Annotated in this window: 46 protein-coding genes (2 of these 46 cut by a window edge); 13 read left to right on the plus strand and 33 right to left on the minus strand. The window is 41.9% G+C overall.

What is annotated here, in order from left to right; genetic code table 11:
- The 3 genes in view from J0L60_09885 to J0L60_09895 are tightly spaced (at most 11 nt apart) and all read left to right on the plus strand, a layout consistent with a single transcriptional unit that may run on beyond the window.
- Positions 1 to 112: the 3' end of an electron transfer flavoprotein subunit beta/FixA family protein gene (locus J0L60_09885; GenBank protein ID MBN8546426.1), read on the plus strand. The gene continues 635 nt to the left of window position 1, outside the view; the window shows 112 of its 747 coding nt (coding positions 636–747); its start codon lies beyond the left edge, outside the window; the stop codon is at positions 110 to 112.
- A gap of 11 nt (positions 113 to 123) precedes the next feature.
- The gene (locus J0L60_09890) at positions 124 to 1,092 is read left to right on the plus strand and encodes an electron transfer flavoprotein subunit alpha/FixB family protein (protein ID MBN8546427.1); all 969 of its coding nucleotides are present in this window, start codon (positions 124 to 126) and stop codon (positions 1,090 to 1,092) included.
- Positions 1,089 to 1,670 (plus strand): bifunctional nuclease family protein, encoded by a 582-nt coding sequence (locus J0L60_09895; GenBank protein ID MBN8546428.1) that lies wholly within the window; start codon positions 1,089 to 1,091, stop codon positions 1,668 to 1,670. The genes J0L60_09890 and J0L60_09895 overlap by 4 nt, the downstream gene beginning before the upstream one ends.
- Positions 1,671 to 1,785: 115 nt before the next feature.
- On the opposite strand, the gene J0L60_09900 is transcribed toward J0L60_09895, so the two are convergent.
- The 11 genes from J0L60_09900 to J0L60_09950 form a co-directional block, all read right to left on the minus strand.
- Entirely contained in the window at positions 1,786 to 3,267 is a 1,482-nt protein-coding gene (locus J0L60_09900; GenBank protein ID MBN8546429.1) for a DUF2851 family protein, read from the minus strand.
- Positions 3,268 to 3,404: 137 nt separating this feature from the next.
- The gene (gene pyrF / locus J0L60_09905; protein MBN8546430.1) at positions 3,405 to 4,229 is read right to left on the minus strand and encodes an orotidine-5'-phosphate decarboxylase; all 825 of its coding nucleotides are present in this window, start codon (positions 4,227 to 4,229) and stop codon (positions 3,405 to 3,407) included.
- 8 nt (positions 4,230 to 4,237) lie between these two features.
- Positions 4,238 to 5,467, minus strand: a complete 1,230-nt coding sequence (gene rodA / locus J0L60_09910) for a rod shape-determining protein RodA (GenBank protein ID MBN8546431.1) — start codon at positions 5,465 to 5,467, stop codon at positions 4,238 to 4,240.
- Positions 5,468 to 7,303 carry a penicillin-binding protein 2 gene (gene mrdA / locus J0L60_09915; protein ID MBN8546432.1) on the minus strand — a complete coding sequence of 612 codons (1,836 nt, stop codon included), beginning with the start codon at positions 7,301 to 7,303 and terminating at the stop codon, positions 5,468 to 5,470.
- Positions 7,300 to 7,806 carry a rod shape-determining protein MreD gene (mreD, locus tag J0L60_09920; GenBank protein ID MBN8546433.1) on the minus strand — a complete coding sequence of 169 codons (507 nt, stop codon included), beginning with the start codon at positions 7,804 to 7,806 and terminating at the stop codon, positions 7,300 to 7,302. Before mreD ends, mrdA begins: the two co-directional genes overlap by 4 nt.
- Positions 7,803 to 8,636 carry a rod shape-determining protein MreC gene (locus J0L60_09925; protein ID MBN8546434.1) on the minus strand — a complete coding sequence of 278 codons (834 nt, stop codon included), beginning with the start codon at positions 8,634 to 8,636 and terminating at the stop codon, positions 7,803 to 7,805. Before J0L60_09925 ends, mreD begins: the two co-directional genes overlap by 4 nt.
- 1 nt (position 8,637) lies before the next feature.
- Positions 8,638 to 9,663 (minus strand): rod shape-determining protein, encoded by a 1,026-nt coding sequence (locus J0L60_09930; protein MBN8546435.1) that lies wholly within the window; start codon positions 9,661 to 9,663, stop codon positions 8,638 to 8,640.
- A gap of 10 nt (positions 9,664 to 9,673) precedes the next feature.
- Positions 9,674 to 11,188, minus strand: coding sequence for a bifunctional phosphoribosylaminoimidazolecarboxamide formyltransferase/IMP cyclohydrolase (gene purH, locus J0L60_09935; GenBank protein ID MBN8546436.1), 1,515 nt, complete (start codon positions 11,186 to 11,188; stop codon positions 9,674 to 9,676).
- 39 nt (positions 11,189 to 11,227) lie between these two features.
- A complete protein-coding gene (locus J0L60_09940; protein ID MBN8546437.1) occupies positions 11,228 to 11,833 on the minus strand; it encodes a phosphoribosylglycinamide formyltransferase in 606 nt (201 codons plus the stop codon).
- 6 nt (positions 11,834 to 11,839) lie between these two features.
- Positions 11,840 to 13,444, minus strand: coding sequence for a CTP synthase (locus J0L60_09945; protein MBN8546438.1), 1,605 nt, complete (start codon positions 13,442 to 13,444; stop codon positions 11,840 to 11,842).
- A 78-nt stretch (positions 13,445 to 13,522) separates the two neighbouring features.
- Complete coding sequence (locus tag J0L60_09950) at positions 13,523 to 14,119, minus strand: GDSL family lipase (protein ID MBN8546439.1); 597 nt, start codon at positions 14,117 to 14,119, stop codon at positions 13,523 to 13,525.
- 88 nt (positions 14,120 to 14,207) lie between these two features.
- Between J0L60_09950 and J0L60_09955 the strand changes: the two genes are divergently transcribed.
- Positions 14,208 to 15,299: a T9SS type A sorting domain-containing protein gene (locus tag J0L60_09955; GenBank protein MBN8546440.1), complete on the plus strand. Its 1,092-nt coding sequence runs from the start codon at positions 14,208 to 14,210 to the stop codon at positions 15,297 to 15,299.
- A gap of 28 nt (positions 15,300 to 15,327) precedes the next feature.
- Here the strand turns inward: J0L60_09955 and J0L60_09960 are convergent, their stop codons facing one another.
- Together J0L60_09960 and J0L60_09965 are read right to left on the minus strand one after the other, a co-directional pair.
- Entirely contained in the window at positions 15,328 to 15,828 is a 501-nt protein-coding gene (locus tag J0L60_09960) for a damage-inducible protein DinB (GenBank protein MBN8546441.1), read from the minus strand.
- 59 nt (positions 15,829 to 15,887) lie between these two features.
- Complete coding sequence (locus J0L60_09965; GenBank protein ID MBN8546442.1) at positions 15,888 to 17,246, minus strand: OmpA family protein; 1,359 nt, start codon at positions 17,244 to 17,246, stop codon at positions 15,888 to 15,890.
- 229 nt (positions 17,247 to 17,475) lie between these two features.
- Here J0L60_09965 and J0L60_09970 point away from each other — a divergent pair, with 229 nt between their 5' ends.
- The 4 genes from J0L60_09970 to J0L60_09985 all read left to right on the plus strand — a co-directional run bounded on the left by J0L60_09970 (position 17,476) and on the right by J0L60_09985 (position 22,211).
- Positions 17,476 to 17,943 (plus strand): hypothetical protein, encoded by a 468-nt coding sequence (locus J0L60_09970; GenBank protein MBN8546443.1) that lies wholly within the window; start codon positions 17,476 to 17,478, stop codon positions 17,941 to 17,943.
- 106 nt (positions 17,944 to 18,049) lie between these two features.
- Positions 18,050 to 20,248, plus strand: a complete 2,199-nt coding sequence (locus J0L60_09975) for a TonB-dependent receptor (protein MBN8546444.1) — start codon at positions 18,050 to 18,052, stop codon at positions 20,246 to 20,248.
- A gap of 23 nt (positions 20,249 to 20,271) precedes the next feature.
- Positions 20,272 to 20,616, plus strand: a complete 345-nt coding sequence (locus J0L60_09980; GenBank protein ID MBN8546445.1) for a YHS domain-containing protein — start codon at positions 20,272 to 20,274, stop codon at positions 20,614 to 20,616.
- Positions 20,617 to 20,726: 110 nt separating this feature from the next.
- Positions 20,727 to 22,211, plus strand: a complete 1,485-nt coding sequence (locus J0L60_09985; protein MBN8546446.1) for a T9SS type A sorting domain-containing protein — start codon at positions 20,727 to 20,729, stop codon at positions 22,209 to 22,211.
- Between the two features lie 79 nt (positions 22,212 to 22,290).
- Here the strand turns inward: J0L60_09985 and J0L60_09990 are convergent, their stop codons facing one another.
- The 9 genes from J0L60_09990 to J0L60_10030 all read right to left on the minus strand — a co-directional run bounded on the left by J0L60_09990 (position 22,291) and on the right by J0L60_10030 (position 35,041).
- Positions 22,291 to 22,527 carry a hypothetical protein gene (locus J0L60_09990; GenBank protein ID MBN8546447.1) on the minus strand — a complete coding sequence of 79 codons (237 nt, stop codon included), beginning with the start codon at positions 22,525 to 22,527 and terminating at the stop codon, positions 22,291 to 22,293.
- An 88-nt stretch (positions 22,528 to 22,615) separates the two neighbouring features.
- On the minus strand, positions 22,616 to 24,655 hold the full coding sequence (locus tag J0L60_09995) for a Type 1 glutamine amidotransferase-like domain-containing protein (protein MBN8546448.1): 2,040 nt from the start codon (positions 24,653 to 24,655) through the stop codon (positions 22,616 to 22,618).
- Between the two features lie 26 nt (positions 24,656 to 24,681).
- On the minus strand, positions 24,682 to 25,674 hold the full coding sequence (locus J0L60_10000) for a PorV/PorQ family protein (GenBank protein MBN8546449.1): 993 nt from the start codon (positions 25,672 to 25,674) through the stop codon (positions 24,682 to 24,684).
- A 15-nt stretch (positions 25,675 to 25,689) separates the two neighbouring features.
- The gene (locus tag J0L60_10005) at positions 25,690 to 28,548 is read right to left on the minus strand and encodes a hypothetical protein (protein ID MBN8546450.1); all 2,859 of its coding nucleotides are present in this window, start codon (positions 28,546 to 28,548) and stop codon (positions 25,690 to 25,692) included.
- A 17-nt stretch (positions 28,549 to 28,565) separates the two neighbouring features.
- On the minus strand, positions 28,566 to 31,022 hold the full coding sequence (locus J0L60_10010; GenBank protein ID MBN8546451.1) for a TonB-dependent receptor: 2,457 nt from the start codon (positions 31,020 to 31,022) through the stop codon (positions 28,566 to 28,568).
- Positions 31,023 to 31,031: 9 nt separating this feature from the next.
- A complete protein-coding gene (locus J0L60_10015; GenBank protein ID MBN8546452.1) occupies positions 31,032 to 31,886 on the minus strand; it encodes a MurR/RpiR family transcriptional regulator in 855 nt (284 codons plus the stop codon).
- A 74-nt stretch (positions 31,887 to 31,960) separates the two neighbouring features.
- Positions 31,961 to 33,070 (minus strand): T9SS type A sorting domain-containing protein, encoded by a 1,110-nt coding sequence (locus tag J0L60_10020; GenBank protein ID MBN8546453.1) that lies wholly within the window; start codon positions 33,068 to 33,070, stop codon positions 31,961 to 31,963.
- Positions 33,071 to 33,089: 19 nt separating this feature from the next.
- Positions 33,090 to 33,938: a cyanophycinase gene (locus tag J0L60_10025; protein ID MBN8546454.1), complete on the minus strand. Its 849-nt coding sequence runs from the start codon at positions 33,936 to 33,938 to the stop codon at positions 33,090 to 33,092.
- Positions 33,935 to 35,041: a M20/M25/M40 family metallo-hydrolase gene (locus J0L60_10030; GenBank protein MBN8546455.1), complete on the minus strand. Its 1,107-nt coding sequence runs from the start codon at positions 35,039 to 35,041 to the stop codon at positions 33,935 to 33,937. Before J0L60_10030 ends, J0L60_10025 begins: the two co-directional genes overlap by 4 nt.
- A 222-nt stretch (positions 35,042 to 35,263) precedes the next feature.
- On the opposite strand from J0L60_10030, the gene J0L60_10035 reads away from it, so the two are divergent.
- Positions 35,264 to 38,266, plus strand: coding sequence for an exo-alpha-sialidase (locus J0L60_10035; GenBank protein MBN8546456.1), 3,003 nt, complete (start codon positions 35,264 to 35,266; stop codon positions 38,264 to 38,266).
- 149 nt (positions 38,267 to 38,415) lie between these two features.
- Here J0L60_10035 and cysK read toward each other — a convergent pair whose 3' ends face one another.
- Complete coding sequence (gene cysK, locus J0L60_10040; GenBank protein ID MBN8546457.1) at positions 38,416 to 39,327, minus strand: cysteine synthase A; 912 nt, start codon at positions 39,325 to 39,327, stop codon at positions 38,416 to 38,418.
- Positions 39,328 to 39,348: 21 nt separating this feature from the next.
- Complete coding sequence (locus J0L60_10045) at positions 39,349 to 40,191, minus strand: serine acetyltransferase (GenBank protein MBN8546458.1); 843 nt, start codon at positions 40,189 to 40,191, stop codon at positions 39,349 to 39,351.
- A gap of 346 nt (positions 40,192 to 40,537) precedes the next feature.
- Between J0L60_10045 and J0L60_10050 the strand changes: the two genes are divergently transcribed.
- The 3 genes from J0L60_10050 to J0L60_10060 are packed head-to-tail and all read left to right on the plus strand — an operon-like array spanning position 40,538 to position 42,304.
- Complete coding sequence (locus J0L60_10050; protein ID MBN8546459.1) at positions 40,538 to 41,005, plus strand: hypothetical protein; 468 nt, start codon at positions 40,538 to 40,540, stop codon at positions 41,003 to 41,005.
- A gap of 4 nt (positions 41,006 to 41,009) precedes the next feature.
- The gene (locus J0L60_10055; protein MBN8546460.1) at positions 41,010 to 41,246 is read left to right on the plus strand and encodes an acyl carrier protein; all 237 of its coding nucleotides are present in this window, start codon (positions 41,010 to 41,012) and stop codon (positions 41,244 to 41,246) included.
- Between the two features lie 8 nt (positions 41,247 to 41,254).
- On the plus strand, positions 41,255 to 42,304 hold the full coding sequence (locus tag J0L60_10060) for a ketoacyl-ACP synthase III (GenBank protein MBN8546461.1): 1,050 nt from the start codon (positions 41,255 to 41,257) through the stop codon (positions 42,302 to 42,304).
- A 16-nt stretch (positions 42,305 to 42,320) separates the two neighbouring features.
- Here J0L60_10060 and J0L60_10065 read toward each other — a convergent pair whose 3' ends face one another.
- Entirely contained in the window at positions 42,321 to 43,430 is a 1,110-nt protein-coding gene (locus tag J0L60_10065) for a glycosyltransferase (protein MBN8546462.1), read from the minus strand.
- Complete coding sequence (locus J0L60_10070) at positions 43,417 to 44,280, minus strand: mechanosensitive ion channel (protein MBN8546463.1); 864 nt, start codon at positions 44,278 to 44,280, stop codon at positions 43,417 to 43,419. The genes J0L60_10065 and J0L60_10070 overlap by 14 nt, the downstream gene beginning before the upstream one ends.
- A gap of 232 nt (positions 44,281 to 44,512) precedes the next feature.
- On the opposite strand from J0L60_10070, the gene J0L60_10075 reads away from it, so the two are divergent.
- Positions 44,513 to 45,376 (plus strand): polyphosphate kinase 2 family protein, encoded by an 864-nt coding sequence (locus tag J0L60_10075; protein MBN8546464.1) that lies wholly within the window; start codon positions 44,513 to 44,515, stop codon positions 45,374 to 45,376.
- Between the two features lie 286 nt (positions 45,377 to 45,662).
- On the opposite strand, the gene J0L60_10080 is transcribed toward J0L60_10075, so the two are convergent.
- The 7 genes from J0L60_10080 to J0L60_10110 form a co-directional block, all read right to left on the minus strand.
- The gene (locus J0L60_10080; protein ID MBN8546465.1) at positions 45,663 to 47,093 is read right to left on the minus strand and encodes a T9SS type A sorting domain-containing protein; all 1,431 of its coding nucleotides are present in this window, start codon (positions 47,091 to 47,093) and stop codon (positions 45,663 to 45,665) included.
- Positions 47,094 to 47,262: 169 nt separating this feature from the next.
- Complete coding sequence (locus J0L60_10085) at positions 47,263 to 47,667, minus strand: GxxExxY protein (GenBank protein ID MBN8546466.1); 405 nt, start codon at positions 47,665 to 47,667, stop codon at positions 47,263 to 47,265.
- A gap of 308 nt (positions 47,668 to 47,975) precedes the next feature.
- The gene (locus tag J0L60_10090; protein ID MBN8546467.1) at positions 47,976 to 48,170 is read right to left on the minus strand and encodes a hypothetical protein; all 195 of its coding nucleotides are present in this window, start codon (positions 48,168 to 48,170) and stop codon (positions 47,976 to 47,978) included.
- 15 nt (positions 48,171 to 48,185) lie between these two features.
- Positions 48,186 to 51,404: a T9SS type A sorting domain-containing protein gene (locus tag J0L60_10095; GenBank protein ID MBN8546468.1), complete on the minus strand. Its 3,219-nt coding sequence runs from the start codon at positions 51,402 to 51,404 to the stop codon at positions 48,186 to 48,188.
- A gap of 374 nt (positions 51,405 to 51,778) precedes the next feature.
- Positions 51,779 to 51,970: a hypothetical protein gene (locus J0L60_10100; GenBank protein MBN8546469.1), complete on the minus strand. Its 192-nt coding sequence runs from the start codon at positions 51,968 to 51,970 to the stop codon at positions 51,779 to 51,781.
- Between the two features lie 13 nt (positions 51,971 to 51,983).
- Positions 51,984 to 54,560 carry a T9SS type A sorting domain-containing protein gene (locus J0L60_10105; GenBank protein MBN8546470.1) on the minus strand — a complete coding sequence of 859 codons (2,577 nt, stop codon included), beginning with the start codon at positions 54,558 to 54,560 and terminating at the stop codon, positions 51,984 to 51,986.
- A 729-nt stretch (positions 54,561 to 55,289) separates the two neighbouring features.
- On the minus strand, positions 55,290 to 57,671 hold the 3' portion of the coding sequence (locus tag J0L60_10110; protein ID MBN8546471.1) for a T9SS type A sorting domain-containing protein. Its footprint extends 462 nt past the window's final position; 2,382 of the gene's 2,844 nt are visible here — the last part of the coding sequence; the start codon falls outside the window, past its right edge; its stop codon occupies positions 55,290 to 55,292.

Raw genomic sequence — 57,671 nt, forward strand, 5'->3', positions numbered from 1 at the left:
GGTTGAAATGTTTCTCCCAAATCCAAAAGCACCCGGGAGAATTCTTGGAACCGATTCATCAGCAGTACCCGAACTGGTACGCCTTTTAAGAGAAGAAGCAAAAGTTATCTAAGGAGATTATTTATGTCAAAAATGATTTTAGCAGTTATTGAACAAAGAGATGGAAAAATAAAGAAATCCGGGTTGGAAGCAGCTTCAAAAGCCTCTGTGCTGGCTGCAACTTTCGGATGTGAAGCCCTGGCTGTAATCCCTGCGGCTTCTGTTGAGAACTCTCAATTACTGTCACAGTATGGTATCAAAAAAGCCGTTACCCTCTCTGATCCGGCTTTCGAGAAATATTCGCCGTCTGGATATGCCCAATCGATCGTCGATTATGCAAAAGGATGTGGAGCCGATACTCTGATTTTCGCAAACACCGCAATGGGAAAAGATCTTGCACCCAGAGTTGCAGCAGGTTTGAATGCTGCAATTATTTCTGATGCCACCTCTCTCGAAGTTGAAGGCGGTGAACTGATTGCCGTAAGACCCGTATTTGCAGGAAAGGCTTTACAAAAAGTAAAATCTGCTGCCGGTGTCAAGGTGTTTACACTTCGTCCGAATGTATTTCCTTTAGTTGATTCCCCGGTAGAGACAGTTTTTGAGACTGTTACGCTTTCAGGTTCTGATCTCTCGACCATCGTGAGCGAGATCAAAAAATCTGAAGGCAAACTTGATGTCGCTGAAGCAAATATCATCGTTTCAGGCGGAAGAGGTTTGAAAGAATCAGGCAATTTCCATATGGTGGAAGAACTTGCAGAGGTTTTGGGTGCCGCAGTGGGTGCCTCAAGAGCAGTAGTTGATGCAGGCTGGAGACCTCACGGTGAACAAGTGGGCCAGACGGGTAAAACTGTGACTCCTTCTCTTTATATTGCATGTGGGATTTCCGGTGCCATTCAGCATCTTGCAGGCATGGCTTCTTCAAAGTATATTGTCGCTATTAACAAAGACAAGGATGCACCGATCTTCACTATTGCAGACTATGGTATAGTCGGCGATGTTTTCGAAGTATTGCCTGCATTAAAAGACGAGTTAAAGAAAGTGATCGCAAATTGAACAAAATAGAATGTGAAGTTCTCGGTATTTCTACAAGTCCGGCAGGCGGAGGAGCTTTTGTTTTGCTTCTTAAAGAAGTGGATGGAGAGCGTAAACTGCCAATTATCATCGGACACTTCGAAGCTCAGTCGATTGCCTTTGTAATTGAACGGCAGGCTCTGGAAAGACCAAATACTTACGATCTATTGAAATCTGTGATTGATAACCTCGGCGCTTCTGTCGTCGAGGTTGTCATTCATGAACTCCTCCAAAACACATATTATGCCAATATCGTACTCGATGTATCCGGTTTTACTAATGAAGTTGATGCCCGTCCCTCGGATGCAATCAATCTCGCAATCAGATGTCAGGTACCAATTTATGTCGCTGAAAAAGTGATGGATGAGGCGGGATTTTATCCGGCAAAAGAAACACCCAAGGATGATGAATCAGGCGATCCTTCTGAAAGATCAACAATCAGGGAAACCAAACTTGCGGCACTCCAGGACAGACTCAGGGAATTGCTCGAAAATGAAGATTATGAACAGGCTGCAAAAGTACGCGATGAGATTAATAAACTCGGAGGGAAGAGTAACTGAGCAATTCATGAAAACAGGAAATCCTCCTCAATCATGGCGAAAAAAGGGAAATCAAAATATTTCGTTGATTAGTTTCCCAACCCATCAGGCAAAACAGAAACCTGAAAAGTCTCTCCTATTCTGAAAAGACCTTCTCTCCAATCAAACACTGGTCACATTTGTCTTTGGAACATTTGTTTCTGAAGAGTTCCAGCATTCCTTGATAGATCAGTGGTCCATGCTTGTGTGAATCCAGATTCAAAGCTGAAGACACTTCACTAACAAGTGTGTTATCGATTTCCATATCCACTTCACTAAACAGTTTCAATGTTTTAGCCGCAAATTTATGCTTGCCAAACAACTCGTAATAGATATAAAGTATCGGAAGTACCACATTAAGCACCATTTCGTCAGCACGGTTTTTTCCGACAAAGAAATTTATATACGGCTTGGCTTCCGTATCGAACATATAGTGCCGGCTCCAGTATCCATGTCCTTTTGTTACAAAGATGCTTCTTATGCAAACTTTTAGAGTGTTAAGATTGTGAATGTCGATAAATTTACGGTGTAATCCGCCGATCAGATTATGATTAATAATTTCATTCAGAAGTCTCACACCACCAGCAAGGCGCACAGTTGGATAATTTTGAGGTCTCATACGATAAAATGACCAGTCTTCCGAAGAAAAAGTCTTTCCATCGTATATCTCTTCAAGCTCGAGCCACTTTTCATGCAGCGATCTGATGTAACCTGAAGTTTCCTCTGACTCCCCTTTATGCGTTAACTCAAGCAAACCGGACACATGGAAGAAGAGTGCTTCAGCATTGTGAATAAAATCTGCATCCTGCCCCAGTGTTTTCAGATATTTTAATTCGACAGCCTTCGCAAGTCTTAGCATAATCTCTTTGTTTCGGGAGTAGCCCAAAGCCTCAAATATCCCTTCATAGAATAACTGTTCCCATACGGCTTTGTTATTCATTTCCTTTCGTGTCAGTTTTCTTTCAAGATACTCAAGTGGTACATCGTATCCATGTTCAGGTTCACATATCTTCATCTCCTCAAGGAAAAGTATCTCCTTCATCCTGTATGCCACTTTTTCACATTTTCGCTTGAACCGCTCAATTCCGAGTCTCTTCAAAAATTGAAGTTTTTCTTCCTCTGTAACAAGCAGAGTCAACTGTTTGCACGAAATTTTATTGATACTGCTTAATCTGAAATTTGCTATCTGCTTTCGGAGCGATGTACTTAAAGATTGATCAATAAAATCAATTACACTTATGGAGGGGACTTTTCTGCCGTCTTTGGTTGTAACAAAAATTCGCTGATCAGAATCGTCAAGAATTACATGAAGGATAACTTTGTTAAACTTTGGATTTTTTGAGTGACCGTGATTTTTCCAGTCGGTATGAAAATTGTCTATTTCGATATCACCGACAAATGTCAGACTGCCTATTTGGATATGAGCATTCCTGAAATCAGGACCTCCCAGTTCAGTGGATTCAACACCCCTGTCGAGAACACGAATCCTCTCGCCATCTCTTGTATAAATATCAGACTTGAACTCCTGATTTTTCCAAATTTCATAAATCAGTTTTTCGGGTAATGCAGCAGTTTTCATTCTCTCTCCATCGAAATACGATAATAGCCGACAGTATTATCTATCAATTATTAGAATATATTCCCATTTACGAGAAATATATCTTTCCTCCGGCTTACTATACCGGGTTAATTACTCTTTGATTACTCTCCTGTTGATCACACGCTTTCAGAAATTTGATTCACTTCTCTGTTAAGTTTTTGAAGTTCGTCAAATGCAGATGAAGCAAAATCTTCTTCTTGTGATGCGTAAATGATATTTCTGCTGGAATTAATCAGAAAATTTCTGTGTCCTGCAGAATTAAATATTGAAGCGACCTCACCGGCACTGCCACCTTGCGCTCCGACGCCCGGCACTAGAACCGTGGTACCTTTCAAATCAACAATATCTTCCTTCAAGTTTTCGATCCTTGTTGCTCCAAAAACTGTGCCAAGTTGATTTGCCGGGTACCAGCTTTTGATTTTTCGCAGCACAGATTTATAGAGAGCTGTTCCGTCGCTCAACAACATTTTTTCAAAATCTTCCGAACCTTTGTTCGAGGTGAGTACGAGTATGAAATTAATTTTCCCTTCGTACTCAAAAAATGGATCAAGGGAATCCTTCCCCATATACGGAGCCAGGGTTGAACAATCGAATCCCAGTTCATCGAAGATTGCTTTGGCATACATCATGGAAGTATTTCCGATGTCCCCCCTTTTGGCATCTCCAATTATCAGTACATCCTCACTCCTGGAGCGGATTAACTCCACAGTTTTCCTTAAAACCTTAAAACCTTCCATTCCATGACTTTCATAAAAGGCAAAATTAAGCTTGTATGCTGCGGCTTCAGTTATTGTTGATTCAACAATTAGTCTGTTAAATTCATACAGAGGATTTAAAGATTTTCTAACAACAGCAGGGATTTTTTTGATGTCGGTATCCAAACCAACGCAGATATGTTTTCCCTGTTTTACAAGTGCTTCCAGTTTTTCAAACGAATTCATTCACCACCTCAATTAATTGCGTGACGGCTTTTGGCTATGTTAAATACAATTCCGAGCATAATAAAATTTGACAGAAGTGACGACCCCCCATAGCTAACGAAAGGCAACGGAATTCCGATAACAGGAACTATTCCAATAACCATTCCGATATTGATGGCAAAATGTATCACAAAAATTGATAGTATTCCTACAACGACCAGACTGAAAAAGTCACTCTTTGTTTCACTTGCTATCTTGAGGATTCTGAGAAATATTAGCACGAATAATGAAATCACTGCAATCGTGCCTAAAAAGCCGAATTCCTCTCCCACCACGCAGAAAATAAAGTCCGACCACAATTCGGGTATGAACTGTAACTGAGTCTGGCTGCCCGACATGAATCCCTTGCCCCAAAGTCCTCCGGAGCCTATGGCTATCTGCGCCTGAATGGCATTATAACCTGCACCAAGTGGATCTGAGTTCGGATCGACAAATGTAAGAATTCTCTTTTTTTGGTGAGGGCTCAGGATGTTAAAGAAATACTTTACAAAGAATGCCGAAGCAAAATTTACACCCAGAAGGGCTGTTGTGATGAAAATATTTTTTTTAAATACAAACAGAAAAGCAATAACAACAGCAAATGCGCCTGCAATGTACCAAACCCCGAACAGGGAACTGATCATTACTAGAGGTGGAGCTAGAACGACAAACAAACCAAATGCACTTATTCCCCGCCAAAAAAGCAGGGTAAGGATCATCCCAAAATAAACCAGCGAACTTCCCAGATCGGGCTCAAGCATTATCAGAGCAACAGGAAAAAGTCCGATTGCCAGATATTTCAAAATTACTTTTATATCCTCGATATCATTCCCTTTTTCTTCCAGAAATGATGCCAGGGCAAGAAGTGTTGCAATTTTCGAAAATTCAGCCGGCTGGAGATTCAGAGGGCCCAAACTTATCCAAGCTTTGGCACCACCAATTGTTTTACCAAAGATGAGTACTGCTATCAGCAAAAAGATGCTTAACCCGTAAGCCCATGGGATTGCAGTTCTTATAAGTGTGCTGGGAAGGTTATAGATTACAACAAAAATTATGATTGAGAGAACAAGAGCAACTATCTGTTTTTCAAAATTGTTTCGAACCTGGGTTACATTCTGAGTTGAACTGTAAATCGCCAGTAACCCGAATGTTAAAAGAATAATAACAGCACCAAAAATCAGGAAATCGAATCTCCCGGATATTTTCCCGCCTAACTTCATCTAATCCCCGTTTTCAATGTTAGTGAGAAGTTGGGTTGTATCCCCTGATTTTGAAGGTTTTTTCGGTTTCTCTTCCTTTTCTTTCTGTTTTATTACTCCTGAAGAACGAAGATATGCAAGAATGACCTGTTCAGCCACCGGTGCAGCCACATCAGCTCCGTAACCTGCATTTTCAAAAAGAACTGCGACTGCTATTTTGGGATCATCATAGGGGGCAAACCCGACAAACAGTGAGTGGTTTCTCCCGTGGATATTCTGCACTGTTCCTGTCTTGCCCGCTATTACCACATCGGTACTCCGGATGTTCTTGGCAGTTCCCCCGCCACCATTGACCACGAGCCACATCCCTTTTTTGATAATCCTTACATTGCTCTCACTGACTCCGGTATTGATTTCTTCGAACCGGAAAGGAACAAATTTTCTCTTCTCATCGAGATAGCCTTTAACAAGATGAGGGACAAATGACTTGCCGTTGTTTGCAACAATTGCGGTCATCAGAGCCAGTTGAAGCGGTGTCATACTCACCTCGCCCTGTCCGATACCAACACTAACCAAAATACCTTTGGGCCAGCCTTTCCCGTATATTTTTTCATAATACTGAGTGGAGGGTATCAAACCTTTAGATTCTTCCAGAAGATCAATTCCTGTCTTGGTTCCAATCCGGAATTTCTTTGCAAATTCATTAAGACGGTCCACTCCAATTTCAAAAATCAATTTGTAGAAAAACACATTGCATGAACCCTCAAGCGCCCTGTAAACTGTTGTCGCGCCATGAGCACCGTGGCACTTGAATGTTCTGTTTCCATAGGTGAATGATCCGGGGCAGTAAATTGTGCTGTTTTCGTTTAACACACCGAGTTCCAGCGCACACAAAGCCACAATTACTTTAAATGTGGACCCGGGAGAATGGGTTGACATGGTAGCTCTGTTAAACTGCGGTTTAAGTGGATTTGAAATCAGTTCCCTCATATAATCTGCGGGAGTAATATCGGAAAACTTCGAAAGGTCGTATCCGGGTGAGCTTGAAAACGCCAGTATCTCACCTGACGAAGGTTCTATTGCAACTATCGCTCCGCTCCTTCCGTGCATCACCTGTTCGGCAGTAAGTTGAGCGGCAGAGTCAAGAGAAAGTACGAGGTCTTTCCCCTTTATCGAAGGTTTGTCGGCATTCCCTTCCTTAAATCTTGCAATTTTCTTCCTTGATGCATTTACAAGAATGTAGTTGTACCCCTTTTCACCGCGAAGGTAGGTTTCATAGCTCTTTTCAATACCATTCATGCCGATGTTATCACCAAGAGTATAGAAGCTGTCTTTTTTCAAGTCGTTATCGTTCGTCTCTTTTAGATAACCAAGGACATGGGATGCACCAAAAATATTTGTGTAACCCCGCTTTATTTCGATTATGTAATCGACTCCGGGGAATCGTTCAGAATTCTCTTCCAGCCAACCGATTTCCTGAAATGTAGCACCCTTCTTGATACGGACAGGTTGATACTTCCCGTATTTTTTGTGCTTCAGAAGTATGCGTGAAATAGTGTCTTTGGGAAGTTGGAGGAGCGATTCGAGCATCGAATTTTTCGTGGTGTCGTATTCGTAAGGAGTAATTCTTACAGTGTACGACGGCACATTGTCAACCAACAATCTAAAATTACGGTCATAAAGAACACCCCTGAGGGGCATCTGTTCAATCGCCTTAATACTGTTGTCGGTAGATTTATTTTCAAATTTACTGTTGAAAACTATCTGCATCTGAAATAGCTTTAAACCGTAAACAAGAAAAAGACCTAGTATAATAGAGGCGAGCACAGTCTTTCTTGTCGAGGAAAGTAGTGTCATTCCAGCCAGTCACCTTTTTTTGTTGGAGTTGCAAAGATCCAAATTGCGCTTATGAATCCTGTGTAAAGTGCGGGAGTAATTCCCTGCTCAAAAATAAGTTTAAGAAGATTATTATTCAGGTCGAAATTTGTTACCAGAGCGAAAGTTGAAGAGTTGATGAAGGCTGCAAGCAGAATTATAAATATAAATCTGTAGGACTTTAAATTAATGTCAATTCTGTTTGTACTGAAGTAACCTGCTACGAATCCCGCGACAGTTTTGGCAAGAGCAGCACTTCCCAGTAAATTTCCTGTAACAAGGTCAAATATCAGCCCGGCACCAAATCCAAACACCGTACCCGGTATCTGTCCCTGTTTCACTGCATAGTAAACTACAAGTATCAGGATAAGGTCCGGAACTATGGTTTCAATTGAAATAAGGGGAACGAAAACGACCTGCACAAACAGAAGAGGTATTAGATATAAAACCGGAAGAAGGTACTTGAAATATTTGTTATTTGTCATTTCGTCTTCAGATAATTCAGTTCGTAATTGTCCACTTTTTTACTCTGCACCATACGCATAACAAACACATTCAGGGTACTGTTCAGATCGACATACGGATCGATGAGGATATCGTTGAACAAACCGCTCTCGGGATTCAATATCTTAACAACTTCTCCTACCGGCAAATTTATTCCGATTAATGAACTGATTTCAGAAGTGATAATTCTCTCCCCTTTCTTCAATTGCAAGGTTTTTGGAATCCCTTGCATAATCAGTTCTGTGCCGTTCCACTTGAGGATACCGGGGGTTCCCGAATTCAACAATTTCACGATGATTTTCAGATTGACATTTTTGTAAGTTCTTACGATCGAGTAGTTTTCTGTGGAAGTGTAGACGATTCCCAGAAGTCCGTTGTGCGATATCACGGGCATCCCGGGTTTTACAGAATCTTTTGTACCTTTATTGATGGTGAAATTAACCTGATCTGCAAGGTATGATTTGGAAATGACTTCTGAGGCTATCAATTCGTATGAGCTCGTATCCTGAAATGCAAGCATTTCTCTCAACTCACTGTTTTCCAGACCGAACTCCCGCAACTGATTATTTTCGAGCATCAACTCCGCATTTCTTCGCCTGAGTTCCTCATTGTCGGACCGGAGATCAGTGATGAAATTGACATATCCAAATACCCCGGAAACTCTCGAGAAAGTCGATAAAGCGAGTGCTCTAAGCTTCTGTGTCGATTCGGATTCACTTAACGACATCAGAAAAAATGAAATGATTATGAGAATTATCAGGATTAGATAAGACTTGAAAGATTGAAAAAGTGAATAGAAAAATTCTCTCATTCTAATAGCGACGGTGCCTTATCAAAACTGCAGAATATCCATTCAGATTATCAATGACCCTTCCGGCACCGCGAACCACTGCAGTAAGGGGTTCCTCCGCAATGTGAACGGGCAGATTTGTCTCCAATCTTATTCTTTTATCAAGACCCTTCAGGAGCGCACCACCTCCCGACAACATAATTCCGGAACTGTGAATATCGGCTGAGTGCTCGGCTCCGGTTCTCTCGAGTAATCTCCTGACTGCCTCAAGAATCTGAACTACAGGTCCCTCGAGGGCATCCCTGATTTCCACAGATGAAACTTCAACTTTCTTTGGAACACCGCCTACAAGATCCCGTCCCTTTACTTCGATGGTAAGTTCTTCCGGTAACGCCATGGCAGAACCGACCTGACATTTTATTGCTTCAGCCGTCCTTTCTCCAATCAGAATATTGTAGTTCCTTCTGAAGAAGCTTACAATTGCTTCATTCATTTCATCACCGGCAACCTTGATCGATTCTTCAACCACGATACCTGAAAGTGCAATTACAGCAATTTCAGTAGTTCCACCACCAATATCGATAACCATGTTACCTTCGGGTCTGGAAACATCGATTCCTATACCTATGGCAGCAGACATTGGTTCAGAAATAAGGTGAACCTCTTTTGCCCCTGCATGCTCGGCACTGTCTCTAACAGCCCTTTTTTCAACTTCGGTTACGCCGCTCGGAACAGCTATTACCACTTTTCTGGCAGAAACAATACCTGAATTAACTTTTTTGATGAAAGCACGAATCATCCCTTCGGCAATTTCGAAATCGGCGATTACTCCGTCTTTCATCGGTCTGGTTACAGCAATCTCACGGTGCTCTCTGCCCATCATCTCTTTGGCTTTATTGCCAAGGGCGATGATTTTCCTGGTGTTGCGGTCGTAGGCCACGATTGAGGGCTCGTTTAACACGATTCCCTTACCTTTGACATGAATAAGAGTATTCGCTGTCCCAAGGTCGATTGCTATATCATTTGCTAAAAAATCCAATAATCCCATCTAAGAAACCTCAGTGTTTAAAGTGTCTGACTTTTGTAAATATCATAGAGATCGCATGCCTGTCCGCAGCTTCAATACTCTCTTTGTCGCGTACCGACCCCCCGGGTTGTACGATCACTGTAATTCCAGCCTCCGCAAGAAGATTCACTCCATCCTCAAACGGGAAAAATGCGTCTGATGCAGCAATAGCCCCTTTGGTGTCGAATCCGAACTCTTCAGCTTTTTTGATTGCAATTTTTACTGAATCCACTCTGGAAACCTGTCCGGCACCAATCCCGATTGACCTGCCTTCCTTTACCAGCACGATGGCATTCGACTTTACATTTGCACAGATTTTCCAGGCTAAAAGAATATCCTTTTCAGCCCCTTTCTCAGGCATTTTTCTGGTTACTGTTTCAAAATTCTCGAGTTCACCCCGGTATGAATCCTTTTCCTGAACGAGATAGCCCCCTGCTGCATTTCTGATAACGAAGGGAATATCCACTTTTTTCTTCTGAAGAAGCACTCTTCTTTGTTTTTTTCTGTTCAAAATCTCTATAGCCTCTTCCGTGAATGAAGGGGCAACCACGAGTTCAAGGAAAATCTCGTTTAGTTTTTCCGCTGTTTCGGCATCAACGATACTGTTAAATACCACAATTCCACCGAATGCAGAGACCGGATCGCATGACAAAGCTTTTGTGTATGCATCCAGTGAATTTTCACCTGTTCCGACTCCACAGGGATTGCTGTGTTTGATAATGGCGCACACAACTCCGTCAAGTTCAGATACGAGCTCTGAAGCTGCCGAGAGGTCAAGTATATTGTTGTATGAGAGCTCCTTGCCAATAAGCTGTTCAAAGTATTCGTTGAAGTCACCGAAAAAATATCCCTTTTGGTGAGGGTTTTCACCATATCTTAAAACCCTCCGCTCAGGTTCAAATATCGAAAGTGTTCCTTTTTCACCGGTAGTTCTCCTCTCAAGAGTTGAGGAGATCAGTGAATCATACTGAGCGGTAACCTTGAATGCTTCAATTGCTAAAAACTGCCGGTAAGGTTCGTCAATTTCTCCTTTTCCCGCTCTTTCAAGAAACTCGAGGTACTGATGTGGAGCAGTGAGTATCGAGACAAATCTAAAATTCTTGGCAGCAGCCCGTATCAGTGAAACCCCGCCAATATCAATCTTTTCAACAAGTTCCGGAATTGATGAGTCAACATTTGAGGCAGCCCCTGAAAAATTGTACAAATTTACAACCACTACATCGATATCTACAATTCCGTGTTGTGCCATCTCGGCAAGGTCATCTTTGTTATCCCTTCTCGCCAAAATTCCGCCGAAAACTTTTGGGTTAATTGTCTTTACTCTTCCTCCCAGGATTTCAGGGAAACCCGTAAAATCACTTATTTCAACACATTCGACTTTCGACTCCCTTAACAGCCGGGCTGTGTTTCCTGTTGAAACGATTGTATATCCCAAACCTGACAAACCGGATGCCAGTTCGACACAACCGGTTTTATCCGTCAGTGAGACAAGAGCATATTTCTTCAATTTTATTCTTTCTGTCAATTAACTACTCGTGGAACGAATTCAGACGATTCTGACTCTGCCGTCCACAATCTTTATCCTTTGTTCTGCAAAAAGTGCAACTGTGGCGGGCAGCAGTTTATGCTCCTCTACCAGCACTTTTTCGGCTATCTCATCAGGAGATTTCACCATGGATATATCAACTGCAGACTGAGCAATTATATATCCTTTGTCATATTCATTGTTCACAAAATGTACTGTCGGACCTGATATTTTGGCACCTGAATCAAATACTGACTCATGGACAAAATGCCCGTACATTCCCTTCCCGCCAAAAGACGGAAGTAGTGCGGGGTGAATGTTTATAATACGGTTTTCAAACTTTGCCACAAACCCGGCAGGAACCAGTTTAAGAAAACCTGCAAGCACAACAAGCCCGATTCCCTGATCAACCAGTATTCCAGCAATTTCATCAAAACTTAAACCGTGTTTTCCAACTGTCAGGGTCTTGATCCCTTTGGAATGAGCAAACTCAAACGCCTTACAATCAGGTTTGTCACTAATGACATAACTCGTTTCAACTAAATCAGTTAACAAGTCGCTGTTAACGATGGCCTGAAGGTTTGATCCCCTGCCTGAAACAAAAATTGCCAGTTTCAGTTTTGCCATAAAATGTCAGTTTGTAAGAGAATAAATCTTACTTGCCTTCACAAACTCCCGGAATAAAGGATGCGCCTTTGTTGCCCGGCTCTTCAATTCAGGATGGAACTGGCATGCCACAAACCAGGGATGATCTTTCAATTCAATCATTTCAACAAGCAAACCGTCTGGAGAAGTGCCACTTATTATCAATCTGGCATTCTCTAAAACACCCCGAAAATCGTTGTTTACCTCATATCTGTGACGGTGTCTTTCCCAGATATCGCTGACACCGTATGCCTCGGCTGCTTTGGTTCCTTCTTTAATTACACAGTTGTAGGAACCGAGTCTCATTGAACCACCGAGGTTTTTAATACCTTTTTGACCCGGCATAAGGTCAATAACCGAATAGTTGCCTTTTTTGATTTCAGAGCTGTTCGCTTTTGGCAGTTTGCATTCTGATCTGGCAAATTCAATTACCGCACACTGCATACCGAGACAAATTCCAAAGAAAGGAATGTTGTTTTTTCGAGCGTAATTGATGGTCTTTATTTTTCCCTCTATTCCCCGGATACCAAATCCTCCCGGTACCAGAATGCCGGTTATGCCCGAAAAGAGCTCATCTAAATCACCGGTCTCACAGTCTTCTGCATTTATCCACCTGATTTTGACTTTTACATCGTTTTCGGCACCTGCATGTACAAAAGATTCCATTATGCTTTTGTAGGCATCATGATAGTCGATATATTTACCACTAATTGCGATTTCTATGGTACGGTCAGGATTTTTAATCTTATTGACAAATTTCTTCCACTGCCCAAGTTCAATTTTCGTATCCTGTAACCTGAATTTTTTCAACACCACAAGATCCATCTTCTCCTGGTGCAGTATGAGCGGTACCTCGTAGATTGTGTCGCAATCCTGAGTCGAGAAAACCGAAGAACTCTCAACATTACAAAATGAAGCAATCTTGGCTCTTATCTCGAGTGAAAGATTCTTCTCAGAACGGCAAACAAGCAGGTCTGGTTGAATCCCGAGTTCCAGGAGGGCTTTTACAGAATGCTGCGTGGGCTTGGTTTTAACCTCGGCAGCAGAGCGAATATATGGCACATAAGTAACATGGATAGTAAGTGCATTCTTTTTTCCAAACTCATGAAGCAGTTGTCTTACCGCCTCAATAAACGGCAGGCTCTCTATATCGCCGATAGTTCCGCCAATCTCGGTAATTATTATGTCATAATCACCTGATTCACCAAGTTTACACATCCGTCTTTTAATTTCATCTGTGATGTGGGGTATAACCTGAACAGTAGCTCCAAGGTACTCACCCTGTCTCTCTCTGTTTATAACATCATAGTAAATCTGACCGGTGGTAGTATTATTCGCGCGGTTCATATTCAAACCGAGAAATCGCTCATAATGTCCCAGATCGAGGTCTGTTTCAGCACCGTCTTCGGTTACATACACTTCACCGTGCTGAAATGGATTCATCGTTCCCGGATCCACATTGATATACGGATCAAATTTCTGGATTGTCACCCGGTAGCCACGCTGTTTCAGTAACAATCCCAATGATGCGGCTGTTATTCCTTTACCAATCGAGGATACTACCCCGCCGGTAATAAAAATGTACTTAACCAACTTATGTCCATAAAATTAAATAATTTAAACTTCTAATATAGTTAGAATGGCAACCTTTTTCAAAGTTAATGGATGTGTTTACCCAATTACTTTTTCCTTGATATTCATTGCCCAGCGGGAGTAGGCATCACCGTTCAAATGAAGTCCGTCTGATGTAAAATCGAGCGACAAGTTGCCTGAAATGTCCTTTAAAAGAGCGTTATTGTCTAAAAACTGAATATTTAATTCTCTCGCCATTACAGCAAGTGAGGCATTTACTTCATCAATTGTGCTGTTTTTTATTCCTGTTTGAAGCATCATTTCCCTGACAGGAAGTATCGATTGAAGAAAAATTATTGCACCTGTGGAACCGGAAAGTTTTAAAATAATTTCTCTGATATTGGAAATCACTTCATCCATTGGGTAGTGTCTCTGTAAATCGTTTACACCAATGGTTAAAAATATTTTTTCAGGATTTAATCCGATAATCTGATCCAACCGGTTCAATACTCCGGCAGTACTGTCGCCGGAGATTCCCCTGTTTATGATTCTGATTTCGGGGAAAAATTCCTGCCACTCACACATTTCTGTTATACTGTCACCTAAAAAAACGACACACTCTCCATCGCTTCCGTACATTGAAAACAAAGTTGTGCGATGAATATAGTGTGAATCGATCTCAAGTTTTCTGCTCATGTTGTTTTCTGATCTCTCAAATTTTTTGTAATTTCAAGATATAAATTTAATTAATACTTATTCGCCCAACCCATAATTCCGGTGTTCAATGCAAAATATTTTTACTGTTTGTCTCGTATTCATAACCTTGGTAATTCCTCTTTCCGCCCAGTTTGATACACATGCCGTTGAAAATGTTACTTCCGGATTCAGACGATACCCCCTCTATGAGGAAGTGACGAATGCCTCGTGTGGTCCGTGTGCACAGAGTAATCCTGCCCTGAATTCATACATGGAGACAATGAAAGACTCATTGATTGGTGTAACCTATCATGCATGGTGGCCCGGGGTCAGCGATCCGATGTATCAGCACAATATTCAGCAAAACCGTGATCGGATTCAATTTATGAAGGGAAATGTGAATGCGACACCGTGGTTGAATGTCGATGGAATAATTGTAGATGTCTGGCCATTTTCTCCCTCAAACTTGTCAGGAGCCTACAAGACCAGAATGGCTATCTCCTCCCCGCTCGGACTTGAAGTGAGCCAGTCACGAATTTCGCCTGATTCCATTGAAGTGAGAGTGAAGGCATATTTGTTGTCAAACCTCCCGGCAGGTACATGGAAGTTAAGAGTTTATGCAGTTGAACACCCGGTTAATTTCACTACTGCACCCGGTTCGAATGGGGAAAAGTATTTCCCTCATGTATTCAGAAAATCGATCCCAAATTCTTCCGGTGAGCTTTTCCCGTCTTCGAAGGGTATATATGAGTTTACCTGGAGATATAAATTCGAAACTGCGTGGAAGGATTCAAATCAATATTCCATAGCTGTTGTTCAGGATGATATTACGAAAGAAGTGGTTAACGCCGGAAGCAGCAGGATACCACTCCAGTTTCCAGTCGGCCTGAAAGATGATGAAACAGGACACCTTCCTTCAACAGTAACGCTTTACGACAATTACCCGAATCCATTTAATCCGTCAACAGTGATTTCTTATTCACTACCTGAGGCAACAGAAGTTAATCTCAGCGTATTTAATGCTGCAGGTGAATTTATTAAATCCCTGCATAGCGGTTACAAAACTGCGGGTCATTACAAAATTGAATTTGAAGCCACCGGTTTTTCATCAGGAGTATATTTTGTTATTTTGAACACACCTGTTGGAAGATCGGTGAAAAAGATCAGTCTGCTGAAATAGTTGATAACCTTAGGATTAGCCTAAAATATCATTTCTTGTCGTCAGCACTGGGCCCATAGAGTCCCGGTACTCTCAGATCATTCATCCGCAAATAAACTGTCAATTGCCCTCTGTGATGAATCATGTGATTCATCACTGAGGACCTAAGCACTGAATGCCTCGGCTCTCCAAAAAACGGTTTCCCGTTATAATATAGAGTCCATATTTCATCCATTTGCTCCTTATTCATCCCACGAAGCACATCAAGAAATTTTCTCACATTTTCGTCAAATTTTCTGAGCATCTCCTCCTTTCTTTCAGGGGCATTAATATCTGGATTAACTTCGGAATCTTTTAGATGATATTTATCCGTGGTCAGAGTCATTAATCCCCAGTATGAAATGTTAGCAAGATGCATGGCAAGGTGCTTTAATGAGAATGACCTGGGATGCGGTTTGAAATCGAATTTACTAAAATCGAGAATTTCGAGCACTTTCCTTGTTCCTTTGAATTCCTGTTCAAATTCACGATAGAATTCGTCAACGATCATTTTTCTGTCCTTTTCTTTGGCTGTCTTGTGTCAACATTTAGTAAAAATTTAGACTTGCTTCATTTTTGAATTATGATAAACTCTGTTCTTCTGTTCACGGCCCTGCCCTCTTCCGTCTTGTTGTCTGCAACAGGTTTGGTGTCGCCGAACCCGATCGCTTTTATCCTGTTACCGTCAATTCCCCTGTTGATAAGTTCGGTCTTGACCGCATCAGCCCGCTGTTGCGAAAGTTTCAGATTGTAACCCTTGTCCCCGACATTATCAGTGTGGCCATGAATTTCAATATCAAAAAGCGGGTTCTTAACCAGAAGCTCAACAACGGTTTGAACAGCCCGCTCCGAGGATGGTTTTAGATCATACTTGTTGAATTCAAAATTAATGTTAAGCAACACAGGTACATTCGCTTCGGGGGTATTGTTGAAATTGGCAAATGTTTCTATCTCATATTGTGGCATGCAGAATTTGATACTGACAGTGTGCTGTCCATACTCAACGGGCCTGTACTGAAGGATGTAGGCATGCTGCAACCGGCTGTAAATATCCGCATACACTCTGCTGAATTCGGACGAAAGGTACATGTGATTATATGTTCCTCCGGTCGAGACTGCCAGTTCTTTCAGAAAATTTTCATTCACATCCCGGCCAAAGTCGATCGCACAGATTATAACATCATTATCAAGAGCGTATTCTGTGAGGCTGTCAAGAAAATTCGCTCCTTCGGTTCCATCCGTATAGACAATCACTATCTTGCTCTTGACAGGTGCATTCTTCACAGCGTCAATTCCTGTCATAATGGCTTTTGAGAGAGATGATTTTCCACCGTAACCGGTCAGCCCTGAAGGATTTAATTTATTCAGAAGAATTGAAGCATCAGTTGTGAGAGGAACCTCAATAACCGCCTTGTCGTCATATTTTACGATGGAAACAGCGTCAGCCTTGTTTTTAATCTTTATCAGATCTGCAGCAGCAGCTTGAATGATATTTGCACGATCTTCCCCGATGGATCCGCTGTGATCCATTACGAGCGAAACAGCTATCGGTTCAACAATTGCACCCGGAATCTCGGCGAGCTTAAAGTCATCTATTTTATATGTTTTACCGTTCACTTCCTCAGAAACACTGCACCACTTCTTCAACCACTCACCTTCGAGTGCATTAGTCAGCATTATGCCATCAGAATTTAGAATATTCATATATATTGAAATCAAATCTGCTTGAGATGCATCGACACGACTCACGGTGAGTACAGGATTTTGGGCATTCATTTCACTTATTCGGCTTATTCCACTAACATAGAGTGGTTTGTAGTTTGCCGGAGGTGTCGAGTCATCTTTTACGGCTTCAACCGGGGTTGAACAACCGGTCAAAAAGACTATTAGTAATAGAGAGTTAATGACAAGAAGAATTTTCGTTTTCATATCTGATCCGATTGAATAACTGATGATTAAAAGTTGTTAACTGTTAAATTGACGATTGAATGATTTGAAAAAACGAGTTGTATCTGCTAACAAATCGACATTAATCTGCTATTTATCAGATCGCAATCTACATTTATTTCATTTAAAACTCAAGAAACTGCCTGAAATAGTTTTTGGAGAACAAAAAAAAACATTTGTTAGTAGCAAATATCTCGTTACATTAGGAGGTATGAAAAGAAAATTTCTTATTTCCATTCTAATTTTTGTATTTTTCCTGTCCGCAACAGGTTTTCCCGTTGTAATTCACACTTGTGAATCTTCGGGCGTCAGTACATTATTCGGATGTGAAATGTGTGATGACGCAGTTGAGGTTTCCGAACCGGAATCGTGTTGCGATCAAAACACTGATGAAAAGAAATCAGATTTTAATCAGTTCGAAACAATCAAGTCACTTGAAGGTGAGTCCTGTTGCTTCGAAAAAGTCGATTTTCACCAAATTTCATACGATGTTTCAATATTTAACCTGTCAAATCTCTTCGTAAGTGAATTTGATGCGGTTACAGTCTCTTCTGACCTTACCGGTGAACAGGAAATTACTCAGATTCTCAGGAATACTGATGATCTTCCTCCTCCTTCATTCGGTAAATCCCTTCTGACTTCTATCCACCAACTAAAAATAGCCTTACCTCTAAGCTAAACGCTTATCAATAGACTGTTCCTGGCATTGCTCCATCCTTCGTGGGCATAAAGGACTGTCAAACAACCCACTATTATTGATTTCTCATAAAGAGAAGAGGTTCAAATTGAAATTTAAATATTTATTACAGATGATGATTCTGCTAAGCGCGGTTACCGTCGCACAGAATCTAAAAGGTTTTGTTTACGAACTCGATCAACAAAACAAAAAAGTCCCTCTTGTTTCAGCCAATCTGTTTTGGAAGGATACCAAAATCGGAACGGTCACCGACCTCAATGGGTTTTTCTCGGTCAAGAAACCGGTGGGCAAAACTGCATTCCTGGTTGTAAGTTATACCGGATATGTAGCAGACACAATAGAGGTCTCAAGCACCAAGGATTCCATCGAGATCGTTCTCACTCTAAATGCCCAACTTAAGGAAGTTCTTATTTCTGCTGAAAGATCTTCACGCTTTTTGGATGATCTTGAACCCGCACAGGTCGAAATTATCACCGGAAAAGAGCTTCTAAAAGCTGCCTGCTGTAACCTTGGCGAAAGTTTTACCACCAATGCCTCGGTTGATGTTCAGTATCAGGATGCAGTGTCGGGTGCACGGCAGATCCAGTTACTCGGACTTGCAGGTGCGTATACCCAAATGCTCTTCGAAAATATCCCATCGATGAATGGTATCGGAAATTCATTCGGACTTGGTTTCGTACCCGGACCCTGGATATCACAAATCAGCGTTTCTAAAGGGTCCGCTTCGGTTGTGAATGGATATGAATCGATCACAGGACAGATAAATGTCGGATATAAAAGTGCAACTGACGCCGAGAGGTACTACTTCAACGCTTTCCAAAGTTCACATTACAAAACAGACATAAATGCAAATGCTGCAATTGAACTTAGTGATCATGTCAGCACAATATTCCTGGCTCATTCAAACTTTGTATCGAAAATGGTGGATGACAATTTTGATTCATTCACAGATGACCCAAAAACCATGCAATACAATGTTATGAACAGATGGAAAATTCATACCGATTTTGGTTTGGAATCCCAGTTTGGTATTCACTATCTTTCTGAAAAGCGGACGGGCGGACAAATGCTTCCGATGCTCTCGGGAAAGCAGTATAAAATTGACATTGACTCGAGACACTTCGATTTCTACTCTAAAACAGGTTATGTTTTCACCGCGGAGCCATACATCAGTCTCGGTTTGATGCTTGATGCACATTCCCACGACCAAAACACCATGTTCGGAGAGAGAAAATATGATGCAGCGCAAAAAATCTTTTTCTCGAAACTGATTTTTGAAATGCGTTCGATCGACAATATTCATTCTGTAATAACCGGACTGAGCTATACCCATGATGAGATTAATGAGTCGCTTAACGCATCAAGTTCAACGAAGAAAGAATCAGTCCCGGGTGTATTCCTTGAGTACAACTACTCCCCTGACAATCTTCTTTCCATAGTTCCCGGCGTTAGAGTTGATTTTCACAATCTTTTTGGTACACTTGTTACACCCAGAATTCATATTAAGTACAGTCTTGACGAAAACACATCAATTCGTGCCTCTGCAGGAAAAGGTTACAGAGCGGTAAACATCTACTCAAATAATATGAGTTATCTTGCCAGTTCAAGAAATTTTGTACTTAATAACACCAACTCATACGAAGAAGCTTACAACTACGGACTGAATTTCACCCGTTACTTTATGCTTTCAGGAAGAGAGTTGAGGTTGACTCTTGATTACTACAGAACCGACTTCATCAAACAGGTTGTTACAGACATCGATACCGATCCCTCCAGCATTTTGTTTTATGATTTGAACGGTTCTTCATTCTCAAACAGCTATCAGGTTGAACTCGCTTATGAACTGCTCCCCCGCCTTGATATATCGACGGCTTACAGGTACACCGATGTGAGAACCACCTATAACGGTACTCTTAATATTGTCCCTCTGCACAGCAGATATAAAGTGCTGACCACTGTCTCATATTCTACACCCGAGCGTGGATGGGTTTTTGATGCCAGTTTTCTGGTTAACGGACCGGGAAGAATCCCTTCAACTTCCACCAACCCCGCACAGTATCAAAGACCTGAAACCTTCGATGCATTTGTGAATATCAATGCACAAATCAGCAAAAAGTTTGATATCTTCGAACTTTATGTTGGTGCTGAAAATTTAACAGACTTTAAACAGGCAAATCCTGTAATAGCTTCAGATGATCCGTTCGGAAAATATTTCGACGCTTCAATGGTCTGGGGTCCTGTTTCAGGAAGAAAATTTTATGCCGGTATCCGGTTAAGTGTATTTTAATTTAAAAAAAAGAAAGTATTATCATGAAAAAGCAATTATTTCACGTATTGTTCGTATTCCTGACCGTTAGTGGATTAGCCCTTGCTCAGGAAAAACCAGACTCGACCAAATCAAAGGCATGTACTACAGAAAAATCGGATTGTTGTGATTCGACGGTAGCAAAAACGGCAGAAGTGCCGACTACTCCATGGAATACAGTTTGCCCGGTTATGGGAAACAAGGTAAATCCTAAAATAAAGCTCGAAGTCTACAACGGAAAAGCCTATGGTTTCTGCTGCGCAGGTTGTGATGCCAAATTCGCAAAAGACCCGGAGAAATATTCAAAAAATCTGAATGAGGCCGGAACCCGTTTCATCGGTAAAAAGTAACCCGATTTGATGAGTTGGATAACTCTGAAGTAACAATTATCTTGCATTAAGATTTTTATTCTTTCATCGATTGTGAACTTATAAAGTCACAATCGGAAATGCCGGGTTTTATGTTCAGAGTTATCCAGCTTTTTATTTTTATATTCATACTCACCTCCACATCATATTCTCAGATTGATCCGGGTGCAAGAGGTCAGTACCCACAAGGGTGGTTTAGTCAGACCATTTCCCGTGAGGGGAGGAATATGAACTGCAGAATTTATTACCCCTCCTTTTCAGACGGTGAAAACAGCCAGATCGACACTGTTAACGGTCCCTGGCCAATAGTGGCATTTGGACACGGCTTTTTCATGCAGACAAACTACTACCTCTCACTATTCAGACAACTCGCCTCTCACGGATTCATCGTTATTGCTCCTCAGTTTACAGATACACAACACGGAGAACTCGGAAAAGACCTTATCTTCTGTCTGAATTTCATCAAATCATCTTCCACAGTCCCAGGTAACAGATTTTACAAACTCGCCGACACTTCAAAAACGGGTGTCTCAGGACATTCAATGGGAGGTGGGGCCTCTCTGTTGTCCACAATCTATGACTCGACTATAACGATTTCTGCACCGTTTGCCGCTGCCGAAACTGTACCGTCAATTATTTCGACCATTAATTCAACCAAATCGATTATCTACCTGATCTCCTCACAAAACGACGGAATCACTCCACCCGCAACAACTCAGATTCCAATGTATGAGAATACACCTGACAATAAGGCACTCCTCACGATCAAGGGTGGTAACCACACGAAATTTATGGATACTAATATTTGGGATTGGACTGATGCAGGTGGATATATTAACAGAAATCTCCAAATCTATCTTTCGCAAAAGTATTTGACTGCTGTTTTAAAACTGTTCCTGCATGAAGATAAAAGCTATTGGAATTATGCCTTTGGTGATTCTGTAAATGCTGATACTTCCATTGTTTTAAGGAAATCGGTGAATCGACTTCCATTAAAATCATTTAAATTGCTAACCGAAGAGGGATCGGTAACCAACCAAAACATTTATATCAGGTGGGAGAAATCTTCGACACTGAATCCTCTCGAGAACATCAGATACAATGTGGAATTTGCACTTGATTCACTGTTTGAATCACTTTTTTATGTTTCGCCTGCTGTAGCGGATTCCTCTATTATTATCGATTCCATCCCCCCGGGAGATCTTTATGTACGGATTGTCGCTTCGACCCCCGGCGGGATTCAAAAGTTCAGCAATAATTCGATCAAACTGACACTTTCACCTCCATTATCTGTGGCAGATGGTTCTCCTGATTTGAGTACACTTAGAATTTCCGGTGTTTTCCCCAATCCATTTAATCCAGCATTCTCCATCACCATCGATAATCAGAATACGACAGATATTCTTTTTGAGTTGTATGATATCAGCGGAAAAAGGATTTTATCATCTGAAAAAGTAATTTATCCCGGCATTTCAAAAGAGTACTTCGATCTTTCAGGTAATCCATCGGGTATCTATTTCCTGTCGGTCAGAGTTGAAGGAAGGTCGTTTGTTAAAAAAGTAGTGCTACAGAAGTAAACCGGACTGATTGTTTATTAACTGCATAAAAAAACCGGACTGGGAATTTCCAATCCGGTTTTTTTCTAAATTACAACCTTTAGGCAGGTGGATTCCATGTCTCAAGAATCAATTTCGCATCTTTTTCGAGTTGTTTCTTGATCTCATTAACTCTCAATGCAGTAGTGTTAAGAGTTGCATAAATATTGTCAACATAGAGTCTTAGATCTTCAATGTCATTTCCGTCGGGTTTCATGTGAATTGCCTCGACCATGTCCTGAAAAATCAGATCCAGCACTTCGACTTCTTTTTCGAATTTTATTGTTTTATTATCCATTTTTCGTCCAAATTATTAATTAAGGTACAGTGAAATATAACTATTTCCGCCCAATAAGAGAGGAAAACGGAAAGATTTTACTGTTTGATCATTTGTTCAGGATCAATTTGATGGTCTTCATCACATCGTTAAATGTTAAGCGCAAAAAGTAGATTCCGGAAGAGAGACTGCCACTTTGGAAAGTTAGAGAATGTTGTCCGGCGGTGATCTCTTCACAGAATAGTCTTCTGATCAACAACCCGCGAATATCAAACAATTCCAGTTTCATCTCCCCTGCTCTACCGGCTTCATAAACGATTTTAGTGGAATAAGTGAATGGATTTGGAAAGGCAGTCACCTTCAGGTTGTCTTTTTCTGAATTATTTTGGGCCTCGAAGATTCCTTCCGGTTTGACTCCGGTGGGATCAGCAGTTACAAATCTTTTTTGGGCGAGGTTGTATCCCCGTCCGTAGTTATTGGAAGCGGAAATTCTGAATGAATTAAGTGCAACCACCTGTCTCGGACCGGTACTGCTCGAAGCCCTGTACACCGATGAGTCCCGAAGTGAAGCTTCTGTTGCATCAATTAAAAAAAACGGAAATCGTGAAAAGACAATTGAGGAGTCAGCAATAATGAATTTTGTTATGCCATTTCCATTGCTGTAAATCCCGAGGGGTACCTGCGACTTAAAAATTGACCACAGTACGGATGCCATCCTGTTTTCATAATAATCGCTGTTTGCGAAAGTGAGTGATTGAATTGAAAATCCCGGTAAAACCCTAAAACCCTCATTTAATGTCATCTTACCGCGGTACGCAGCATACGGATCACTGTTCAAATTGTCAGCAAAAGAAGTCGAGGCAAGTTTTGACATTTCACCGAAATAGAAAGATGGACATCGGGAGTTAATCAATTTTTGTCGAAGCAGATTACCAACCAAAGAAGTCGATGAAGTGATGTTTTTAATGGCTGTAAGGTCATCACCGGCAAAAATGAATGCCGAAGCTCCCAGTATTTTCTGATGGACCAGAGTATCAGTCTCGGATCCTGGAGTATAGAGTATCAGTTTAGCCAAGGGTGCATAAGCTGCAACTTCGTTAAGAATCGAATTTGCTTTTGCCTCATAGGCAGGATATGAGACAATTAAAACATCCGGAGTATTCGCCCTTGATACAAATGCTGAAAGCGCAGCCAGCCACGATGTTGCAACCCAGTTACTCCCCGTCAATGTCACATCTCCTGTCGGGGTTTCAGATAATGTCGCATTAAATGCTTTTGCTGAGGCAGGTACAAAACTGATATTTTTACTGTTAAGATCATAAACCCAGTTTTTTGTAAGCTGCCGGGCATGAAGATTTTCGAGTTCGTACAGATTTCCAGACGACCAGAGTCTTGTAAGGGAATCCGCCCGATAAATAGAAACAGAACCACTTCCCATCACCACCCCTTTTCCATCGGGTGAGATACAAAAAGCGGTTCTGTCATCCAAACCAACGCCTGTAACATTTTGAATTCCCTGCAATCCAAGTTTGAGAAGGACAGATGCAAGTCGCGCCTGCCGTCCTCTTTCGATAAAATGAGTATCAAAAATAACATCCGGAACCAGGCCGAGAAAGTTGTCTTCAATGTTTGAAGTCTGTATGAAAGGATTTACAAGTGCATCATCGGGATAAAGCGAACCATATCTCGCCGAGAGTATAAATTTCCCGAGCACCATTGCTCCTGCGGAAGTGCCTGATACAACTCCTCCCCGGGCATAAACCTGCTTTATGGCAGATTCAACGAGAGTACCTTTCCAGTAATTTATGTAATTGTACTGGTCGCCACCCTTGATAAAAACAGCAGATGCTGCGAGAATTGAATCTGCAACGGATTGTGTATTCGCTAATGTTCTGGAGTTTATTTTGAGATTGTATGAGGAACGGGAGCCCAGTGAACGGAAATAGTCGGGTATCCATGAAGTCTCGTCATTGACTGAAAGTACAACAACTGCACCTGAATCAGCTTTCTGAACTATCCATGAATAAGGTTCGCGGTTCCAGTCATTTACACCCTCGCCACCACCACCGACTGCACAGATATAACCCTGAGAGAACAACTGAAGCGAGCACGCTATCATCAACAAAACCAACCAGTTAGCGCCTCTCATCTCATTCTCTCAGGGTATAATTAGAACTAAAACCTTAACCCGACGGAAATCCTTTGGACATTTGGAAGGATATCGTAAATGGAATAAGCATAATCAAACGAAACGACAGATTCTCCCAAAGGCAGGTTTGCTCCGGCTCCGAAAGTTATCTTTTCATCATCATAATTATATCTGTAACCGCCTCTCAGAAACACCCTGTCAAATACCGAGATCTCGGTACCAAAATTTACTCTTTCGAGGTTGTCATTCGGGTGTGTTACATCAAGGGCGGCACGCATCTTAACGAAATCAATTTTGAAGATGTCCATCGCTATACCAACCTGAAAGTGAAGCGGAAGCGAGAAATCTTCTGTGCCGAGTTTCGCGGGTGCAAGTCTCGAAAGCGGTATGTTCTCGTCCCTCAAGTAGGTAACATTCAAGTCGGGTCCGTCAAATCTCATGTCAGGTCCAAAATTTGTCATGCTCATTGCAATTGTCAGATTTTGGAAATCGAGAGTATATTGAGTTCCGATGTCGAAAGCTATACCTGTTGCTGTTTCATTCCAGATTCTTTGAGATACATACTTGACTGTGATACCGGTTCTGAACCTGTCAGTTATAGCCCGGGAATAAGTCAAACCAAGAGCAATATCCTGTGCATCGTAAAACCGTCCTGTTCCGTTTGGTTTCTTTTCAGTCGTAATCTCTATTTTACCTGTTGAAAAAGAGATAAAATGAACACCCAAAACACCCGCATCACCTCCAAGTTTGTAGGCTCCGGCTGCAGCGTTCAGGTCGAATAACCCGAACCAGTTCAGATTCGTGAAATGAAAATCAACATTGGAAACGCTTGAGAGTCCTGCCGGATTCCAAAATATGGATGAGGCATCATCGGTTAGAGCAATCGAAGCACCACCCATTGCCGCCTGTCTTGCTCCAAGTGGAATCTGCAGAAATTGTGCACCTGATGTCCCAAGATTGGAATACTGCGCAGCGAGAGTAAACGACATTAAGATTGAGATAAATATCAGTTTTTTCATTTTATGCTCCGTTGATCACTTGATTACGGCGAAGCGGTCGATGAACTCGCCTCCGCTGGTTTTTACAACATATATGTACATTCCGGCTGAAATCTCTCTTCCACCCTCGGAACGGAGATCCCACACCTCTGTACCGTTGGATGAAGAATGATTAATCGTCTTGACCAGATCGGCATCAATCGTGAAGATATGAATTGTACATTCAGGTGGCAGATTGATGAATTGTATCTGACGAAGCGGTTCACGCCGCAATTCACCAAACTCAGGTTCATACAATGATGAGACCACATACGGATTTGGTACAACTCTTATTTTGTTCAACGATGTATTGGCGACTTCATTATTTACCACAGGGGCTCTGAATGTAAATGCATATTTGTCTTTTAGTGTCGGTGCCTTTGGTTTTACTGTCTCCAGAGAATAAAGATTGCCCGCCTGTGGAGGGTTGGCAGGATTAAATTCTATCCGGCCCCTCACACCACCAAATGTAAATGTTGACAGAGTGTAAACGGTATCAAACTTCACTATTGCTGAATTTGTTGAAGTGTCTTTTATCTCCAGTGAAACAAATCCCGCTCCACCTGTTCCGAATCCTCTGTTTTTCACTTCAACGAAATATAGAGTGGATTTCAGATTCACTTCATTTTCAAGTGAAAAACCGAGTGAAAAGATATCGGTCCCGCCTATTTTCGAAAGGGATTTTACGGCACCGGGTTTTGTCATACTGAATACAATACCATCAGAAGTTGCCTGAGTTTTCTCAAACAAAAACGGTCTTGGCTTAATCAGTGTATCATTATCCTTTGTGGCGTACACACCAAAACTGAGCGTAAGCAAGTCACCCTTTCTCGGTAAATACTCGGGAGCAGTACCGGGAGGTGTAACTATTCTGATCCTCAACCCTGTTCCGGGGACTGAAATAATCTGATTAGGGTTTGTCCAGACATAGCTGTTATCAGTTTTTATATCTTCCCCGGTTGTGAGATTAACAAAATCGAATACAGTCGGCGACTTGAAGTAAACACCGTATTTTTCCGGTTTCGTGTTTGCCGAGTCAGTGATCACCGGAACGAGCTGTGTTTTCAGGACACCTCTTTCTGTCCTGCTGACATAATTGAATCCGACATTATACTCGCCTGAAGCAAGTTTTACATCATCGACCGGAGTCACATTGAATACATAATTTGAAGTGCCTTTTCCGATTTGTCTGATATTATCAAGAGTAACCGGCGTTCTGCCTGCAGCCGATGAGACAGGAGTAAGACTGACAATGTTTAACTGATCAAGATTCTTCCCGAGCGGACTTTCAAGCGGCTCAAGAAGAGAATCACCTCTGTCGTACGCGGTGATAGTGTACCAGTATTCAAAACCGTTTGTTACAGTTGAGTCGATAAAAGAATATTGTATCCCTTTGTCGATACCTATCTCATTTGGAACATCGAATTCGGCTAATTTTGTCCACTGGATTCCTTTATCAATACTTCTGTAGAGTCTGTAACCTTCGAAATCATACTGACCTGAAAATGAATCAAATGACCTTTCTGCAGCATCATCCCAGTAAAGCATGGTTTTGTTGTCACTTGGGACACCCGAAAGTTTTGGCGTAACAGGTGGTTTTGCAATATCATAGTTAAATGAATGAATTACCTGTGCCTGAGCAAGAGCTGTTTTCAACTCATTCAGGTTTTCTCCTGCCACAAGTACCGTATAAAATGAGAGTGTGTCTCCCCTTTTAATGAAATAAGGACCCGAAGAAAAAGTCGTCAACAGATCCAAACCGGATGCTGGTATGGTAGAAACATCATCATAGTTCAGTGAGGTGTTGTTTCCAAGGTGGAAGTACTTGTTCCTCAGGTTGGAGTTGTAAAGCGAAGGTGCTGATGTCATTCGACCGAAAAGGACGGAGTCGAGATCGGAAAGTTCATCATCATCATAGAGTGCATAATGGAAATCGGTAAGTCCAAGTTCACTCCCGTTTACTTTGGGAGTCTGAAGAAATGCAACACCCATCATACCTGTTTTGCCGTTAGGCCATTCTGCAGAAACCCCGTCATCATAGAACCATACAAAATTATTGCTTTTGTCGAAATCTATTTTATCGTCAGCATATTCAGGATCACCACCTGAAACATTACCAACATCAATATCAGTATAGAGTGTAAAAAAGAGACTGTCGTAATCTTTGGGTCCGTTGTTTATGATATCATATTTAAAAAAGAGCAGATTCTGCGCAAATTTAACTCCATATGCATATCCGGTTTGTGCGAGGGTGATGCCGAGTATCTGCTTTGTGTTATTGGAATCGTTATAAACACAATATGAATCCTGATCCGATTTGAAGACCGGATTACCATTCGCATCCTTCACAGGCCAACCTTTTACGGGGTGCCACGAAGCAGGATTATCGGAGAAGGCAATTCTGGCACCTTCATTATTGTGATAACCGGAAGCAGCCTCCCACTCCTCATTGGTTGTGTATCTTCCTTGAATAACATTTCCGGGGATTCCCACATAAGGATTCATCCTGTAGATGTAGTGCTTTCCGCTGTTGATTGGAAACTCGCCGGAGGGACCTTGTGAAAGCCTTCTCGGATAGAGTTTTCCTCGGTTTTCGAAGAAGAGCCCGATGGCTGATGCGTTATGCACACCTCCGGCTCTGTCCCGAATGGAAAGTACCGAGTTATCTCCTCCCCCCGCCTTTTTGGTCTGGGTGTGAAGAAGCGGTGATGCAAGCAAAAAGAATACAAGTACCAGAAGAGCTTTGCCTGACATTGAAAAAACGGGTTTGTTATTCATCAATTTATTCTGTCTTTCGATTTCCGAGTGTTTTACCGGTTTCATGAATTTTGATGTCATTTCTTTTGTAAATTTCATTGTTTATTCTCCCTCACTTAAAATCTTAAAGTAGCCCCAAGACGGATTCGCCTCGGTGCCCCGTAATTTGAAGGATCTTCCATGTATTCTTTCGAGTGACCACCTACATATGTGAAGTCGGGCTCTCCTGTATCGGGATAAACATAAACGATGTTTCTGTTATCTGTCAGGTTAAGTATCTCGGCAAAAAGACGCAGACGGATATTATTGAATATCGTTACATCTTTTCCGATAAGCAGATCCATCGACCAGGTTGAAGGCTGTCTTAACGAATTCTTCACAACAAAACCGACATCTCTTCCCGAAGGTGTATAGGGATAACCCGAAGACCATGAAAATATGAATGAGAAATCCATATTTTCAAACCATGGTGAACCAAACACCTTTGGACCTTCACCATTTGGTATGGTGAATGATGCTGTTCCGTTAATCACATGCGTTTTGTCGAAATCCAGATAATAAAGGAGTGTGGATTCCGAAGTGCCGGGGTACTGTTCTGTTTCTGAGGAAGCACTTCCCTTTGCAACTGAATATGTGTAAGTCAAACCACCGGAGAAGTATTTGTCGGGTCTGATATCCAGATTTACTTCAAATCCTTTCATGTTGGCATAGTCTTCGTTCACATAGAGAGTGTAACCGACATATCTGCCCTCAGTAAAGGGGAAGAAATAGCGGGTTCCAATCAGTCCGGTTACATCCTTATAATATGCAGTAACAGAAACTGCAGCCCGGTCAGAGAACTGATGCGAAACACCCACTTCATAAGCAATCGTGCGTTGAGCATCAAGATCAGGCTGACCAAACAACGGTTCCCTTACCTGGATATCATATTGCTTGTTCTGGAAAAGGAACTGATACTCGGGATTCTGGAAGAAGTGGCCGTATGCGAAATGCAGCTTTGTCTTATCGGAGATCGGATGAGCAATACCAATTCTTGGACTGAACTGTGAACGCGATTTCACCTTTACCACTGATGCAGGATCAAGAGGATTTGCCCTGAACTCCACATTTGCATTCATAAAATCATAACGGAGTCCGAGATTGATTACCAAATATGCAAGTTCAATTTTGTCCTGTACATAAGTGGCAATTTCGAAAGGAGATGTTGTATAATTGTTCTTGTAAGGGAAATTTCTCTTTGGATCCTCGATACTGTAAAGCATCAGGTTGTGAGTCTTGAACTGGGCACCAAACTTCACTTCATTGTTGTTATTTATCTGCCAGACTGCATCACCTTTAAAATCGAGTGTTGTGGTCCTGCTGTCTGTAAGCACGGTCGGATCAGCGAGAGCATAAAACTCGAATCCGTTTCCTGCGTTTGACTGATACACTCTTGAACTCACAGGCAGATACTGCGATGTGTCTTTGTCAAGTCCGGAGTAGAATCCCTGATTGAAATACGAAAATCTTATATCATAGAATAAGGACTGGCTTACAGTATGAGTGGCAGTCAGTGCAGATTGCCAACTGTCGGTCCTTCTCTTTAAATACTGTTCCGGTATATACTTATAGTCGTGATTGTAGCTCTGTCTCAATCCTCTGCTGCCTCTGTTAGAAATCGTCAGCCTGAACTGTGGAATTGCTGTCAGAGTCAGTTTCGTAAAAAATGACTGGGCATTGTTATATCCGAATGGAAGATAACTTCCCTCATTCAACTGCTCACCCGAAAGGAAAAACCTTAGTGCATTAGGAATTATAGCCCCTTCAAGGCTTCCGCTTATTCTTAATTCATTCAATTTTGAATATCTCTCAACCCCAAAATTGGAAGACCGCACTTCAAGTTTTCCGGAAAACTTGTCTGCACCATCCCTGGTTACAATATTTACAACGCCACTGAGCGCATTCCCGTATTCTGCATTAAATGTTCCCGAAAGAAGGCTCATCTCCTGTATAGCATCATTATTTATTTGGGTCGCCAGACCTCCCAGTAACGGATCAGTAACATACATTCCATCGATCATGTAGGCAACTTCATTTGATCTCCCGCCTCTGATATGGAGATTGTTTCCACTTCCCACAACACCTGCCTGAAGTGCGAGCAGATCACTAAAATTACCAACAGGTAACAATTCAATTTCATCCCGTCCAACCACAGAAATGGAACTTGTAAGATCTTTTTGGATAAGAGGAGTATTCGCGGTAACTACAACTTCATCAGTTGTCATCGAAACAGGTTTCAATTTGAAGTCGATGGTTGTGGTCTGATCAACCACAATCTTTACTCCCTCGAAGGTGAGGTGCTCATAACCTACATAGGTGATTTTTATCCTGTATACTCCCGGAGGAACATTCAAGATCACAAATCTGCCGTCCGTATCGGTCGAGGCTCCGAGTTTTGTACCCTCAATTACGATGGTGGCTGAGATTAACGGCTCTCCGGTGATGGCATCCGTAACCCTTCCTGCCAGCTTCCCGGTAATTCCGGCTTGTACGACAGGGACTAAAAACAATAGAAAAAGAATAAATCTTTTCATGATTTCCTCTTATTGGTTGATGAGGCGGCCTTGTTCAATTTCATTAAGTTTAAGCAACCAGTCCTTCGCTCTTTTTTTGTTAAGCCTTGCGGCTTCAGTGGTCAGAGCATTAATAAGGACAGAAATGGCTGCGAAAGAATTGGTATATAGCATATTTTCCGATCTTACAGTGAGAGAAATATCGGAATACATTGCTGCGGGTGAGGTCGATTTGTTTGTAATAGAAATAACCTTTATGCCTCGCATTTTTGCGGATTTCGCAAGATCAATAGTCTCGACAGAGTATGGAGGGAACGAGAAAACAATCAGTACACCTTTTTGCGATATAAAAAGGCTCTCTTCCTGAAACGAAGCCCAGCCATTTCTGAAATTGCGGGCTTTTATTCCGATCTGAGTGAGCTGATAACCCAACACTTCAGCCAGAAGATAGGATATCCCCATACCTGCTGTAAAAACTTCGTCAGCACCCGAAAGGAGTGAAACAGCCGAGGAGAATTTCTCCCGGTCTATCAAATGAAGTGTTTCGTTAATGTTTTTTATGTCGAGGTTGGCTACCTCTGTCAGGGTGTTTTTATCACCGTCTTCCATCTCTATCAATGGAAAAAGGTCTTTGTTGCTGTTTATTTCAGTCTGTAGAAGTTCTGAAATTTCATCTCTTATTTCCGAAAAACCCGAAAAACCGAGATTCTGGGCAAATCTTACTATCGAGGCGACAGAGACATGAGAACTCCCGGATATCTCCTGCACGCTCAAAAAAGGTATCCGGTCAAAGTTAATCAGAAAAAAATCGGCAATTTTCTTCTGATTCTTTGGGAGAGAGTTATACCTCTCCTCTATCAGCTCTTTTAACTGGCGGTAACGCATAGTCGTGGTTCAGAGGAGAAAGTGACGGGTTCAGGAATATCGATTCCGGCCCGCCACTCTTCGCTCGTCACTCTTTACTTGCTTAAAATCATTTTGTTTGTTATTACGGTTGCCCCTGATCTCAAAGTGTAGAAATAGACTCCACTTGAAAGTTTTGAAGCATCAAAATTGACCGACTGTCTGCCGGCATTCTGATATCCGTTAACAAGTTCTGCCACTTTATTACCGAGCAGATCGTATACTGAAAGATTTACATTCGATGCCTGTGGTACATCAAAAACTATCTTTGTTGATGGGTTGAAAGGATTTGGATAGTTCTGGTACATCTTGTAATCAGTGATTGAAGCAACAGGAGTTTCATCCAAAATGCCTGTCAACTGGTTGTATTTTGCGGTAGCAGAGTCGATGTTAGCATTCATTTCCAAAGAATCGAGTCCAACTGCTATAGCGATGTACATGACGGTTGAATCATTTGGATTTGTAGCTACAGGTGAGGTTCCAAAAACTGCTGTTCCACCGTCAATTCCTGCCCAATGAAAATTCTCGTACTGACCGTCTGTCATCCATCTTGTAAGTGATGTATCAACATTGTATCCTTCATACCATTCGAAGTTGTGAGCCGAAGGCACCTGAAGATTCAATATTTTCAAACCGAAATAATTCGTTTTACTGAAACTGAAAAGCCTTTTTGCCGGGTCGTATGTCATTATTTCGTTTCCGTAGGCACCTTCAACCTGAGGAATCATTTCGAGTCCGAATCTTCCCTGGTAGGCAGCGGTTTCCTGACTTTTTACCGTATACTTTACGATCGTATATCCTTTGTTTGCCCAGCCGTACATGTGAACATCAGCTTTGAGAAGTGGTGATTGATTTGAATAGTCACTGTTTATCCTCGAAGCGAGTTCCACATCACCCCATGTTGGGTTGTCAACTGTATCAGGGAGTATTTCGTCGTCGGCATCCTCGAGATAATCAAATGTTGCGGTATCCTGCATGTTGTAAAGCAATGATGCACGATCCAACTGACGAACATATGCGCCGTTGTTCATCATACCGATTCTCACTCTACCGTAGGTGCGGAGCGTAAGTTCGATCTTTCCTGACTGGTAAACGGCATTCTGTGCTGCAACATCAAAAAGCATGATTGCAACTAAAAAAGCAGAAAAAAGTAATGTTTTTTTCATGGGTAACTCCATTATTTGGTTATTTAGATAAAACTTTTCTGGTCTTCATGTCATATCTGTCACCATCCATTAAAAGATGCATTGTGATGTCTGTGGCTGAAACCATTCCGTTTTTATTTTCTTTTTTTCTTTTACCTTTTGTCGGATCGATTACAAGAACCCCGCTCTCGCCTACTACCGTAAAATATCTCCCTTTATCAACAAGAATTGCTGTGGATTCATCAATTCCGATTCCGGGAAGTTTATGTTCTATGGTCGTGGTGATAAGCCGGTTCTGTCTTTTTCTTACAAGGAAATGCTGGTCGATAATTACATCTGTCAAAAAGCCAAATCCTTCTGTAGTCTCAACATTTTTTGCGTGAACAGTGAAAAAACTCAGCGTTGAGTCTTTCACAATCAGTTCCTCACCCGTTATCATTACTTTACTCATTACTGCAGCCCCTGCAGATGTGCCGCCGATTATTCCACCATTGTTATAAATTGCTTTTATCTTGTCGATGAATTTACTGTTCCCGACTTCTTTAAAAAGTTTTGCCTGATCACCGCCTGAGAAAAACACCCCGGTTACTCCGTCAAGCTCCGCAAGATTCTGAGGAGAATCAACTTCCGCTCTCCCAAAATATAATGCCTTAACATTTTTACATCCAAGCTTTACAAATTCGGTGCTGTGATCCCATGCTTCATCCTTCGGAACAGAACTTGCATTCGGTACAATAACAATTTTCGCATCATATCCACCCGCCAATTCAATAAATTTCTTCATCATATATTCGGGACGGGATCCACCGCCAATTATAAGGAGCTTACCTTTTGGTTGCGGAAGAAGAACGAAACTGAACAACACACATAAAATTAAAAGTTTTTTCATTTTTTCCTCACCAGATTTAATCCAATTTTTGCGGCTGCCATAAAGTCGTCAATTAACACAAATTCATCATTTGCATGAGGATTTTGAGCGCCAATTCCAATGTTCACTGATGGAATACCAAGTCCGTTGAATGAATTGGCATCACTTCCACCAAAAGAGATTACAGGTTTAGCTTCCATCCCCGATTCTTCAATCGCCTTGTAAATCATTTTGTATGCCAGATGATCGGGTGAAAGTTCATAAGGAGTAAAATCTTCGTATGTGTCAATCTTGATAGTGGCTCCGGCATTGAAAACTTCCGTACCGAAAGTATCCAGCACCCTCTCGAGTTCTTCGTCAAGACGGTCAGGTTTGAATGAACGGACCTCCCCGGTCAGAACAACTTTCTCCGGTACAACATTTACTGCAGTACCACCGGAGATTATACCAATGTTCATGGTGGTGTCTTCATCCAGCCGTCCCTGTTTCAGTTTTGAAATAGCGGCTGCTGCAATGGCAATGGCATTAATTCCGGCCTCTGGAGCTATTCCTGAATGAGAAGCCTTCCCGAAGATTTCAATTGTAAAAGTTTTTGAACCGGGAGCTCTGAAAACAAACTTCCCGGGGAGATGGGATGAATCAAATACCAGACCCGCCTCCACCCATTTTGGAACCTGCAGATTCTTTGACCCTCCGAGAGTGGTCTCTTCGCATGTCGTGAACACCACTGTAAAATCATCAATCTCGGGGTTGTTTTCAGCTATTTCCAGTAGGTAAAGAAGAATAGCCATCCCCTGACGGTTATCAGCACCCAGTATCGTTTTTCCATCGGAAGAAATCTTTCCTGTTTTTTCATCAATAACAACTTTTATCCCTGCCGTTGTTCGTGCCGTATCCATGTGGGAGGTCAGCATCATCTTCCCGCCCTTTCCCCGCTTTATAATAATATTACCTGAGTTGCTGCCTGTCGCACTTTTGGAATTGTCTTCCGAAATCACAACTTGTTTGCCGGCGAGAAATTCTCTGACAAAATCGGCAACCGGTTTCTCGTTTTGAGATAATGCATCAATTTTTACAAGAGATGTAAATATCTCTATCAGTCTGTTTTTGTCTATTGTAATCATTGTTTCATTTTTAGGAAAGATTGTAATGTTTATTTCAAGTTACGAAATAAATATTTCACAGTCAATAGGTTTGGAAAAATATTTTTCGGGAAAGTGATTTTTTTTTGCAAAATAACTGAACACTCTTTTATTCAAATAATTTTATTAAATTTGGCAGTCTTAAAAGATAATACTTGATTATCTAATAATGTTTTGGATCAAATTAAATTGGCAGGTTAAAATATGAAAAAGCTGTTTACAGGAATTTTGCTTTGCTTGTGCATAAGCTCAGTCTATCCACAAAATGCAATCTTCAACAGTCCCTTTCCCGATGATGACATCAAACGGCTGCACGGAGAAGTTGTTGACTTTGGCAATAATGAGATGTATGCTCTCTGGTCGAAGTTCGAATCAACCGGCAGAATTCAGTTTTTTATGCGAAAGAGTACCGACGGCGGTAATCAGTGGCAAAATGAAGAAACTGTTTTTGATACCGTTATAAACGGTAGTATGGAAGATGCGTGGCGTGGTGCGCACCTCATAAAAGGAAACAACAACAGATTGCTCCTTTTCATCAAGACGGGGTCGAGCAGGCATACAATCTACAAGTATTCCGATGACGGTGGAGTTACCTGGACTCCAAACATTCGTATAATAATAGCGAATGGTACTTTCACAAGTCAGGCATACAGAATATTCTCAGTTGTCCACTTGGGCGAAGGGAAACTTATCCTTACGAGCTCCAACTCAACAAGTCTTACAGGCACTGTCAGAAGTTCGGACAATGGCACAACCTGGCAAAACCTTGTTTCAACAGGATTTTCGCTGTTCATGAATCCTTCTCTACTGAGTATCGGGAATGGCAGTTTCTATATGGCAGCTCAGCAAACTGCCGCCACATCAAGTAAAAGAATCTTTTTTGTCAAATATATTTCTACAAATACCTGGCAGGATACCGTTATTGTCCACGAAGACACTTCAGCATCTCTTGCACTCCCCCGTTTGTTCAGGAACTCAAACAACGATCTTTATATCTTCTTCTCAAAGAGTGTAAAAGTTTTTGGGAAATACTCCCGCACTAATATCTTTTACTCCAAAAGCAGCAACGAAGGTGCAACATGGGGAACCCCGGTTCAGGTTACAAAATATCCGGGTGTTGATGCAAACCTGAACCTTAATTCACAATCCGTCAAACCCTTCATAACATTCTCAAGTGACAGGAACAACCTTCAAGGTGCCAAAAAATTGTTCTGGACAAATGCACTTGAACTCCAGGATAATTCAACTCCACCCGTTATTTACGACTATGAGGCGAATTCCGCGTCCGTAACTGCCGGAGATACGATTAAAATTAAAGTTTTTACGGGATCGGAATCCCCTGTTACAGAGGCAAAAATTACAGGATACTTGAACGATCTCCCTTATAACCTGCAACTATTCGATGACGGAAACCATAACGATTCGCTGGCAGGAGACAAAATATTTGGAAATTTCATAAGGGTTGCTCAGGAGGGTGATCTGCTAAGATATTCTGTCTCAGTGCAAAATGCCTTTGGTACTTCAACCACTGCACAAAATATCATAGCTTGTCCTTTCAGTGACCTCCCAAGCAGTGCAGAATTGAAAACCGGGCGTCTAATCGTTCCATTTGACTATAACGGCACAATTGCGGATGTTGCAACTGCTTCGGGATCCGGATTGAAGTTTGATTCAGTGATGACCATTTTTTCCCAGGGCTTTTTGCTTTCGGGGCTGATAGAATCAAATGTCTGGGCTGCAGGTGAATTTAGCGCTTCAAGAATTAAGGATTTCAGAGCAGGACAGGTTGGTTACCCTGCAAACGATCCCAGAAATGGAATCTATAGAGTTGCACTCACAGATACCGCATTTGGAACTTCATGGCAACGATGGAAAGGTGCTGTATCCCTCGGTGCGAAATTCTGGGACGGAAACAACAATAACATCTATGACCCTGTCGATCTTAATCAAAACGGAAACTGGGAACCAAATGAAGATATGCCCGAAATTTTGGGAGAGGTATCTTATTTTACCGTTTTTAATGATGGTGTACCTTCAGCGTTAAGAAGATTTTTGGAGGAACCTAAAGGAATCGAAATAAGACAAACTCTTTATGCGTTCCCGAATTCAGATGCTCCGGCAATGAGAGATGCTGTATTTATAAGGTATGAAATGACTAAAAAAGGAAATGTTTCGCCTGCAATCCGTGACTTCATTTTCGGAATTCAAAGCGATCCTGACCTGGGTGATGCCAATGACGATCTCGTGGCTACTGATACACTAAGAAATTCCGTTGTTTGTTACAACGAATCTGCTGACCCGTTATTTGGAGAGAACCCACCGGCAATCTATAATACCATGCTGTTTGGAAATCCGGTTTATATCCCCGGAGTCAGTTTTACTGATCTCAATAACAACGGTACTTTTGAAAACGGAATTGATATCCCTCTCGATACGGCAGTCCTTCCGATGGGCAAACCTTTCAATAACATTCTTTATCCCGGAGCAATAAACAGCGGAATGAGAGTATCACAACACTATATACAGTCGCACCCGACGCATGGTGATCCGAATACTCCAGTGGATGTAAGGAACTACCACATCGGTAAAAATTTGACAGGGCAATATCTCGATCCGTGTACCTGGACTTTCGGTGATGTAAGAGGAGGTGTGAATTGCAGTTTGGTCAATCCAATTTTTGTTTACTCTGGAGATCCAGTATTGAATAAAGGGTGGATTAATAATACCGGTTTAGATCAAAGAACCACTCTCGCAAGTTACATGTCACCTCTCGATGAACAAACAACTCTCACATACCACACAGCTATAATCGTCGGAAGAGGGAACTCACCTCTCAACTCTATCACAGTAACTCAGGCAAATGTTGACACCATTTTTTCGAGAATGGGAGCCCGTTATAATTTTATACCTGTTTCAACCAAAGAACCGGGCACGGGAATCCCGGGAGTGTATGAATTAAACCAAAATTACCCGAATCCCTTTAATCCGAATACAATTATCACATTCAGCATACCCGAAAACGCACATATATCATTAAAAGTATATGACAACACCGGAGCTTTGGTGAAAACTCTGTTAAATGAAGAGTTGAGCCCCGGCAAACATTCAGTATCTTTTGACGCAGGTAAACTTTCGAGCGGTGTCTATTTCTACAGAATTGAATCTGAGAAATTCACCCAAACCCGAAAAATGCTTCTGATCAAATAAAAAGAACCTCAGAACCCCGGAACCGCAGATTACGCAGTTCCGGGTTCTGATTTTTTTTCATCCTTCATCCTTCAGCCCTCAGAAATTCAGCCATCATGCTTCATCCCTCATCCTTCAAAAACTCATAACTCATAAATCATAACTAATAATTAATAAAGTCCTTCTATCGAAAGGTATCTTTCACCTGTATCGTAGTTGAAAGTAAGGATTTTCGATCCGGCGGGTATCTCGGGAAGTTTTTTGGCAACGGCTGCAAGGGACGCTCCTGAAGAAACACCAATGAAAATTCCCTCTTCTGAAGCAGAGCGTTGAGCATAAGCATATGCTTCATCTTTTCCGACCTGGATTACTCCATCGAGTATCGGGAAATTCAGAATTGCAGGAACAAATCCGGCACCAATTCCCTGAAGAGGATGTGGTGATGGTTTTCCACCGGAAAGCACCGGTGAGAGTTCGGGTTCTACAGCGAATACCTTAAGATTCGGAAATTTCTCTTTCAAAATTTCCGCGACACCTGTTATGTGACCGCCTGTTCCAACTCCTGTGATTATGTAGTCCAGACCGTCAGGAAAATCATTCAGTATCTCGAGGGCAGTGGTTTTTCTGTGAATTTCGCTGTTCGCCTCATTTTCAAATTGCTGTGGCATCCATGCATTTGGATTTACTGCAACGAGCTCCTTTGCTTTCTCGATTGCTCCTGACATCCCCTTCTCTCTGGGAGTCAGTTCAAATTTTGCTCCATAAGCCGACATGATTTTTCTTCTCTCAATCGACATCGATTCCGGCATAACCAGTACCAGTTCATAGCCTTTTACTGCCGCTACCATGGCGAGTCCGATTCCAGTATTACCGGAGGTGGGCTCAATTATTACACTTCCTTTTTTCAGGAGGCCCTTTTTTTCAGCATCTTCAATCATGGCGAGAGCGATTCTGTCCTTTATGCTGCCACCCGGGTTGGCTTTTTCGAGCTTGATCCAAACCTCATGATCACTACCGTATAATTTGTTCAGTTTTACATGAGGGGTGTTTCCAATTGTCTCAAGAATATTATTGTATCTCATTTTATTCTCCATTTAATTTAGTTAAATTACAAAATCAAGAACGGGATCGTGCTTCCCGTTAAATTTAAGTCTTACCTCACTTTTGTGCAGAACCACTGAATCCGGTGGAACACTCTCGGTCACCCAGGCATTTCCACCAACAACACTGTTTCTTCCTATCACAGTTTCTCCTCCGAGAATGACCGCCTGTGCGTAGATAATCACATCATCCTCAATGGTTGGATGCCTCTTCTGACTTGCTAGTGATTTATCAACACTGACAGCACCGAGTGTAACACCCTGATAAATTTTCACGCGGGAGCCGATTATGGTAGTCTCCCCGATTACGATTCCCGTCCCGTGATCGATGCAGAATGATTCCCCGATTTCAGCTCCGGGATGTATATCTATCCCCGATCTCTCGTGTGCGTATTCTGAAAGAATTCTCGGGATAACCGGAACACCCAAAAGGTAAAGCTCGTGCGAAAGCCTGTAGATTGTGATGGCGAAAAAACCCGGATATGCCAGAATGACCTCGTCCTGATTCTTTGCAGCGGGATCACCATTAAATATGGCCTCGGCATCCTTGTCGAGTTTTCTTATTATTTCCGGTAGTGCCGATGCAAACTGATCAACCGTTTGATCAACCTCCCTTTTATCTTCAATCACCGATCCGACAAGCTTCTTCAAATCATACATTAAAAGAATTGCAGCCGATTCTATTTCCTCAATTTTCTCGAATGATTTTTCGGAGTATTGCGGAAAAGCCAGTTTCAAAAATTTATCTATGAACTTCCTGCTCTCATCCTTAAGAGGAAGCATGCACTGATGATCTTCATATTTTTTTATCACTTGAGAGGCAAACTCTCTGATCGCTTTGTTCATTTATTGCTCGGATTACGCCCAAAAGGGCAATTTTATGGAAATTAATTGTGTAAAAAGTTGGAAATGGTGCTGTTTTAAGCTTGGAAGCTGCAACAACAACAGAGACAGCAACAACAGTTGCCGTTAAAGAGGGTGAAGCTTTTGGATTGTGCTTCGGTTTGAAATGAGGATAATGTCGCTATCATTATAATGTTGTAACATCGAAAATCTGTTTTCGGTTCCCTGCTACTGATTTTTTCTTTAACACACTCTTCTGAAAACCGGATATCGAAATTCCAAGTATTGTATCTAACAAAAAAAATTGTATGTTTAAAATTGTTATTTTCTCAGTTAGATTGATACTAAAATGAGTTATCACACAATCGCGTATAGTAACAAACTCGCACTGCCCCTAAGGAAAGAGCTTGAAAGAATATTCTTTTTCAATCTGAACCAGTCATCCCACCTCGATAAAATTCAAAAAACCATCGAATCCGACGGCTTGATAAGCATAATCGAAGAAAAGGATCACCTTAAACTTCAGTTTGAAAAAAGTGAGACGGAATCCCTGTTCGCCCTCGACAGTGAAAAAAATGACGCCGCACTTCTTGGTGTCATATGCTACAAGTTCCAAAACGAAAAATGTCATATTCTTCATATCGCCGTCGACCCCGATTGCGCTACTAAAGGACACTTTGAGTCGGAACTTCTTACCTACCGGTTAATCGAAAAAGTAAGAAAGATCGCCGTCAATAAACGGGTCGAAAGTCTTGTTCTCCCCTATACAGGCAAGGAAATTAAAATAAAGCAAAAAATTATCGACATTCTGGAATAATATTATGAACATGGAAGAGTTTATCAGAAATTTTGAGGCTGCAATCGAAAGTGTGGAACCCGGATCACTAACATCGGATTCCGAATTCAGAGTGGTAATTCCCGGGTGGGATTCACTCGCCGCACTTTCTGTACTCGCAATGATCGACGCTGAATATGATGTCACCATCAAGGCAAACGATTTCATTGCATGTGATAAAATAAGTGATGTTTACAATCTGATCACACGGCTCAAACAATAGTATAAAAAATGGCTTTCTGCACTATTAATGATGTAAAAATATCAGCAATGGCTGTTGCTGTTCCGAAAACCAAGGAAAATAATGAAGACCTCCCCTTCGGCGATGAGGTGAATACAAAACTTATAAATACAACAGGAATTCACACAAGACATGTAGCCTCTCCCGGGCTTTGTGCATCTGATTTGTGTTTCGCAGCCACCGAAAAACTCCTCGCCGACAATCAAATCGACAAAGACAGCATCGACCTTCTGATTTTTCAGTCACAAACCCCTGACTACATTATCCCTTTTACTTCTGCTATTTTGCAAAACAAACTTGGCTTGAGCACCTCAACCATCTGTTTCGACATGAATATGGGCTGTTCAGGTTTTGTCTATGCTCTCTTTGTAGCATCATCTATCCTGCAAAAAGGAAAAGCGAAACGGGCTCTCGTTCTCTCAGGTGATGTACTGACGCATAAAATTTCCAAAACCGACAGGACTACCAGACCAATCTTCGGAGATGCCGGTTCAGCTACACTTCTTGAATTTTGCGAAAACAGGGAAAGTCTTTGGGCTCTGAACACTGATGGTGGTGGATACGAATCAATAATTATCCAGGCCGGCGGGGCAAGAAATCCCGTTACCCCCGAGTCATTCATCGACAATGCTCATCCAAACGGGTCCTGCGTAAAGGAGACTGATCTCTTCCTGAGTGGAATGGATATTTTTAATTTTTCAATCTCACTGGTACCAAGGGTCATCGGCGCTTTTATCGAAAATTTTGGAATTAACAAAGAAGAGGTTGACTTCTTTCTTTTCCATCAGGCTAATCTGATGATAAACAGGATTATCGCAAAAAAACTGGGAATAAAGGAAGGACAGATGCCACTCTCCCTGAAGGATTTCGGCAACACTTCATCGGTTTCCATCCCGCTCACAGCGATTACTCAGGTCAAAGAGGAAATAGAATCGGGTAAATCGAAGGTTTTGATGAGTGGTTTCGGAACGGGCTTGTCCTGTGCTTCATGCCATACCGATATCTCTGGAATTAAACTCTCAGATTTGATCTTGGTCTGATTCGGAGGTTTTTGTTTCAACCCTTTTTCTGTAGGATTCTGCGATATCTCTCGAGCATTATTCCGGCATTTTGTCGTATGTCGTAGTTTTCCTCTACTCTTTTTCTCGCAGCAGCACCCGAATTTCTTCTCAATTCTTCATCAAGAATGAGCCTCTCCAGAACATCAGCTATTGCTTCATAATCCTTTACAGGCACATGGAACCCGGAAACTCCATCCTCAACGAGAAACTGAAGTCCGCCCGTTTTTGAAACAATACACGGCACTCCGCATGACATCGCCTCGACAGTCGAAACACCAAAGGTCTCCTCTATCACCGTCGGGTAAACTTCAATATCCAGATTTTGATGCACTGCAGGAAGTGAGTCCTGCATTACATATCCGCTAAATTTGACGGAGTCAGTAATGCCAAGCTCATTTGCGAGAGATTTCAGCTTGTCAAGATCATTCCCGCTTCCCGTTATCTCGAGTTCAAGCTTTCGTTGAGGCAACCTACCCTTAACCAAAGCAAAAGCCCGCAGCAGGTATTCCTGACCGTATGAGGCGGACAGAGTTTTGATTATCCCAATTCTAACAGTTTCCCCGCTCCTTTTTTCTTTCGCTGGCGAGAATTTCGAAATGTCGACACCAAACGGAGTTATCACTATCTCTTTATCAGTGTATTTTTGCGCAATTTCCGCCATGAATTCACTCGTTGAAAAAACCAGATCCGCACGCGAAAGGGCGTATTCAACCATTCTTTTGTGAACGGGCGATTTCTTTGGGAAACTTACCACATCACTCCCCCAAACCGAAATAAAATATGGTTTCCTGCCCGCCAGCGCCCCGAGAAGTCCGTAACTTGAGGCATAATGTGCGTGAACGATGTCGGGGTTTATCTTTCGAATCAGCCTTTTGAGCCGCTTCAACTCAAAAAAGTAACCTAATTTTTTGACTGATGTCTCGCCTGCAGATGCTGTGTCTCGTGCAATATTTCCGGGGTGAAGTGTTACATTCATGAACTCCTCACCTGCCTGCGTAAGTCCAAAAACATGGACTTCAAGTCCGGAATCAGACAGGATTTCAGCCCATTTTTTTGTGTGTGCAGAACGGAGGTCTGCAAGCATCAGAAGTTTAATTTTTTGCAATTTCGTTTCCGACCAGCCTTACATCCAGTTGTTGAAATGGAATCTCAACTCCGTTCTCCTTTAATTTCTGCCAGATTGCAAAGTTGAGTTCCGATCTAAGAATCGCCGGGCGTGACATATACTCTTCAGTCCATACCATCAAATCAAAATTGATAGAACTCGTGCCAAATTCCTTGAAAACGACTTTTGGTGCCGGGTCTTTTAAAACACCATGATGAGCTTCCGCCACTTCCATCAGCAGCCGGTCAATCTCCACTGGGTCACTTCCGTACGAAACCCCGACAGGATTGTGAATCCTCACTTTTTTATCAGAATAAGTCCAGTTGGTTACATTTGAGCTGATAAATTTCGAGTTGGGCACAATTATGCTGACATTGTCGTTCGTCTGAATTACAGTTGCACGAGGGGCAATTTTCATAACATTTCCCTCGATACCGTCAACCACAATTCTGTCGCCAACTTTTACCGGTCTCTCGAACATTATGATGATACCGGCAACAAATTCGGTTATGGCATTCTGCAGACCAAGTCCGACACCTATTCCGAGAGCTCCTGCCAGCACCACAAAACTGCTTAAATCGATCCCTGAACTCTGAACGATGATGAGAAAACCGATTGTGACAACAAGATATCTCAACATCTGTGCAATCGCAATGCTTACACCATACTCAATTTCGAATCGCGGGAAGATCCTCTTAACAAGCCAGTTCTTAAATTTACCCGATATCCATACCACCAAAATCATCAAAACCAAAATGTACAGAACTGTTTCTACATGGAAACTGACATTCTTTATCGTGAACAGTCTGTAATTCAATATGTCAACTATGATCCGCTGAACTTCATTCATCCTTTCTCCGGTTGTAATTATTCCAAAAATAAACCGGAAATTTAACCATTTTTCGAGTTATTTCTTTAAAGTGTAAAATTTGTGACTGACACACTTGTTTTTTATTCAAATATTTTTAATAATTCCATGTAGTCTTAATTTTTTTAATATCACAGAGGTTGTGACTCATTTCCGTTGAATAGCGGAATTCATAAACCTGACAAACAAATTTCAAGTGAGGTATTCTGTGAAGATCAATCTTAACCGGTTCAGAGTTACCGGTCCCGGCAAATTCAAACTATCCAATCACCCCGCCAATTACACAGCTAAAATGAAATCAAAGGAGGATGCAAAACTCGACCTTGAGGCTAATGTAAAACTTATGGCGGAGATGCAGGATATGATGTATGCCCACGACAAGTGGGGTCTTCTTATCCTTTTCCAGGCAATGGACGCTGCGGGTAAAGACGGCGCAATTAAGCATGTAATGAGTGGAGTAAATCCCCAAGGAACACAGGTTTACAGTTTCAAACAACCGTCAGCCGAAGAACTCGACCACGATTATCTTTGGAGATATACCAAATCCCTCCCCGAAAGAGGAAGAATCGGTATCTTCAACCGTTCATATTATGAGGAAGTGCTGGTGGTCAAGGTCCATAATCTCCTGGCAGCCGAGAAACTCCCCGATCCCGTAATGAATGCCAATATCTGGAAGGAACGGTACCGCCAAATCAGAAATTTTGAACAGTATCTCAACGACAACGGAATAAAAGTTCTGAAATTCTTCCTGAATGTCTCAAAAGAAGAACAAAAAAACAGGTTCCTCGGACGAATCGAAAATCCCGCCAAAAACTGGAAATTCTCCTCCTCCGACCTCAAAGAAAGAGGATACTGGGATCAGTATCAAAAAGCATACGAGGAAGCCATCGCCAACACTTCCACCAAATATGCTCCATGGCATATAATCCCGGCAGATAAAAAGTGGTTTGCAAGACTCATCATTTCAGAGGTGATCGTCGAAAAACTGAAAGAACTTAAAGTCCATTACCCCATCATCTCGGACGAACACAGGGCCAACCTTCAAAGCTACAAGGAAGCACTGATGGCAGAAGAGTAGGTTTTAGTTATGAGTTATGAGTTATGAGTTATGAGTTTGAGACTTTTTGAGGTTCGAGGTTTAAAATTTGAGTCGTTAAAACCTTTATTTTTGGAAAAGGAGCGACAATCGTCCTCGATTGTCCAACCGAAAAAGCTCTTGTTTAAAACAGAACACGGATAATCCGAAAAATCCGTTTTATCCGTGTTCCGTTAAAATCACTCATCACCCAACTCTCAACAAGTCTCCCCTCTCATTTTAGGAGAGGGGCCGGGGGTGAGGTAAGGGGGCGGTCCGGGGGCGGTCCCTACTTCAACAACAACATCTTCCGGCTCGAAGTAAACTCTCCGGCTTTTATCTCATATATATAAAGTCCGCTGTTAAGCTTTGCTGCATTAAACTCAACTGAGTGGTTACCCGCAGGCATCACACCGTTTACAAGTTCCGCAACTTTTTCACCAAGTGTATTATACACTTTCAAAGAAACATTGGAAGAAACAGGCAGTGAAAAACTTATCACAGTTGATGGATTGAAAGGATTTGGATAATTCTGTGATAGACCAAATTCCATTGGTGTCATATCCACTTCAACTGAATTCGAATATGATGAAGTGCCATCGAAATCGATTTGTTTCAATCTGTATTCAACTCTACCGGAAAAAGCGCTCTCATCCGTGAAGGAATAAGATTTGGGAGCAGTAGTTGTACCGTTTCCGGCTACACTTCCGATTGTTCTCCATGCGGAATTGTCTTTTCTCTCCACTTCAAATGCACGATTGTTAACCTCTGTAGCAGTTGTCCATGAGAGGATAACCCTGCTTCCGGAAGTGGAGACAGAAAATGAAGTCAGTTCAACAGGAAGTGGCGCGAGTTCTGAAGGGATCATCATTGCCGCAACGCCCACTGTTGGATTAACAGTATTTACACTTCCCCATACACCATCTGCATCTGTGGCAGCGTTTGGGTAAGGTGTACCATTCATCATTCTTGCTTCAATTCTTCTTACTCCCAACGGATTTGTGTTAGGAATTATCACACCCCATGAACCTGTGATCGCATTCACGCTATCGCTGTAAAAGGGTGCGTATGAATTGGCGGTTGTGTTAGCTGTTCCGTCATTCTCGACAAAAGTGGCAGCAAGTGGTCTTCCTGTACCGGCTTCGTTGTCATAAAGAACAACAAAACTTTTCGCAGGGGCGGTGGATCTGCTCCAAAGTCCGGAACCTGCATTTGTTGGGGCGGTATCAAATTTTATTACCTGAGTCGAATCAGTTGATGTAAGTCTTGTCGCTACTGTTGTACCGTTCGCACCATCATTAATATTGATTCTAAGGAACACATAATTCCCGGGGATAAAACGGGTTGCATTTCCTGTAGGTTCGTTTACAAACCAACCTGTATAGTTGCCTGAAGCGTCAGTTGTGAAAGTACCGTAGTTACCATAAGTGGCTAACGAAGGTCCCGATGTTCTCACAAAATCACTGTCTGATCTTACAAAAATCACATTACCGGCACCATTCGCAGTTGGCAGATCGGTTGAAATGACAAACTGATTGAAATATCTGTAGGTCGCGTTGGGGGTTAACCCGGACAGAGTCGCAAAATATGCAAATGGCATTCTGGCAGCGTTTGTGCCGTTAATACCTTCAATAAATTTTGGCTGAATGGTTACATTCAAGGCTTGACTGAACACCAAACCAGTGAATAACAAAAACAAAGGGAAAATTTTTTTTAACATTTTATGTCCATTTTTTATAAATAACCGGGCTCTTTGCCGGAAATTGTTTATTTATCTCCGGCATAAAACCCAAAATTAAGTCCCTCAAACTTACAATTAACCTGCCTGACTAACAAGCCAATTAGAACACGATAATCAGGATGCGAAAGAATGGAAAAGATAAGATATATTATTTATCGGTTTTCCAGGATTGATTTTTTCCGGTCAGTCGATTGTTGTAAACTCTGTGATATTCGAGTTTGAACGCCCCGAAGTTAATCAATAATCCATCCGCAAGATGATAGGCTTCAAGATAATTAACCGCTTGAGTTTGATGAACAGGCAGTATTTCCGATATTGCCTTGAGCTCCACCATCATTTTCTCTTCTACTAAAAAGTCAACCCGGCGCTCACCAATTATCTCACCTTTATAATATATGGGCATCTCCACTTCCCTCTGAAATGACAGACCTGCTTCCGTTAATTCAATCTTAAGTGCTCTTTGATAGATCACCTCCTGAAAGCCCGTTCCCAACTCATTATGCACTTTCATGGCACAACCGATGACTTTATAGCTTATGTCGTTCATTTCCATAATTTTACTCTTAATTGTTTAACACGATTTTAACGATGATAAAGAATTTGTTCCGAACACCATATTCAAGATGATTAAGAATTTGTTCTGAACACGATATTCAAGATAATAAAGGATGCTAAAGAATTTATAATCAAACTTTATCTCCAAAAATGATAATTTGAATCTTTAGAGAATAATCAAATTTATGGAAAAATCACAAAAGAAAATAGATTCTCCTTTCAATCTTTTCATATCCTGAATATCGTGTTCAGACCCAATTATCCTTCCCATCTTTTCATATCCTGAATATCGTGTTCAAAAACCATCTATTTCCAGGCAGCGTACGCCAGAATCTTCATAAAAACAAGCAAAGAAACTGACGCTGCACCAACCCAGGTGAGAGCACGAACAATCCTGTCCCGCTTCAACCCGCGATGATACAGCTTGTCATAATCGCCGTTTTTACGAACATAGTCGCCTTTTTGTACATTCCATTTGTAATACGAATTTTCGCTCATCATAATAAAAACTCCTCCTTATTTCATTAAAATCATTTTTTTAATAGAACTGAAATCTCCCGTCTTTATCTCATAGAAATAAAGCCCGCTGGGGAGATTCTTTGCATCAAACGACACTTCATGATAACCTGTTTCCATCTGTCCGTTAAGAAGTGTAGCCACCTTTTCACCAAGCGTATTGAATACATTCAAAGCTACATTTCCACTAACAGGCATCGAAAAACGAATCATCGTCGATGGATTAAACGGATTCGGATAGTTCTGATACAGGGCAAATGTTGTGGGATTCAGTTCTACTTCCACAACAGGTGAGTACTCAAATGTACCATCATTATCGATCTGACGGAGTCTGTACTGAATTTTGTTCCCGATCGCACCATTATCAATGAAACTGTAATACTTCGGAGAATTCGCCGTTCCATGTCCTTCCACAAATCCAATCTTCTGCCAGTTGCCGTTTGCGTTTCTTTCAACCTCAAATCCGTTGTTGTCAACTTCGGTCTTTGTCTCCCAATTAAGGGTGACTGTGTTTCCGGTTGATTTCGCAGTGAAGGAGGTGAGTTCCACGGGGAGGGGGGCATCACTACTGTTTGGGATGAATGCAATATTAGCCGCCAAAGTATGAGAATATTGTGTGTTGGAAGTATTGTAATCATTTCTTACATATGTAGTTCCCGATGGAGTCAGACTAATCATTCCATCCCCTGACCATGTGGCTGCATCTGTCATTCCGGCAACGTAAGAAGTGATTGTTCCCCAGGCTACAGCATATAAAATATTTGATGGGGTGGATGCCTGCCTCAGTTGCAACTGTCCGGAAGTTCCCATTCCACTTGTAAAACTATTATCCCTGGTTACATTTACGCTTCCTATAGTTACTGTTGCGTTCGAAGCCAGAAGATAGTATTTTTTGGATGGAATAATCGTAGAAGTACTGAAAGAGATTTTAAGGCCTGTTCCACCCGATGCAGCAAAATACTGTAATTCATACCCATTCAGATCGAAATCAGAGTTTGTATTATTGAAAAGTACGATAAATTCATCAGTTGCCGCACCATAATCTACAGAAAGATGAGAAATCATTACCTGGACAGGTTGTTTGATGTAAATAAATGCTGTGCCAACATTTGTTGTTCCATTATCAAGTTGCACTTGTACACTTATTCCATCATTTGCATCAACGATTGAAGGTAGTGCTATAGTGAAAGTTGCAACTCCACTGATATCTGTAACCGTAGTTAAATTGATGTCAGTTACAGTGACAGTTCTTGCAGTCCCGTCGATGGTATAACTTTCATCTGTTGTTGCAGTTGCATCTGTTATTGTTGCATCGTACTTGAATGTATATCCGGATACCAGGTTATTATATTGGTCCTTCGCCGTAACGGTTACGGTTCTGGTTGTGTTCAATCCCAGTGCTGCAGATATTGTTGCGGTCGAATTGCTTGTCGGAGCACCAGCATTTATCTGCTGAGTGACAGATGCTGTTGTATAACCTGTGGCTTCAACAGTCACTAATTTGCTTCCCGCGGTGGTTAGAAGTGAATTGCCTCCCGATGGCTTTAATGTGATCATGCCATTTATCACTTCATAATCGGTCGTTACAGTCAAACCTGTCCCACCAATTTTTACGGCGGTGATTGCTGCTGTCCATGCTGCATTTGCAGAGAAAGCAATATCAATATTATTATCAACAGTGTTTGAAGAATTATCAGCAGTCAGTGTGGGAGGGCTCTTGTAAAATGTATGAGTGCTTCCTGCTGCAAAACTTGATCCTGTATTTGTCACTGTGACAGTAAAAGTGAAATCTGCTGCTCCAGGAGTATCAGTACTGATTGTTCTTAAGGTTGTCGCTGCAGCATCAACATCTGCTGTTAAAAACAAGTAAGCGGAGCCAACAGCAAAGTCGCGAGAGAAACCTGTAAAAAGTAATAAATCTCCGGCTGTACCATCACTCAGTGAGGAGATGCTTCCAAGCTCAGTATCACCGATATCCAAAGTGGCATCTGTAGAATAATAAAGCTTGAATCCCCCGCTTTGAATATCAGAAGCTGTGTAATTTCCTGATGTTGTAAACCCGGCATCTGTCATTGTCACATCCGCCCCTGTAACCGATAGTTGAGTCCTGTAAATAATATTTTTGGTTGTTCCAACCACTATTTGTGCCGAACCAGGATCGGTACCGGTCAGTGAGACATTAGGATCCGGACCAGAACCCACCGTTGTCTCATTTCCCACTAATTTTGATGATGTCAAATAATCCAAAGACGCACTATTATATTCATAGATCGCAACATGATAAGTAGTTCCAGCCGTTAAACCGGTTACTTCAACAGAATTCCCGGTTCCATTAAAAACAACAAAATTATTCGCTGAAGTAGTACCTCCTGATCCAAAAATTGAATTTGCTGTATAAGCACTTCCATCAACAGGATCTCCATTAATAGCTGATCCGGATTTCATCACTACAAGTCTTTTCTCTCCGTTTCCATTAGTCCAATTTAATGTCATGGAGATACTACTAAAGGGTGAGATAGAAAGTCCTGTTGCGGCTGAAGTTGGTTCATTCACAGAAGAATTTGCCGTCCAACCAGCCACTGGTGATAGTATTGTGTTCATCAATGTATTATTTAAATCTCTAATCTCAATTCTCTTAACATTTGAAGTGCCATCACATACAAGAGAGAAGTTACCCGAAGTTAGCTCTGTTGATGTTGCGGATAAAAGAGTACCCCCGGAGATGGCACTATAGCCCAACACAACATATCGATTTGTTAATGTATATCCCCCGATGGTACTTACATTCCCAGAAAGTGTAAATGGTGATGAGATTGAAGTAGCTGCAGGTAATGCAACGGTTTGGTAGTTTGTACCATAACTTGGTCCCAATCTGTCTCTATATGAAGCAGAGGTAGTATTGTTGTTTCCTCTTTGGTAAATTATCCAGAATGTTGAACTACTACTTGGTGTACCGGGAACAGAAGGTCCAGCAGAATATGTACTTGAAGAGACAAATGTCGTACCATTCCAGCAGTTATATTGATTTGTACTAAACAATCGATATTTCGCATCATTAGAGGAATAACTCGAGAGCGTCATTAATACCGCACTATATGATGTGGTGGAGCTTAAATCCACAAAGGATGGACGAAGAGTAACTGTCGCACTTTGCCCCCACCCGTCAAAGACGAGGAGCGCCGTTAAAATAATTAATGAAGAAAAGAACTTGTTAAACATGATTTTCCTTTTGCTTGTTCTTGAAAAAACCTAACCAAACCAGTGAATGAATTTGAATCATCAAACTCACATTCAAAAATAAACGGAATGCTGATGAATCAGATTCAGAAGAAAATTTCCGGTTTAAGTGCTAAAAAGCAGGTTTCTTTGCAGGAAAATTGTGTGAGAGAGAGTCCTGTTCGGGGACCTCATTTGTGTGGTGTTGTGTTTTTCAACGCAATTGGGAAAAGGCGTTACTCAAATATATAAAATTCCTGGGTTAATGCAAGTGATATTCCTGATATCTTAATATTAAATAATTGTGATCGGGATTGCAGGGATAAAAAAACCCGCAATTCTTTCGAAGTGCGGGTTCAATCTTTTTCCAGGAGTTGTCAGTTCCAGGCGGCATACGACAATATCTTCATGAAAACCAGAAGCGATACCGAGGCGACACCCAACCATGTGAGTTTGCGTACCAGTTTCTCTCTTTTTCTGTTTTTCAGATAAAGTTTGTCGTATTCTGAATTGTCGGCGATGTAATCACCACTCTTTACATCCCAGTTGTAATATTGATTTTGTTTCAAATCTGTCCTTTTACTATTTTATTAAAATCATTTTTTTGATCGAACTGAAATCTCCAGCCTTTATCTCGTAGAAATAAAGTCCGCTGGGGAGATTCTGAGCGTCGAACGACACTTCATGGTAACCGGCTTCCAACTGTCCGTTAAGAAGTGTTGCCACTTTTTCCCCTAGCGTGTTAAAAACATTTAAAGCGACATTTCCATTTACCGGCATCGAGAAACGGATCATCGTCGATGGATTAAATGGATTGGGATAGTTCTGATACAACGCAAATGTTGTGGGATTAAGTTCCACTTCCACTTCAGGTGAATACTCAAATGTACCGTCATTGTCGATCTGTTTCAGTCTGTACTGAATTTTATTCCCGATCGCACCATTATCCACAAAACTGTAATACTTCGGTGAGTTCGCAGTTCCGTGTCCCTCAACAAAACCAATCTTATCCCAGTTGCCATTTGTGTTTCTCTCAACCTCAAATCCGTTGTTGTCAACTTCGGTCTTTGTCTCCCAGTTCAGAGTAACTGATGTACCTTTTGCTGAAGCTGTGAATGAGGTAAGTTCCACGGGGAGGGCACCGTTTGTGCTAACTCCAAACTCGGAGAACGCAGAAAAGCCTGTGGCTTCCGCAGTGTATGGATCAGCGCCTGTTAAAGTTGCTGTCTTCGTAACCCAACCTAAAGGTGCACCGGTCCATCTTGCAAGTTCCAGATTGGAAGCACGGTCAAATCCTACTTGCCCGGATTCTTGAGAACCATTCCACTGAAGCTTAACAGTTGCATTAAGGTTGTCCACTCCTGTAGGTGTAATATCCCAAAAGACCGGCAGGTGGGCAGTACTTACAACAGGATTTGATGTACCTGATTTCGCTCTGACTGAGAACTCTTTTGAAGTTGGATTCGTCAGAGTTACTGGATTATAATTTGCTGAAGAGAAACCCACTGGAAATATCTTGGACGTTGCGTCAGGAATCGTCCATTTTAAGCTACCGGCTCCATTTGTCACAATGAATGATGAGGAGGATGGAGTTAAAATATCAGACCCGGATGCGATTGTCAATGTGTTTGCACCGAGTGATAAGTGCCCGCTAGTCAATGTTAAATCTCCAACATCGATAAGAAGATCGCTTCCCAAAGTCACAGTCCCACTGGAAGTCCTGTTTAACGTCAATGCACCTAACACTCTGCTTCCGCTCGAAAAATTTAAAGTACCAAACGCCCCTGTTCCGGAAATTGTGACATCTGTTAATGAAGTCCCGGACAAAGTCCCTGAACCCGTAACTGTTCCACTGAAAGTAAAACTCTTGTCATTCAGATTAAAGAAACCGGAACTGAGGTCCAAAATCCCTGAAACAGTAACTCCATTGGTCGCAGTTACACCAAACGAGTTATTAATTTTTAATGTACCTGATATGGTTGCCGGTAACGATGGTCCTGTCACCTGTGCACTTCCTCCGTTATACTCGTAAATCCCGCCAAAATTGTAAGTCCTAGTCCCTGAAACTTGAATATTTCCGGTAGAAACCGCATTAGATATCCCATCAGGTGATCCAATTTTAAGAGTTGCCCCGGATGCTAATGTAAATGACCCTGCACCGATTACGGTATCAGTACCACAATCAAGCGTCCCATTCACTGTCAAGGATCGACTAGTTGCAACAGGTAAACTGTTGTTTAATGTTAATGATTTCGAAGTGTTAACAGCCCAATTAATTCGTGTATTGGTTAATGTGCCAGAAGAAAATGTAAACTGTGACGAGACACCGTTAAAATTAATAGTACTCACGGTTGAATTCGCCAACAATGTTCCGCCACTAATAGTCAAGTTACCACTTATATTTAGGGTGCCAGCACCTGTGGAATTTGCAAGATCCAAAGTTCCACCCGAAATAAGTACATTTCCTGTTACTGTCATATCCACAGTTGAAGAGCCACTCGAAAAATAAAATGCGCCGCCTTCTACCACAAGATTACCTCCAACAGTCACAGACTTGTTGGCTGCTGAAGCGACAAGGGCATGCCTTATAGCTCCCCCACCTGTCGCCTTGATCGTAAGATTCCCTTGAACAGTTGTTAAAGTACCACCCCATCCAAAATTGGAACCACTGGCAACATTGATAATGAGATTTCCATAACCACTTCCACCAGGTGCAGTGGTCCCAGAAGGATTAACTTTTATTTCAATTGTACTATTAGATGAGAAGCTTTCCGTTCCCTGAAATAAAGTTGTGGCCAAAGCAAGAGCAACATTCACAACACAACTACTACCATTATCCATTTGAAAAGTTGTGGCAGTGGCTAGTGTCACAGTGTGAACTATCGTTAGTATCCCGCCATTTTCAATCCAGAGTTTGCTATTCGTTCCGGAGATCGACCAAGTTCCAGATGTAGTCATGCTGTGACCGTTTTGGATCACGAAAATATCTCCAGCGGTGAAACTCCCGGGAGTCGTTGGGCTGCCTGAACCATCTCGCGTCGATTTCCAGTTGGCGAGAGTGTTAGGAGCAACACTTCCCTGTGAATAATATGTTGCTGCCCACCCATCAAAGGCGAGCAAAGCAGTTATAAAAAGTAGCAAAGTAATATGTTTAAACATATTTCTCCAAAGTTTATTTGTGGATAAAAAATTAAAATTCATAAGAAAAAGTAACCGTTGCTATTTTAAGCAAATGTTAAGAAATGGTATTTATTCCTGAAGAAAGAAGGAAATTGAATATTTTTCTGATTAAACCAGGGTTCGCGGAATTCTCCGTGACCGGGGAACAGTGAAACTATAGTTTTGGAGAAATTTTGAGGGAAGACCTCTTGCAGGGGCAACTATAACTGTCGGTCGTGTTTGGGAAAAAGCACTAAGTAAAGATACACATTTTATTAGTAGTATACAAAATTTATTTGGTAGAAATACAAAATTATTTTGTATAAATTTCGGTAGTCGGTGTATAAACCAGGATCTACCTATATGTCGCCACAAGGGCTCTTTTGTAGGAATTAGGGATTAGGTATTATTTTTTTTCGCTGATTCCGAAATTGGTCGGTAGGACAATCGAGACGATTGTCGCTCCTTTTCCGATGTTTAAGGTTTTGGGTACTCTACCCTTACATGACCCCAACGGCGCCAAAATCTTCCATCCGTGATATCCGTGCTAAATCGGTGAAATCCGTGTAACCATTTCTACCCATACATGACCCCTTCCGGGGCCAAAATCTCCCATCCGTGAAATCCGTGTTAAATCCGTGTAACCATCTCTACCCATACATGACCCCTCCGGGGCCAAAATCCCAGCTCATAGTTCATAGATAATACCTAATACCTAATACCTAATACCTATTTCATCAGGATCATCTTTTTCATCATCCTGAATTCACCGGCTTTCATTTCGTAGAAATAGACACCGCTGTTCAAACCCGAGGCATCAAATTCCACTTTGTGGTCGCCTTGTGCCATGTATCCGTTCACGAGTTCTGCAACTTTTTCGCCGAGGATATTGTAGATGTTGAGGGTTACACTTCCCGCTGAAGGGATGCTGAAACGAATTACAGTGTTTGGATTGAAAGGATTCGGGTAATTGTCAAACAATTTGTAGTCAGTGATTAGCTTATTCAGTCCGTCATTTCCGATGGAATTAATAACTCCGGGGTAATAGGCAGAAGAGACGATTCCGACAAGTCCGGTTGAACCGACCAGAGTACCTGTTCCGGTTTGTTTGCTGATTGCATAGAGGTTTGCGGTTTCGGAGAGGAGACCAGTAAACCCGAATAGATTACCTGTCTCGTCGAAAAAGATGTCGCGAACTAGCTTGTTTGGTCCGATAAATCCAACCTTAACAGTATCACCCGTTCCGAGGTTTACCTTTACAATCAGGTCTTTTCCGGCACCCAATGGTTTGTAAATTGCAGCAAAAAGCCGGTTTGTCAAAGGATCAAAAGCAATCGCATTCAGAGGTGTTTTTATTGAATCAACCCTTACAGCACTGTTTTGTGGTTCATCGTACCTGTATAGAAGATTCCGCTTCGAAAGAAGATAGAGATTCCCCGATGTATCAAAAGCACAACTGAAAACTTCAGAAAGATCAATCGTGACTTTTGGGTATAGCTTCCCCGAATTTGCATCCATTTTGTGGAGAACTGTCTTTGTACCTGATGGCATGAACCCGTAAATAACACCCGTTTTTGGATGAGCTGATACAGCCGTAAAGGAATTGGCCCCGGCCGGACCGAGAAGGGTTGACTCTCCTGTTGCTTTATTAACCGTAAAAGTGTTCCCGCTGTTGGTTGAATTGGTGACAACAAAAACCTTCTGCTGTTGTGCAGGATTCAGATCATAAGACTCAACCACAAGTGGAATTCTGTTATCAGCAGGATCATTATCAATGAATACAAGGGTGTCTTTAAGTATTCCCGCAACCTGAGGATCACAGACGACTTTTATTTCAAGACTGTCGAAAGATGCAATGCTTACCGGGTATGTAACAGGACCAAGCAGGGTAAAATTGGAATTAGATTTGTTGATTCCCGTAATCACGAGTGGTTGTGTGCCGAGATTGGAGAGTTGTACAGTAAGTGTATCCTTCTGCATTGCTCTCTCCATTGTGGCAAAATTGAGCGTCTGTTTATCTGTGAGAAGTGACGCACCGGGCACCGGCATCATACGCACTTCCCCGATTCTGTTACTCCAGGAATGAGGAGCAGCCACATATTCACTCATCATCCAAAAGGTTTCTCCCGAAGGGTCCAGCGACATGCCGAGGTAATCGCCCCACCTGTTCCGTCCGCTGCCGTAATCCTTCTGATACTGACCTGTTCCTGCCCGGAGGCGATATGCTTCAGTAAAGGAATTGGAGCCCGATTGTTTCCCGACATAATATGCACTTACATACTCCGACTGACTGGATCTGCTTACCGTAAAAACGATATTTCCGCTCTTGTCGGCCATAATGGCAGGATAAAAATACCATGTACCAGCCGTCCCGAAAGTCAGTTGTTCTACAGGTGTGGAAGTGGAGGGATTAAATTTACAAACCCTGACAGCAGAAAATGCTCCGCTTGAAGGGTTGCGTGTGGAATGCGTCAACCAGATAAAACCGTCTCTGTAAACGGGTTCGTTAGTCAGTTCCGGTCCGCTCGATTCGAGCAGAGCCCCGCCCGGTTGCGATGCCTGCGGTGGATCACTGAATGCAGTTACGGGAACGACACTTGATGTTAGAGAAGGAACACCCTGGCCATCGTAAGTAATTTTATAAAGAGCATAGGCGTTTGATGAATAATAAGGCACATGTACGAGATATGCAGTGTCGACATCATTGAAATGGATTACAGGACGAATGTTGAATACCCTCTGACTGCTGCCGGGATATCTTACATCCCAGAAATCGTACCACTTGCAGGTATCGGTGGGGTTGTTGTAAATCTGATCTTTCTTGATCACTCTGATCTTGGCATAATCAAAATATCCGCCAAAATTAAACTGATTTGAGGTAATGTAAAAATTCCCGGCATCGTATCCCACTCCCTGGTAATCACCCCAGTTATATGCGGAAGTACTGCCGTTCATATTCGATGGTACAATCCAGTTTCTCCATGTCCCGAGAGGGTTTGAATCGTCAGAAACAGATATAAGTATTGAACCTGAGGGTGGTGAATCCTTTTGATCGAGCCAAACCATCACCCACCTCTGAGCAAAATGATCGTAAACCACTTTCGGATCGAA

The organism is Ignavibacteria bacterium (genome assembly GCA_017302895.1).
In the GTDB taxonomy this organism is placed as follows: domain Bacteria; phylum Bacteroidota; class Ignavibacteria; order Ignavibacteriales; family Ignavibacteriaceae; genus UTCHB3.

Excerpts from the sequence above, each read along its gene's own strand:
- mrdA (MBN8546432.1), bottom strand. The coding sequence starts at position 7,303 with ATGACACTACTTTCCTCGACAAGAAAGACTGTGCTCGCCTCTATTATA.
- J0L60_09995 (MBN8546448.1), bottom strand. The coding sequence starts at position 24,655 with ATGAGAGGCGCTAACTGGTTGGTTTTGTTGATGATAGCGTGCTCGCTT.
- J0L60_09940 (MBN8546437.1), bottom strand. The coding sequence starts at position 11,833 with ATGGCAAAACTGAAACTGGCAATTTTTGTTTCAGGCAGGGGATCAAAC.
- rodA (MBN8546431.1), bottom strand. The coding sequence starts at position 5,467 with ATGAAGTTAGGCGGGAAAATATCCGGGAGATTCGATTTCCTGATTTTT.
- J0L60_09985 (MBN8546446.1), top strand. The coding sequence starts at position 20,727 with ATGTTCAGAGTTATCCAGCTTTTTATTTTTATATTCATACTCACCTCC.
- J0L60_09960 (MBN8546441.1), bottom strand. The coding sequence starts at position 15,828 with ATGATCGTTGACGAATTCTATCGTGAATTTGAACAGGAATTCAAAGGA.
- J0L60_09890 (MBN8546427.1), top strand. The coding sequence starts at position 124 with ATGTCAAAAATGATTTTAGCAGTTATTGAACAAAGAGATGGAAAAATA.
- pyrF (MBN8546430.1), bottom strand. The coding sequence starts at position 4,229 with ATGAATTCGTTTGAAAAACTGGAAGCACTTGTAAAACAGGGAAAACAT.
- J0L60_10060 (MBN8546461.1), top strand. The coding sequence starts at position 41,255 with ATGGCTTTCTGCACTATTAATGATGTAAAAATATCAGCAATGGCTGTT.
- J0L60_09955 (MBN8546440.1), top strand. The coding sequence starts at position 14,208 with ATGCAAAATATTTTTACTGTTTGTCTCGTATTCATAACCTTGGTAATT.
- J0L60_10085 (MBN8546466.1), bottom strand. The coding sequence starts at position 47,667 with ATGGAAATGAACGACATAAGCTATAAAGTCATCGGTTGTGCCATGAAA.
- J0L60_10020 (MBN8546453.1), bottom strand. The coding sequence starts at position 33,070 with ATGAAAAAAACATTACTTTTTTCTGCTTTTTTAGTTGCAATCATGCTT.
- J0L60_10025 (MBN8546454.1), bottom strand. The coding sequence starts at position 33,938 with ATGAAAAAACTTTTAATTTTATGTGTGTTGTTCAGTTTCGTTCTTCTT.
- J0L60_10035 (MBN8546456.1), top strand. The coding sequence starts at position 35,264 with ATGAAAAAGCTGTTTACAGGAATTTTGCTTTGCTTGTGCATAAGCTCA.
- J0L60_10005 (MBN8546450.1), bottom strand. The coding sequence starts at position 28,548 with ATGAAATTTACAAAAGAAATGACATCAAAATTCATGAAACCGGTAAAA.
- J0L60_09900 (MBN8546429.1), bottom strand. The coding sequence starts at position 3,267 with ATGAAAACTGCTGCATTACCCGAAAAACTGATTTATGAAATTTGGAAA.
- J0L60_10090 (MBN8546467.1), bottom strand. The coding sequence starts at position 48,170 with ATGATGAGCGAAAATTCGTATTACAAATGGAATGTACAAAAAGGCGAC.
- J0L60_10050 (MBN8546459.1), top strand. The coding sequence starts at position 40,538 with ATGAGTTATCACACAATCGCGTATAGTAACAAACTCGCACTGCCCCTA.
- J0L60_09930 (MBN8546435.1), bottom strand. The coding sequence starts at position 9,663 with ATGGGATTATTGGATTTTTTAGCAAATGATATAGCAATCGACCTTGGG.
- J0L60_10010 (MBN8546451.1), bottom strand. The coding sequence starts at position 31,022 with ATGAAAAGATTTATTCTTTTTCTATTGTTTTTAGTCCCTGTCGTACAA.
- J0L60_10030 (MBN8546455.1), bottom strand. The coding sequence starts at position 35,041 with ATGATTACAATAGACAAAAACAGACTGATAGAGATATTTACATCTCTT.
- J0L60_09970 (MBN8546443.1), top strand. The coding sequence starts at position 17,476 with ATGAAAAGAAAATTTCTTATTTCCATTCTAATTTTTGTATTTTTCCTG.
- J0L60_10055 (MBN8546460.1), top strand. The coding sequence starts at position 41,010 with ATGAACATGGAAGAGTTTATCAGAAATTTTGAGGCTGCAATCGAAAGT.
- J0L60_10015 (MBN8546452.1), bottom strand. The coding sequence starts at position 31,886 with ATGCGTTACCGCCAGTTAAAAGAGCTGATAGAGGAGAGGTATAACTCT.
- J0L60_10070 (MBN8546463.1), bottom strand. The coding sequence starts at position 44,280 with ATGAATGAAGTTCAGCGGATCATAGTTGACATATTGAATTACAGACTG.
- mreD (MBN8546433.1), bottom strand. The coding sequence starts at position 7,806 with ATGACAAATAACAAATATTTCAAGTACCTTCTTCCGGTTTTATATCTA.
- J0L60_10105 (MBN8546470.1), bottom strand. The coding sequence starts at position 54,560 with ATGTTTAAACATATTACTTTGCTACTTTTTATAACTGCTTTGCTCGCC.
- J0L60_09950 (MBN8546439.1), bottom strand. The coding sequence starts at position 14,119 with ATGAGCAGAAAACTTGAGATCGATTCACACTATATTCATCGCACAACT.
- J0L60_09980 (MBN8546445.1), top strand. The coding sequence starts at position 20,272 with ATGAAAAAGCAATTATTTCACGTATTGTTCGTATTCCTGACCGTTAGT.
- J0L60_10045 (MBN8546458.1), bottom strand. The coding sequence starts at position 40,191 with ATGAACAAAGCGATCAGAGAGTTTGCCTCTCAAGTGATAAAAAAATAT.
- J0L60_09990 (MBN8546447.1), bottom strand. The coding sequence starts at position 22,527 with ATGGATAATAAAACAATAAAATTCGAAAAAGAAGTCGAAGTGCTGGAT.
- J0L60_10000 (MBN8546449.1), bottom strand. The coding sequence starts at position 25,674 with ATGAAAAAACTGATATTTATCTCAATCTTAATGTCGTTTACTCTCGCT.
- J0L60_09965 (MBN8546442.1), bottom strand. The coding sequence starts at position 17,246 with ATGAAAACGAAAATTCTTCTTGTCATTAACTCTCTATTACTAATAGTC.
- J0L60_09925 (MBN8546434.1), bottom strand. The coding sequence starts at position 8,636 with ATGAGAGAATTTTTCTATTCACTTTTTCAATCTTTCAAGTCTTATCTA.
- cysK (MBN8546457.1), bottom strand. The coding sequence starts at position 39,327 with ATGAGATACAATAATATTCTTGAGACAATTGGAAACACCCCTCATGTA.
- J0L60_10080 (MBN8546465.1), bottom strand. The coding sequence starts at position 47,093 with ATGTTAAAAAAAATTTTCCCTTTGTTTTTGTTATTCACTGGTTTGGTG.
- J0L60_10095 (MBN8546468.1), bottom strand. The coding sequence starts at position 51,404 with ATGTTTAACAAGTTCTTTTCTTCATTAATTATTTTAACGGCGCTCCTC.